Origin of the sequence: Bradyrhizobium sp. C-145 (genome assembly GCF_023375135.1) — a bacterium.
Classification (GTDB): Bacteria; Pseudomonadota; Alphaproteobacteria; order Rhizobiales; family Xanthobacteraceae; genus Bradyrhizobium; species Bradyrhizobium zhanjiangense.
The window spans coordinates 4,974,444-5,029,687 of the sequence record NZ_CP088150.1 but is presented as its reverse complement, the minus strand read 5'-3'; the positions used below and the strand labels follow the sequence as shown (position 1 = coordinate 5,029,687).

54 protein-coding genes and 2 pseudogenes (2 of these 56 cut by a window edge) are annotated in these 55,244 nt (G+C 63.7%); 37 read left to right on the top strand and 19 right to left on the bottom strand.

What is annotated here, in order from left to right:
• A protein-coding gene (locus tag LRP30_RS23530) for an amino acid permease (protein WP_249756450.1) crosses the window boundary here: on the top strand, nt 1–638 show its 3' portion. It extends 76 nt beyond the left edge of the window; the window shows 638 of its 714 coding nt (coding positions 77–714); its start codon lies off the left edge, out of view; its stop codon occupies nt 636–638.
• 88 nt (nt 639–726) lie between these two features.
• Here LRP30_RS23530 and LRP30_RS23525 read toward each other — a convergent pair whose 3' ends face one another.
• A complete protein-coding gene (locus tag LRP30_RS23525) occupies nt 727–1,923 on the bottom strand; it encodes a DUF3182 family protein (protein ID WP_249756449.1) in 1,197 nt (398 codons plus the stop codon).
• 123 nt (nt 1,924–2,046) lie between these two features.
• Between LRP30_RS23525 and LRP30_RS23520 the strand changes: the two genes are divergently transcribed.
• Nucleotides 2,047–2,643, top strand: a complete 597-nt coding sequence (locus LRP30_RS23520; RefSeq protein WP_249756448.1) for an ATP-binding cassette domain-containing protein — start codon at nt 2,047–2,049, stop codon at nt 2,641–2,643.
• Entirely contained in the window at nt 2,640–3,446 is an 807-nt protein-coding gene (fetB, locus tag LRP30_RS23515; protein WP_249756447.1) for an iron export ABC transporter permease subunit FetB, read from the top strand. Before LRP30_RS23520 ends, fetB begins: the two co-directional genes overlap by 4 nt.
• 1 nt (nt 3,447) lies before the next feature.
• Here the strand turns inward: fetB and LRP30_RS23510 are convergent, their stop codons facing one another.
• Nucleotides 3,448–4,512: a glutamate-cysteine ligase family protein gene (locus LRP30_RS23510; RefSeq protein WP_249756446.1), complete on the bottom strand. Its 1,065-nt coding sequence runs from the start codon at nt 4,510–4,512 to the stop codon at nt 3,448–3,450.
• A 282-nt stretch (nt 4,513–4,794) separates the two neighbouring features.
• On the opposite strand from LRP30_RS23510, the gene LRP30_RS23505 reads away from it, so the two are divergent.
• Nucleotides 4,795–5,895 (top strand): cytochrome c peroxidase, encoded by a 1,101-nt coding sequence (locus tag LRP30_RS23505; protein WP_249756445.1) that lies wholly within the window; start codon nt 4,795–4,797, stop codon nt 5,893–5,895.
• A gap of 302 nt (nt 5,896–6,197) precedes the next feature.
• On the opposite strand, the gene LRP30_RS23500 is transcribed toward LRP30_RS23505, so the two are convergent.
• Entirely contained in the window at nt 6,198–6,494 is a 297-nt protein-coding gene (locus LRP30_RS23500) for a hypothetical protein (RefSeq protein WP_128943328.1), read from the bottom strand.
• An 832-nt stretch (nt 6,495–7,326) separates the two neighbouring features.
• Here LRP30_RS23500 and LRP30_RS23495 point away from each other — a divergent pair.
• From LRP30_RS23495 to LRP30_RS23480, 4 genes are all read left to right on the top strand, one after another.
• Nucleotides 7,327–8,694 carry a phenylacetate--CoA ligase family protein gene (locus tag LRP30_RS23495; RefSeq protein WP_249756444.1) on the top strand — a complete coding sequence of 456 codons (1,368 nt, stop codon included), beginning with the start codon at nt 7,327–7,329 and terminating at the stop codon, nt 8,692–8,694.
• A 530-nt stretch (nt 8,695–9,224) separates the two neighbouring features.
• Nucleotides 9,225–10,505: an HlyD family secretion protein gene (locus tag LRP30_RS23490; protein WP_244551175.1), complete on the top strand. Its 1,281-nt coding sequence runs from the start codon at nt 9,225–9,227 to the stop codon at nt 10,503–10,505.
• Nucleotides 10,506–10,526: 21 nt separating this feature from the next.
• The gene (locus LRP30_RS23485; protein ID WP_249761819.1) at nt 10,527–12,668 is read left to right on the top strand and encodes a glycosyltransferase; all 2,142 of its coding nucleotides are present in this window, start codon (nt 10,527–10,529) and stop codon (nt 12,666–12,668) included.
• 209 nt (nt 12,669–12,877) lie between these two features.
• Nucleotides 12,878–14,782 (top strand): diguanylate cyclase, encoded by a 1,905-nt coding sequence (locus tag LRP30_RS23480; protein ID WP_249756443.1) that lies wholly within the window; start codon nt 12,878–12,880, stop codon nt 14,780–14,782.
• Nucleotides 14,783–14,795: 13 nt separating this feature from the next.
• Here LRP30_RS23480 and LRP30_RS23475 read toward each other — a convergent pair.
• Nucleotides 14,796–15,080, bottom strand: a pseudogene (locus tag LRP30_RS23475) (chromate transporter); the annotation flags it as partial.
• Between the two features lie 482 nt (nt 15,081–15,562).
• On the opposite strand from LRP30_RS23475, the gene LRP30_RS23470 reads away from it, so the two are divergent.
• A complete protein-coding gene (locus LRP30_RS23470; RefSeq protein WP_249756442.1) occupies nt 15,563–16,171 on the top strand; it encodes an isochorismatase family cysteine hydrolase in 609 nt (202 codons plus the stop codon).
• Nucleotides 16,172–16,400: 229 nt separating this feature from the next.
• Here LRP30_RS23470 and LRP30_RS23465 read toward each other — a convergent pair whose 3' ends face one another.
• Both LRP30_RS23465 and LRP30_RS23460 read right to left on the bottom strand, forming a co-directional pair.
• Entirely contained in the window at nt 16,401–16,685 is a 285-nt protein-coding gene (locus LRP30_RS23465) for a hypothetical protein (RefSeq protein WP_128955648.1), read from the bottom strand.
• A gap of 54 nt (nt 16,686–16,739) precedes the next feature.
• Nucleotides 16,740–17,144, bottom strand: a complete 405-nt coding sequence (locus LRP30_RS23460; RefSeq protein WP_128955649.1) for a response regulator — start codon at nt 17,142–17,144, stop codon at nt 16,740–16,742.
• 88 nt (nt 17,145–17,232) lie between these two features.
• Here LRP30_RS23460 and LRP30_RS23455 point away from each other — a divergent pair, with 88 nt between their 5' ends.
• Complete coding sequence (locus LRP30_RS23455) at nt 17,233–18,240, top strand: chemotaxis protein CheB (protein WP_128941282.1); 1,008 nt, start codon at nt 17,233–17,235, stop codon at nt 18,238–18,240.
• Nucleotides 18,241–18,250: 10 nt separating this feature from the next.
• A complete protein-coding gene (locus LRP30_RS23450) occupies nt 18,251–18,517 on the top strand; it encodes a hypothetical protein (protein WP_128933264.1) in 267 nt (88 codons plus the stop codon).
• Here LRP30_RS23450 and LRP30_RS23445 read toward each other — a convergent pair.
• Nucleotides 18,483–18,692, bottom strand: coding sequence for a hypothetical protein (locus tag LRP30_RS23445; RefSeq protein ID WP_128941284.1), 210 nt, complete (start codon nt 18,690–18,692; stop codon nt 18,483–18,485). The two genes, LRP30_RS23450 and LRP30_RS23445, sit on opposite strands and share 35 nt — an antisense overlap.
• 185 nt (nt 18,693–18,877) lie before the next feature.
• Here LRP30_RS23445 and LRP30_RS23440 point away from each other — a divergent pair, with 185 nt between their 5' ends.
• Together LRP30_RS23440 and LRP30_RS23435 are read left to right on the top strand one after the other, a co-directional pair.
• Nucleotides 18,878–22,048, top strand: a complete 3,171-nt coding sequence (locus tag LRP30_RS23440; protein ID WP_249756441.1) for a CheR family methyltransferase — start codon at nt 18,878–18,880, stop codon at nt 22,046–22,048.
• Nucleotides 22,048–22,794, top strand: coding sequence for a Crp/Fnr family transcriptional regulator (locus LRP30_RS23435; RefSeq protein ID WP_249756440.1), 747 nt, complete (start codon nt 22,048–22,050; stop codon nt 22,792–22,794). Before LRP30_RS23440 ends, LRP30_RS23435 begins: the two co-directional genes overlap by 1 nt.
• A 73-nt stretch (nt 22,795–22,867) precedes the next feature.
• Here the strand turns inward: LRP30_RS23435 and LRP30_RS23430 are convergent, their stop codons facing one another.
• Nucleotides 22,868–23,152: a hypothetical protein gene (locus tag LRP30_RS23430; protein WP_249756439.1), complete on the bottom strand. Its 285-nt coding sequence runs from the start codon at nt 23,150–23,152 to the stop codon at nt 22,868–22,870.
• A 236-nt stretch (nt 23,153–23,388) separates the two neighbouring features.
• Here LRP30_RS23430 and LRP30_RS23425 point away from each other — a divergent pair, with 236 nt between their 5' ends.
• The 6 genes from LRP30_RS23425 (at nt 23,389) to LRP30_RS23400 (ending at nt 25,985) form a co-directional block, all read left to right on the top strand.
• Complete coding sequence (locus LRP30_RS23425) at nt 23,389–23,589, top strand: hypothetical protein (protein WP_128933267.1); 201 nt, start codon at nt 23,389–23,391, stop codon at nt 23,587–23,589.
• Nucleotides 23,590–23,818: 229 nt separating this feature from the next.
• Nucleotides 23,819–24,025 carry a hypothetical protein gene (locus LRP30_RS23420; protein WP_128933268.1) on the top strand — a complete coding sequence of 69 codons (207 nt, stop codon included), beginning with the start codon at nt 23,819–23,821 and terminating at the stop codon, nt 24,023–24,025.
• Between the two features lie 2 nt (nt 24,026–24,027).
• The gene (locus LRP30_RS23415; protein WP_091889819.1) at nt 24,028–24,228 is read left to right on the top strand and encodes a hypothetical protein; all 201 of its coding nucleotides are present in this window, start codon (nt 24,028–24,030) and stop codon (nt 24,226–24,228) included.
• A 65-nt stretch (nt 24,229–24,293) separates the two neighbouring features.
• A complete protein-coding gene (locus LRP30_RS23410; protein ID WP_128943336.1) occupies nt 24,294–25,370 on the top strand; it encodes a flavodoxin family protein in 1,077 nt (358 codons plus the stop codon).
• A gap of 83 nt (nt 25,371–25,453) precedes the next feature.
• Nucleotides 25,454–25,783, top strand: coding sequence for a four-helix bundle copper-binding protein (locus LRP30_RS23405; protein WP_128943337.1), 330 nt, complete (start codon nt 25,454–25,456; stop codon nt 25,781–25,783).
• A gap of 13 nt (nt 25,784–25,796) precedes the next feature.
• Complete coding sequence (locus LRP30_RS23400; RefSeq protein WP_091889590.1) at nt 25,797–25,985, top strand: hypothetical protein; 189 nt, start codon at nt 25,797–25,799, stop codon at nt 25,983–25,985.
• A 21-nt stretch (nt 25,986–26,006) separates the two neighbouring features.
• Here LRP30_RS23400 and LRP30_RS23395 read toward each other — a convergent pair whose 3' ends face one another.
• On the bottom strand, nt 26,007–26,264 hold the full coding sequence (locus tag LRP30_RS23395) for a hypothetical protein (protein WP_164940018.1): 258 nt from the start codon (nt 26,262–26,264) through the stop codon (nt 26,007–26,009).
• Between the two features lie 288 nt (nt 26,265–26,552).
• On the opposite strand from LRP30_RS23395, the gene LRP30_RS23390 reads away from it, so the two are divergent.
• Nucleotides 26,553–26,927, top strand: coding sequence for a hypothetical protein (locus LRP30_RS23390; RefSeq protein WP_249756438.1), 375 nt, complete (start codon nt 26,553–26,555; stop codon nt 26,925–26,927).
• A gap of 4 nt (nt 26,928–26,931) precedes the next feature.
• Here the strand turns inward: LRP30_RS23390 and LRP30_RS23385 are convergent, their stop codons facing one another.
• Entirely contained in the window at nt 26,932–28,203 is a 1,272-nt protein-coding gene (locus LRP30_RS23385; protein WP_249756437.1) for a polysaccharide deacetylase family protein, read from the bottom strand.
• Nucleotides 28,204–28,385: 182 nt separating this feature from the next.
• Nucleotides 28,386–29,159: a polysaccharide deacetylase family protein gene (locus tag LRP30_RS23380; RefSeq protein WP_249761818.1), complete on the bottom strand. Its 774-nt coding sequence runs from the start codon at nt 29,157–29,159 to the stop codon at nt 28,386–28,388.
• Between the two features lie 116 nt (nt 29,160–29,275).
• Here LRP30_RS23380 and mgtE point away from each other — a divergent pair, with 116 nt between their 5' ends.
• From mgtE to LRP30_RS23360, 4 genes are all read left to right on the top strand, one after another.
• Nucleotides 29,276–30,697, top strand: a complete 1,422-nt coding sequence (gene mgtE / locus LRP30_RS23375) for a magnesium transporter (RefSeq protein ID WP_091889584.1) — start codon at nt 29,276–29,278, stop codon at nt 30,695–30,697.
• A 221-nt stretch (nt 30,698–30,918) separates the two neighbouring features.
• Nucleotides 30,919–31,221, top strand: coding sequence for a helix-turn-helix domain-containing protein (locus LRP30_RS23370; RefSeq protein WP_091889582.1), 303 nt, complete (start codon nt 30,919–30,921; stop codon nt 31,219–31,221).
• A 157-nt stretch (nt 31,222–31,378) separates the two neighbouring features.
• Nucleotides 31,379–32,197: an aldo/keto reductase gene (locus LRP30_RS23365; protein ID WP_128941291.1), complete on the top strand. Its 819-nt coding sequence runs from the start codon at nt 31,379–31,381 to the stop codon at nt 32,195–32,197.
• Between the two features lie 49 nt (nt 32,198–32,246).
• Nucleotides 32,247–33,197, top strand: a complete 951-nt coding sequence (locus LRP30_RS23360) for a hypothetical protein (RefSeq protein WP_249756436.1) — start codon at nt 32,247–32,249, stop codon at nt 33,195–33,197.
• 1,276 nt (nt 33,198–34,473) lie between these two features.
• Here LRP30_RS23360 and LRP30_RS23355 read toward each other — a convergent pair.
• Entirely contained in the window at nt 34,474–35,190 is a 717-nt protein-coding gene (locus tag LRP30_RS23355; RefSeq protein WP_249756435.1) for a DUF599 domain-containing protein, read from the bottom strand.
• A gap of 121 nt (nt 35,191–35,311) precedes the next feature.
• On the opposite strand from LRP30_RS23355, the gene LRP30_RS23350 reads away from it, so the two are divergent.
• The 4 genes from LRP30_RS23350 to LRP30_RS23335 all read left to right on the top strand — a co-directional run bounded on the left by LRP30_RS23350 (nt 35,312) and on the right by LRP30_RS23335 (nt 38,100).
• Nucleotides 35,312–35,974, top strand: a complete 663-nt coding sequence (locus LRP30_RS23350) for a glutathione S-transferase family protein (protein WP_128933276.1) — start codon at nt 35,312–35,314, stop codon at nt 35,972–35,974.
• 294 nt (nt 35,975–36,268) lie between these two features.
• On the top strand, nt 36,269–36,472 hold the full coding sequence (locus LRP30_RS23345; RefSeq protein ID WP_128926196.1) for a hypothetical protein: 204 nt from the start codon (nt 36,269–36,271) through the stop codon (nt 36,470–36,472).
• Between the two features lie 158 nt (nt 36,473–36,630).
• Nucleotides 36,631–37,617, top strand: coding sequence for a hypothetical protein (locus LRP30_RS23340; protein ID WP_128933277.1), 987 nt, complete (start codon nt 36,631–36,633; stop codon nt 37,615–37,617).
• Nucleotides 37,618–37,659: 42 nt separating this feature from the next.
• Complete coding sequence (locus tag LRP30_RS23335) at nt 37,660–38,100, top strand: DUF1489 domain-containing protein (RefSeq protein ID WP_128933278.1); 441 nt, start codon at nt 37,660–37,662, stop codon at nt 38,098–38,100.
• Here the strand turns inward: LRP30_RS23335 and panC are convergent.
• On the bottom strand, nt 38,097–38,948 hold the full coding sequence (gene panC / locus LRP30_RS23330) for a pantoate--beta-alanine ligase (protein ID WP_249756434.1): 852 nt from the start codon (nt 38,946–38,948) through the stop codon (nt 38,097–38,099). The genes LRP30_RS23335 and panC overlap by 4 nt on opposite strands.
• A 206-nt stretch (nt 38,949–39,154) precedes the next feature.
• On the opposite strand from panC, the pseudogene LRP30_RS23325 reads away from it, so the two are divergent.
• From LRP30_RS23325 to LRP30_RS23310, 4 genes and pseudogenes are all read left to right on the top strand, one after another.
• Nucleotides 39,155–39,379: pseudogene (locus LRP30_RS23325) on the top strand (division plane positioning ATPase MipZ); the annotation flags it as partial.
• Nucleotides 39,380–39,722: 343 nt separating this feature from the next.
• Nucleotides 39,723–40,583, top strand: coding sequence for an alpha/beta fold hydrolase (locus tag LRP30_RS23320; RefSeq protein WP_249756433.1), 861 nt, complete (start codon nt 39,723–39,725; stop codon nt 40,581–40,583).
• Nucleotides 40,584–40,715: 132 nt separating this feature from the next.
• Nucleotides 40,716–41,462 carry a VWA domain-containing protein gene (locus tag LRP30_RS23315; protein WP_128941298.1) on the top strand — a complete coding sequence of 249 codons (747 nt, stop codon included), beginning with the start codon at nt 40,716–40,718 and terminating at the stop codon, nt 41,460–41,462.
• 78 nt (nt 41,463–41,540) lie between these two features.
• Complete coding sequence (locus LRP30_RS23310) at nt 41,541–42,266, top strand: DnaJ domain-containing protein (protein ID WP_128941299.1); 726 nt, start codon at nt 41,541–41,543, stop codon at nt 42,264–42,266.
• 224 nt (nt 42,267–42,490) lie between these two features.
• On the opposite strand, the gene LRP30_RS23305 is transcribed toward LRP30_RS23310, so the two are convergent.
• Nucleotides 42,491–44,326: a D-alanyl-D-alanine carboxypeptidase gene (locus tag LRP30_RS23305; protein ID WP_249756432.1), complete on the bottom strand. Its 1,836-nt coding sequence runs from the start codon at nt 44,324–44,326 to the stop codon at nt 42,491–42,493.
• Nucleotides 44,327–44,714: 388 nt separating this feature from the next.
• On the opposite strand from LRP30_RS23305, the gene LRP30_RS23300 reads away from it, so the two are divergent.
• The 3 genes from LRP30_RS23300 (at nt 44,715) to clpA (ending at nt 48,703) form a co-directional block, all read left to right on the top strand.
• Nucleotides 44,715–45,053, top strand: coding sequence for a phasin family protein (locus tag LRP30_RS23300; protein ID WP_024341049.1), 339 nt, complete (start codon nt 44,715–44,717; stop codon nt 45,051–45,053).
• Nucleotides 45,054–45,661: 608 nt separating this feature from the next.
• Nucleotides 45,662–45,994 carry an ATP-dependent Clp protease adapter ClpS gene (gene clpS / locus LRP30_RS23295; RefSeq protein ID WP_164934959.1) on the top strand — a complete coding sequence of 111 codons (333 nt, stop codon included), beginning with the start codon at nt 45,662–45,664 and terminating at the stop codon, nt 45,992–45,994.
• Nucleotides 45,995–46,294: 300 nt separating this feature from the next.
• Entirely contained in the window at nt 46,295–48,703 is a 2,409-nt protein-coding gene (gene clpA / locus LRP30_RS23290) for an ATP-dependent Clp protease ATP-binding subunit ClpA (RefSeq protein ID WP_128933285.1), read from the top strand.
• A 71-nt stretch (nt 48,704–48,774) separates the two neighbouring features.
• On the opposite strand, the gene LRP30_RS23285 is transcribed toward clpA, so the two are convergent.
• From LRP30_RS23285 to LRP30_RS23270, 4 genes are all read right to left on the bottom strand, one after another.
• Nucleotides 48,775–50,196 (bottom strand): MFS transporter, encoded by a 1,422-nt coding sequence (locus LRP30_RS23285; protein WP_249756431.1) that lies wholly within the window; start codon nt 50,194–50,196, stop codon nt 48,775–48,777.
• Nucleotides 50,197–50,380: 184 nt separating this feature from the next.
• The gene (locus LRP30_RS23280) at nt 50,381–51,406 is read right to left on the bottom strand and encodes an aldo/keto reductase (RefSeq protein WP_249756430.1); all 1,026 of its coding nucleotides are present in this window, start codon (nt 51,404–51,406) and stop codon (nt 50,381–50,383) included.
• A gap of 114 nt (nt 51,407–51,520) precedes the next feature.
• Nucleotides 51,521–51,811, bottom strand: coding sequence for a hypothetical protein (locus tag LRP30_RS23275; protein ID WP_249756429.1), 291 nt, complete (start codon nt 51,809–51,811; stop codon nt 51,521–51,523).
• Nucleotides 51,812–51,861: 50 nt separating this feature from the next.
• Nucleotides 51,862–52,818: a helix-turn-helix domain-containing protein gene (locus LRP30_RS23270; protein WP_128941303.1), complete on the bottom strand. Its 957-nt coding sequence runs from the start codon at nt 52,816–52,818 to the stop codon at nt 51,862–51,864.
• A 195-nt stretch (nt 52,819–53,013) separates the two neighbouring features.
• Here LRP30_RS23270 and LRP30_RS23265 point away from each other — a divergent pair, with 195 nt between their 5' ends.
• Both LRP30_RS23265 and LRP30_RS23260 read left to right on the top strand, forming a co-directional pair.
• A complete protein-coding gene (locus LRP30_RS23265) occupies nt 53,014–54,030 on the top strand; it encodes a carbon-nitrogen hydrolase family protein (protein ID WP_128947083.1) in 1,017 nt (338 codons plus the stop codon).
• Nucleotides 54,031–54,058: 28 nt separating this feature from the next.
• A complete protein-coding gene (locus LRP30_RS23260) occupies nt 54,059–55,096 on the top strand; it encodes a phenylacetaldoxime dehydratase family protein (RefSeq protein ID WP_249756428.1) in 1,038 nt (345 codons plus the stop codon).
• A 4-nt stretch (nt 55,097–55,100) separates the two neighbouring features.
• Here LRP30_RS23260 and LRP30_RS23255 read toward each other — a convergent pair whose 3' ends face one another.
• On the bottom strand, nt 55,101–55,244 hold the 3' end of the coding sequence (locus tag LRP30_RS23255) for an HAD family hydrolase (RefSeq protein ID WP_249756427.1). 495 nt of this gene lie beyond the right edge of the window; only the last 144 of its 639 coding nucleotides appear in the window; the start codon falls outside the window, past its right edge; the stop codon is at nt 55,101–55,103.

Genomic DNA, 55,244 nt, shown 5'->3' with positions numbered 1-55,244 from the left:
AGGTCAAGGAACCGCGTCGCACCATTCCTGTCGCCATCATTGGAGGTGTAACAATCGCGGCGATCATGTTTATCGGTGCGGCAGCAGTCACTCTCGGCGTTCTTGGAGCAGACGAGGTCGGAGCACAGGATACTCCCTTGCTCGCTGCCGCGCTGAAGGCGATCGGCCCGTGGGGCAAATGGGTCATCCTGGCCGGCGCGATCGTCGCTGCGCTTGCGGAGATCCTGGGCGATATGCTGAGTGCTTCGCGTGTCGTTCTGCCGATGGCAGAGGCCCACGAGCTCCCGAGCTGGCTGGGAAAAATTCACCAGCGTTCACGGACGCCTCGTCGTGCAGTCATCGGCCTTGGCCTGCTCAGTGCAAGCGCCGCTCTCATCTTTGATCTTCGGCCACTCATCGAAGTTGGTGGCTCCTTTATGCTCGTGTGGTATTTCATCACGCACTATGCTGCGCTGAATCTGCCGATCCGGAAGCGCCACTACCCGGCGATCTTCTCGTGGTACGGCATCGTGGGCTGCATCGGATTGACCATAGCGATGCCTCACGCTGCAGTCCTCGCTGCGGTAGGGACCCTGACCATATTAACGTTGGCCCGTCTGGCGCTTCATCGTCTGCACCCGCAACGGCGATCTGCCTGATCGTCGTCGGCTGAGACGCAAGGGCTTCTGGCGTCATGTGCTCGGATAGGGCCACCTGTCGCGATGGCAGAAGCGAGCCTTCCACAGCTTACGCCAGTTGGCGCACGGCTCGCGCGGCCGTCGTGTATCTGATCAATGGACCCTCTTCAGGATCATCATCATCGAAATGGATGGTTGCGCCAGCCGGGGTTCTGCGTAGCTTCCCATAATCCTTCACGGACGCCGTCTCGACCACTTGTAAACGGGAGTCCTCTGCGAACGCGGTCAGAGCGGCGAGTTCGGCAGTGCTCGCGCCGCCCGAGCGCCAGGACGCCTCGAACACTCCAGATCGCCATTTTCCGGTTCCATCAATGCCTTGTCCAACATCATAATTTCGGCGTGAGGCCAGGAAGCCCCGATATCTGGCGGCGTTCCGATCGTATATTCGAGCTTGATCTACAGCCAGCCTTGCCTCCATCTCCATGGGAAGACTGTCGAGCGCCGACCAGTCGCCGCGAACGCAAATGATGTGCGAGCCGCCATAGACCCGAAGTCCATAATTATTGGTAACCGACCGTTGCGTGCCGTGATAGGCGATCGACCGGTCGCCGATCATCGTGCAACCGACGCTTCGGGTTACGACTTGACGCAGGTTGACCTCGAGCGACAGGCCGTGAGATGCCAGCTTATCTGTCGGGAATTTCTCCAGGTAAGCTTCCAGTTCATCAATGTTCGTGATGACCGTCTGTCCATGACCTCCGTCGCCCAGCGGCTCCTTCACGCGAACCGGCCCTAGCGCCAATAGCCGCTTGACCGCCAGCCTTGCACCGCCGACGTCAAATGCGGTGTAGCCCGGCAGAACCGCATCACGGACACCGTCTCCGAAGGCAAATGACCAGCCGCGCGGCCGGGCCGCGTGCTTTGCGACAAGGGGATGCGTGATGGCCTTCGTCTTGACGAAGGAATATGGCACCACGGCGCCGTAGAGCTGATGCGGAGATTGAATTCCGAGATCTCGCGCCTCGTCGAGCATGAGCGTGTCGCTGGGAACGAAGAAAAGACCAGCGGCCACATGCGTCTTCGGGCCGTATTCGCCTACAAATCGACAGCCTTTAAGGCGCGCGATGCTCTCAGCCACCACGGAAAGCGTGACCTTCTCGTGGGTGTACATCGGCGCGCCCAGACGAGGGAAGAGGCAGGCGACCGCGCGGATTCCGTGCTGTTCGCGCGCAATCTCACGAACCGCGGATGGCCGCGTTTGGCGCGATCGATGCTGAAGCAGATGAGGGAATGTGGGTCGGTCCATGCGCAACCACCTCGACAACCGAGCATTGGCCAGTGCTTGGACGGAACCGTCTGATGGGGAGACTGCACATCCCCATTCAGATAACGTAGATCGCTGCAAGATGTGCCAAGGGTAAAAGGTAATATGCTCACTGTCAGCGCGCTGAAGCGCTTGCATATCGTGGTCTCGTTCGAACTCGCGGATGGAGAATGTATTGCGCTGCAGGGCCCGTCGGGCGTCGGCAAGAGTTTGCTGCTCCGCGCCATTGCCGATCTCGATCCGAATGAGGGCTCCGTCGAACTGGACGGGGTGTCGCGGGAAACGATGTCGGCCCCTGTTTGGCGCAGGCAGGTGACCTATGTAGCTGCCGAACCTGGCTGGTGGGCTGACACGGTGCAGGAGCACTTTACCGACTGGGATCTGGCCACTCCGTTGGTGGAGCAGTTGGGGCTGCCAGCGAGTTGCGGAACCTGGCCGATCCGGAGACTTTCTACCGGCGAAAAGCAGCGCCTTGGCCTCGTACGGGCTCTGTTGCTGCATTCGCGGGTGCTTCTGTTGGACGAGCCCACGTCGGCGCTTGACGCGGCATCGACCGCATCCGTGGAAGCCCTGGTTGCCGCGCGTGTCTCGGCCGGAACAAGCGTCCTATGGAGCACTCACAACAGTGGCCAGGCTCGTCGCGTCGGATCTCGTCTGTTCATGATGGCGAGCGGCGGCCACCTCGAGGAGCACTCGCTTTGAGTTACATCCAGCTGGCTTACAGCGACCTCATATTGCCTGCGCTCCTTGTTGTCATGAATGGCGCGCTCTCGCTCGCGCTGCACCTGAAGCTTGAACGACAGCTTGCCCTTGCGAGCATGCGAATGGTGATCCAGCTCGTACTCGTTGGATATGTGCTGACGTTTCTGTTTGCCGCGGTCTCTCCGTTCTGGACGGCACTCGCCGCCTTCATCATGGTCTTGTTCGCATCGCGAGAAATCGTCGCCCGTCAGAAGCGACGGCTGGAGGGTCTTTGGACCTACGGCTTGGGGGCAGGCTGCACCTTGCTCGCCGCCGGTACCGTCACGACGTTTTCGCTGCTCTCGCAGCTCCGTCCCGAGCCCTGGTATCATCCGCGCTACGCTCTGCCGCTGTTGGGAATGATCCTGGGCAACACCATGACTGGGGTCAGCCTGGGCTTGGATGTGCTCGTCAATGGCGTGGTGCGCGAACGAGCTGCGGTGGAATCCTGCCTCGCCTTGGGAGGTACCCGCAATCAGGCGCTCCTCCCGGTGATCCGCGATGCACTGCGAAGCGGCTTCATGCCGACCATCAACGGCATGGCTGCAATTGGCCTGGTCTCTCTACCAGGGATGATGACCGGCCAGATCCTCGCGGGCGTCGAGCCCGTCGATGCCGTCAAATACCAGCTACTGATCATGTTTCTGATTGCAGGCGGAACGGGTTTGGGCACGCTTGCGGCAGTCATCGGCGGCGGACGTTTGCTAACTGATCATCGACACCGATTGCGCCTGGATCGGATCGCCAGCGAAAAATTGCCGTAAGTCATCGCAAATCAATGAGATGGCGTAACACGTTCGGGATGGATTGCTCACATTCGAACAGATCGATGATGTCGTCGGCGGGGACTCGGCGGGTCTCCAGCCGAGCATGAAAATGATCCAGGGCCTGACAATCAAAGCCCCAGTGGCCGAGCGCGCTCGGTGCGTTCGACAAGACTTCATGAGCGCGCTCGCGAGCACTTTCGGCATGAAGGCCAAAGCGGGCAACCTGTCCCATGTCGTAGATTCGCGTTTGCTCCGTCGCCCGTCCCAGCAAGCTCTCATCAAGAATCAGTGCAAGCCACAGCAGAAAATACCCGTGATAGTCGATGCGATATGGAGTCATTTCGAGTGGCTTGAGCTCGAGGCGCAGGTTTTCCTTTGGATGAATAGAAATAGCCGGTGCAATGGTGCTGCGGTGATAGGTGCGCACAGATTTTCCGACCTTACCGCGCATCCGCCAAAGGTCACCGCGATCTAACGGCGAGGCAACGGTGAGGGCGGTGAGGGCAGGGGCGTAATAATTCACCTTGCCATGTAGCTCGTGCAGGTCCAATCGTTCCGCCACGTCGGAGGGCACGCTGACATTGATATCCGGCCCGTACGTGGTCATTGCCTCCATGGCCCACTGCCAATGATCGTATCGCCGCTTGTTCTGCGGCCCTTCAAAATGGTCCTCAATCGGATGGAAGGAGAGGATTGCCGCACGGTATCCATGCTCGGACAGTGACCGCTGCATCCGGCCGTGAAGCGTAACGAATGCGTCGATGCACTCTTCGATTGAATTGCACACCGGAGTACGAATCTCGAGCCCCTTCGGCAACAATGCCGTGGGCACCAAATTCGGCCCGGGAAGCTGATAGCCCTCGACAACGAATGGCATTCTCTTGCGGTGAAGGGGGATGAGATCAAGTCCATTTTGATCAAAGTCTCGGACTTCGATTGTCTCCAGAATTGCATTGAGTTCTTCAAACCGAAGTTCGGGATGCCATAGCGGGCGGCATGATGCATCCACCAGAAGGAACTCCGTTTCCAAGCCAAAGTGAAAACCTGAACGGTGGCGGGTCATTTGCTCTTGGCTCTGAAGCCATCACAAACCATCGATGCCGGAGCCACTCCTGCGGAGACTGCTGTTCGATAACGGTCGTTACAGGCCGGCCTTCCGCATGCCGCGATCAACTCGTTGTGAAGGGTGAGGGCCCTTTCGGAGTGCACGCACCTGCATGCGGGAATTTTCGGCACTACCCCGGTCATTCGATTAGGCCTTCGGAATTACATGACCTGGATTACGAGGACGAGGAACCGCCATCGGAACGGCGCATTGGAGTTTTGGCAGAGTGGGAGAGTTACGATGGGAGCAAGTTCAATGTGGTGCTCTCGTTTCCGCCTGGCTGCGCTAATTGCAGCCGTTGCGGTGGTCGGCCTCGTCGCGGCGACCTTTGACGTAAGGGGTGCCACGGATGTCTTGTTGGCCCAAGCGCAGCAAGTCTTCCAGCCACTGCCCAAGGATATGGCGACACCGGAGTTCCCGATCACGCCCGAGCGTGTTGAACTCGGTCGCACGTTGTTTTTTGATCCCCGCGTCTCGGTGGACGGCACCACGAGCTGCGCTCGCTGTCATCAGCCTTCCCTTTACGGAACGGATGGCTTGGCTAAACCGCACGGCGCACACGACAAGATCAATCCACGCAACGCGCCGACCATTCTCAATGCCGCCCTGCAGCTCAATGCACATTGGCGCGGCGACAGGAAGAACGTCGAGGATCAAGCGACACAGGCGTTGGTCGGCCCGACAAGCTTTGGCAACCTCGACTATGCGTCCGCAATGAACAGAATTAAGGGTATTCCCGGTTATCTGGGGATGTTCGAAAGGGCATTTCCGGGAGAAACAGATTCTGTAACGCCGGACAATTGGGGCAAGGCAATCGGCAGCTACGAGCGCGCGCTGGTCACGCCGTCTCGCTTCGACCAATATCTTTCTGGGGATGCTCGGGCCCTTTCAGCTACAGAACAGCGCGGCTTGAGAACCTTCCTCGAGACCGGCTGTACAGCCTGCCACAATGGCCCTGGTGTCGGAGGAGGCAGCTTCCAGAAATTCGGAGCTGTCGAAGATTACTGGAATGAGACGAAGAGCGCCGAGATCGACAAGGGCCGCTTCGATGTGACCCATGACGAAGCCGACATGTACGTCTTCAAAGTGCCTGTTCTGCGCAACGTGGCCGTGACGCCGCCTTACTTCCACGACGGATCGGTCAACGCGCTACCTGAAGCGGTGCGGATTATGGCGAAGGTACAGTTGGGCAAGGATCTTGCGGAGCAAGATGTCGCGGACATCGTAGCTTTCCTGGGAAGTCTAACCGGAGAGTTGCCGGATCATTTTCGCAACGCCCCAGTGCTGCCCCCCAACGCCTTCGAAGCTGCAGGGGATCAAGCAACTGGGGAGGGCCGGTGAACGTCAGCCAGACCGCGGACCAACGGTGGATTGAGCAGGTAACTGGCGGAGCTCTCACCAGCTGACGTCGCCGTCTCACGATCACTTCTCTTCAAACTGGAACCCGGCGAGAACCAGGGTGCGCCCATGATGTTTCATGCGACGCGGTCTTACGCCCGGGAGTAGGGCGCTATCGTGGGAGGCGTTGCCGTGGACCCCCAGATGAAAGCCGGCAAAGCTGCGGCCTGATCGTGACCGCAACGCCGGCCCGCGGTCTTTCGGTGCGAGCCTCAATGCTGCTTGCGATAGTCCGATCTTTCCATTCACTGGCGCGAGGGCTGCTTAGCAGGCGGGCCGCTCTTATTGCCCGGCAGTCCCTTAATGTTCGACGGGTCCTGCATTCGAACCGTCGGGTTCTCCTGGTTCGTCGTCGAGCTAGAACCAACGGTCTCTCCAGGCTTGACGGCAGGACCGCTCTTGTTTCCCGGTTGACCCGGTATTCCTGCGCCGGAGCTCTGTGCGCTCGGAGCACCGGAGACGTCGGGTTTGGTCGTTTGCGCCAACACCGCTGAAGACAGAACCGTCAGCAGAAGGGCGACGGCACTTATAAGCAACTTCATGGCGCTTACCTCCTTACGAAAGGATTGTGTCAGTGCGAACGTGCGCCTGCTCAGTGCGTTCCGACCCCGGGTGAATTTAAAGAGCCGCGCATCCGCGAGTGGCGCCAGCGCCTCGGCTCGGCAGAATGGGAGTATTGTCCTAATCGAACTGACAGTGCACTGCACTGATATTGTTGTAAGTTCCTTCGAGCTTCAGCTTCGGAACTGACGTTTGGAGGAGATTATCGCGCCTGTATCCTAGGGGCGGACGGCCACATTCAGCTTCGCGTCGAACTCCATTGCGCCGACGAAAAACGGCAAGTGAACGAGCCAAGCAGCTCGCTGATGATCATGACGTCGAGCTTTGGGAAGGCGCACGCCTGATCCGCACGCGCATCCAACGAATGCACATTGGCGTCATCCGGGCGGCCGCCTGGCGTCCCGTCCGTCCGGATGCGATAGGGCGCGGCGCCCGTTGTCCGGTCGGGCGGGCCACGCCCTATCCAGATTCGCCCTTCACCTAGTCGTGAGTTGGGTCCGCAGTCTGCGCGGGTCTACATCAAGGGTGGGTTGATCGAGACGGTCTCTCGCACCACGAGCGCTACAGGAGCAGGCCGACAGTGCCAGTGCCCGACGGGGCCAGCGCCGACAGTGCCGGCGTCCTTGCGGCCAGAGAAAGCGAGCATCAACCTCCGCGCCCCACGCGGCGCAAGCGCTTGCGTCCGCGACTCGGGCGCGGTTGGTTGATAGGCCATTTTCGTCTGATGATCCTGTAACCCTTCGCGAGCCTCTTGCGCGGTGGTGCGACGCGATGGCGCTTGAGCCGCGTGCACCATGCCAATGTGAGCTTATCATGAGCGAAAGCATCTCATCGGTATTGCTCGATGCGCACCGCGCAAGAAGGCAAGGTCTCAATGCCATCGCGCAGCGACAACGCGCTCGGCTTGGCGAGGCCGTCGCCTTCGCTCGCGCCAACTCGCCCTATTATCGCGAGCTCTATCAGGGTCTACCGGAGCGGATTGAGAGTTCGTCCGTGCTGCCGGTGGCTCTTAAGCAAGAGCTGATGCGTCATTTTGACGACTGGGTCACCGATCGCGAGGTTAGTTTCGCGGCAGTGCGAGCGTTCGTCGATAACCCTGAGCTGATCGGGCAACGCCTCCTTGGCAAATATTCAGTGGCAACCACCTCGGGCACCACCGGGACACCTGGAATATTCCTGTTGGACGAGCACAATTGGACGGTCACACTCGCTTTTTCGCTGCGCATGATGATCGGCGCGCTTAGCGCCAGCGAGATATTTCGTCTCCTCGTCTGCGGCGGCCGCGCGGCGTCGGTGCTTGCGATGGGGGGCCATTACATCGGCGCAACCAGCTTTGCTGCAATCCACACAAAATCGTCGGCCCGACGATTCCGGGCGCTCCCGGCACAGGCGCCGTTGCGGAATCTGGTCGCCGAACTCAATCGGTTCTGCCCGGCTCTGCTCATCGGATACGCCAGCGTCATGGCACTCTTGGCCGCCGAGCAGGATGCCGGTCGCCTACATATTCGGCCGGTGCTGGTTCTTCCGACTTCGGAAGGGCTTTCGCCGGACGGATACGACCGGATCGCAAGGGCATTCCACGCCAAGGTCCGGACTATTTACGTCGCGACGGAATGCCTGTTCATGGCGATCGGCTGTGAACACGGTTGGCATCACGTCAACAGCGATTGGGCGATCCTCGAACCCGTCGATGCGAGCTATCGGCCGGTGCCGCCCGGTGAGGAGTCGCATACGGTCCTCGTGAGCAACCTCGCCAATCGCGTGCAGCCGATCCTCCGCTACGATCTCGGCGACCGCATCCTGCAACGACCTGATCCCTGTCCTTGCGGCAACCCGCTTCCGGCGATCCGCGTGCGGGGCCGCGCTGCCGACATCCTCACGTTTCCAACCGAATGCGGCGAGAAAGTCGCAGTGCCATCGCTCGCGCTTGAGATAGATCATGTACCTGGCGTGGAGTTGCTTCAGATCGTGCAGACTGCGCCAACACAATTGCGCGTTCGGCTCCATCCCGCAGCCGACGCTGACCCAAACCGGGTTTGGCGGGCGGTGCATTCCGAATTGACCAAGCTATTGAACGAGCATGGGCTTGGTCAGGTGTCTGTTGAGTTGGCCCCCGAACCACCAGTCGCATCTTCCGCCGGAAAATACCGCACCGTCATCCCACTGGTTCTGAGCGCTTGAAAATCGTGAGAGCTTCGGGCGGATCGCGCTGCTGTTGTCCTACACCCGCATGTTTGCATTGAACGCGAAGCAACGAGCTGCCCGCTGTAGGTGAACGGTTGGCGATGGCCTTGTCAGGGCAGGCCGGCGTGAACCGGGAATTACGGCGCGCGGCACCCGGCTTGAAAAGCACCTATAGGCCCCGAACTCCACCTAATCTTTTGCCCATCTCGGCAAGACAGCTTCGCGCGTTCAAGCAAACGAGCTCGCCGCCAATGGCGCCGACTTCAAGCCGCATCTTGATTTCGGTTCGGGCCGTAGTCTTCCGGTTTTGACACAAATTAACCTGGTGTGGTGAAAGCTAGATACACTTCTCTTGGTTGCGAAGACGAGTCTGCGATTGCGATGAAGCTGACTTCGGCTGGCAGCAATGCTGCCGGAATGCTCAGTGCCTCACACGCAGACTTCATGACAATGCTGGGCGGGCCGCGTCGATTGGCCTGCCTTTGCTGAGGCAGGCGCAGCGACCAAAGCCCATTGGAGATCCAGTCGTGGTCCGCTTGCATGTCGAACGCTTCATTCGTAGCCGAACTGTCCGACGATCCCTGGCGCTCGGCATCATCGCTCTGAGCGGATGGGCCCTGTTGCCGTATGTGACCTACAGAATCGCTCCGTCCGCCTTCGTCAACGCCGAGCTCATGCGCGTGACTGCACCGATCGCGGGTCAGCTCGCGCCTGATCTTCCACGCAAAGGTGAATATTTCCAGCGCAACCGGGTGGTGTCGCTGGTCGAGGCGCGTTCGCCGGATCGCCGGCACCTCATGGACCTCGATCAGCAGCTTGCCGTGTCCAGCAAGCGCGCAGAGCTCGCACGTCGGCAACTTGAGGAAATCGCCGAGCTCGATCGCAAGCTCCGCGAGCGCAGCGAGGACTATCGTTTGGGAGCGGTCGCACGCCTGAGCCACGAGATCGGAGAAACGGAGGCCGAACGAGGCGGCTGTCTCGCCGAGGCGCGGCAGCGGAACGATGTCGCGGGCCGGATGGAGAAGCTCGTCAAGCTCGGCATCAGTTCACAGATCCGTTCTTCCGAAGCCCAGGCTTCCCAGGAGGCAACCGCAACGCGGTGCCAGATGGCCGATGAACGCCTGCAGCGGTTCAAGACGGAGTTGGCGGCGGCTGAGAAGGGCATTTATCTTCGTGGCGATGCCAATGACGTGCCCTATTCTCAGCAACAGCGCGAGCGACTTGTTCTCCGTCGCCAGGAGCTCGAGACGGACCTGTTGCAAAACAGCTCACGTTCCGCGCAGCTGGCCGCGGAAATCACAGAGGAGCGCGCTCGACTTGATCGCCTTCAACACTACGATCTATCGTTGCCTGCAGCCCATGTGGTCTGGTCGGTCGCGGCCAGCCCGGGCTCGATGGTCACGGAAGGACAATCGGTCTTTGATTTTGCAGATTGCGAACGCCGATTCATCGTCGTTGAACTGCCCGAGCGCGATTTCGAGAAGATCAAGCCTGGAGATGCGGCGACTGTCCGCCTGATCGGGAGTCGCGAGTGGAAGACCGGCCAGATCCGGCAAGTTCGCGGCTCGGCGGCGTACGCCGATGATCGACTGCTCGCGGCTCGGGTGCCGCGACCTGATCCGGGCAACATTACTGTTGAGATCTCGTTACCGCCTAACGAGACGGCCGCCGACCACAACGGCTCCTGCGACATCGGACGGTTGGCCGAAGTGCGCTTCGAGCGCAGCTCCGACGGCCTGCTTCGATTGGTCAGCTCGAAGCTGAAATGGCTGACCGCTCGGCTGGACCTCGACCAGTCGTCCCTGTGAGCGAGAAATTCCGTGCAGGTCATGACTCTGTCTTTCGCTCAGCTGTTCGCGCCGATGTTGGGCGTCTTTGCGGCGATGTACCTGTTGGCGCCGACCTTTGCAGTCACGCGCCTTTGGGCGCGTATCGCGATTTTTGTCGCGGTTTGGCTTGTCGTTGCCCGCTATCTCGAATGGCGCATCTTCACCACAGTGCTGCCGGCAAGCGGGACCTGGTATCAGGTCGGCTGGATCTGGCTCTGTCTCTTCGTTGAGCTCCTGACCTTCACGGATCAGTTCATTCTCTATCTGACCTTCCTTCGCAGGACCGATCGCCGCAGCGAGGCAGATCAGCATGAACGTCGGCTTCGCGGTCTGCCGGATGATGAGCTTGCCTCGGTCGACGTCTTCATTCCAACCTATGACGAGCCGTTCGAGGTGCTGGAAAAGACGATCACGGGCGCATTATGTCTGGACTATCCAAACTTCCAGGTCTGGGTCCTGGATGATGGTCGCAGGCCCTGGCTGAAGGAACTCTGCGAGCGCAAGGGTGCCGGGTATCTCACCCGTTCCGACAATGTGAATGCGAAAGCAGGCAATATCAATCATGCGCTGACGATGACGCATGGCGAGTTCTTCGCGATCTTTGACGCGGACTTCGTGCCGCAGCGCAATTTCCTGATGCGCGCAATGGGCTTCTTCGCCGATCCAAAGATCGGAATCGTTCAGATCCCGCACGCCTTCTACAATGAGGACCCGATGCAGGCGAATCTCGGCCTGCACAGGGGACTGCCGGACGAACAACGGTTCTTCTTCGATAGCATCATGCCTGCGCGCGACGGCTGGGATGGTGCGTTTTGTTGTGGATCCAACTCCGTCACGCGTCGTGCAGCACTCCGCGCGGTAGGCGATTCCTTGCCGACCCAGTCCATTACCGAAGACATCCTGCTGACGCTGGTGCTGCTGCGCAAAGGATACGTCACCCGCTATCTTTGCGAACCGCTGGCAATTGGATTGGCACCGGAAAGCCTTGGCGCCTTTTTCGTGCAACGACAACGCTGGGCGCGTGGCGCGATCCAGACCCTGTATCTCGCCGCCGGCCCGCTCGGCCCCGGACTGAGCTTGATGCATCGGCTCCTCTTCTTTCCGACGCATTGGCTCTCATTGGGCTTGCGGGCGCTCATGGTCGTGGTGGTTCCGATCGTTTTCATGTGGACCGGCCTCGCGCCTGTGGTCGACGTCACCCCTGAGTCGGTCTTCTATTACTTGTTCCCCGCGATCCTGGCGCTCAACGGTGGTATCTCCTGGTTCGCGCCGCACGCGCATTTTCCACTGGCTGCCCAGGTGTCGGCGACCATCCAGAGCTTCAAGATTCTACCGACGGTGCTCGGGACTCTCGTCAAGCCGAAGGGACATGCGTTCAGGGTGACGCCCAAGGGAGCCGCCGCGCGGTGCACAAGCTATGCCACGGAGATATTCTGGCCGTCGGCGGCCCTGATGGCGTTGACGGTTGTCGGCCTCGTTCTGAACACCATCCCGGAATGGCGGATCATCGATCATCCGGCCGCTTTACCGATGGTCGCCTTCTGGTCGGTCGTGAACATCGTCGTGCTGTTCTTCGTCTGCATGACCTCGCTACAGGCGCGGATGGGGCGTTCCGAGGAACGCTTCGATGTCGACGAATCAGTCTTGATCCATACTGAGACCGGTGAGCTGCTTTCCGGGCGCATGAGCAACATCTCTCTTTCCGGCGCCGGCGTCCTGCTCGATTCCGGCATCGACTGTCCTGGTAGCGGAGAACCGCTACGCGTACACATCATGCAGGTCGGCTGGGTCGACGCGATGATCGTGCAACAAAGGGGTCAGCTCGTCGGGGTGCAGTTCAAATTGCCGCAGTCGCTCGAACGAGACCTGTTGATCCGCAAGCTCTTTACCGTCGCCCGCTTGAAGGAGAACAGTGTTATCGCATGGTCGGTGAACAGAACGATGCTCAAGAGCATCTGGTCAATGGCCGCGCCGTTGCCTCAGCTTGAGACAAGTGGCGCGAAACCCGCGGCGCCTTCGCCGGCTGAGCGTCTGCCGGCCGAGAGCCTGGTCATCCGGCCTCAACCGCGGTTCGGCGATTTGGCACATCTCGCCGGAGCTCGAAGCCTGCATCCGACGAGTTTCACCAGAACCTTTCCTTAGCCGGGTCGGCGGCTCGGTACTCCAAGCCATCGGCTGAGCTGATGATGTTGATCCCTGTGCTCATCGACCTCCGCGAGCTGTCGATCGCACAAACCGGCTCCCGATGCAGTCAGCCGACTTCCATGTTCTGCCACAAACCTCAACCGGAAATGGTCAAGCCTGTCATAACCCCGAATCGTCCTGGGGTGTCAGGGTAGAGGGAACGTCTCTTGTCCGATCATCGCAGCGATTTTCGCCAAGGGCGTCTGACGTTCTGGGCATCCATATTTGTGGCGGTCGCCTGCGTGGCGATCATCGCAGTCAGCGGCTGGCGGGAGTGGTCGTCGCGACAGGCGACGTTGAAGAGCTCCGAGACCGACATGGCCAATCTGGCCCGATCGCTGACGCAGCACGCGGACGACACCTTCGAGCTCACCGACACCGTTCTGAACGTGCTGGTCGGCCAGCTCGAACTGGAAGGAACTGGCCCTGCGGCAATTGCCAAGATTCAGACCTTTCTTTCCCGGCGCAAGGCCGCGAATCGAATCCGGGCGGTGTTCATCTATGACGAGACCGGACGCTGGCTCGCTACCAGCGAGCCCGTGGAGTTCGCCGGCCTCAACAACAGCGACCGCGACTATTTCCAGCATCATCGTGCCGTGGCTGACCGGGGAACCTTCATTGGACATCCGGTGAGGAGTCGATCAGGCGGGCAATGGATCATCACAGCGTCAAGACGTTTCAATCATCCTGACGGCAGTTTTGCCGGCGTCGCCCTCACCACAATCAACGTTGATTACTTCCTGCAGTTTTATAGCGGGTTCGACGTTGGCCAGAATGGTTCAGTTGCGCTGGCGGCCGCAGACGGCATTGTCCTCGCACGTAGCCCGGACAACGGATACACAGGCCGCGATCTGTCTGGCGCCCCGCTTTTTAGGAATCTCCGCGAGCGGCCGGTTGCGGGCGCCTACTACTTCACGTCGCCTCTCGACGGGGTTCGGCGTCTGAGCTTTTATCAACGGAGCAGTCGCTATCCTGTTCTCGTGGTTGCCACCGAATCGGAAGACGATGTCTTGGCCCCCTGGCGCAGAGCCGCTCTGGGGCGCATGGCTGCAGTCCTGGGACTGGCAGGAGGGCTGGCGGTTGCGGGGCTCTTGCTGGTGCATCAGCTGCACCAGCGGCAAAAGATGGCCGCAGCTCTGGTCGCCAAGGAGGCGGATTTTCGCCTCCTCGCAGAGCAGTCGGGCGATATGGTGATGCGCATCGCGATCGATAGGCAGATCCTCTATGCGTCGCCGTCCAGCGCCCAGATTCTTGGCTGGGCTCCGAACGAGTTGGTGAATACGTCAGCTCTCGCCGGGATAAATCCCGCGGACCTGGCACGGGTCGAGCAAACCATCTCCGCGTTGATGGACGGCGAAGCCGAAGAGGCGAGAATTGCATATCGCACCCGTCATCGCGAAAAGATCGAGGTCTGGATCGAAACTGCGCTGCGCGTCACCAGGAGCGCGCAGAGCGGAGACATCAACGGCGTGGTGGCGATCTCGCGCGACATGACCGAACGTAAGGATCTCGAGGATAAGCTGTCGGCTCTCGCGATTTCGGATGGCCTGACGTCACTGGCAAACCGCAGGCACTTCGACGAGCGGCTGGCGGCGGAATGGGATCGCGCCAGGCGCGAAGGAGCGCCTTTATCGCTGTTGCTGATCGACGTCGATCATTTCAAGAGCTTCAACGATCAGTACGGGCATCAGGCCGGCGACGCGTGTCTTCGCTCAATCGCCAGGGTTCTGGCCGAGCAGGCCAGACGCCCGGCAGACGTGGCGGCCCGGTACGGTGGCGAGGAATTCGCCTTGCTGTTACCGAATACTGATGCAGGAGGGTGCAAGCAGGTCGGCGAGCAAATTCGGCAAGCGATCCAGGAACTCGGCATCCTGCACGCGTTCAACCCACCGTCCAAGCAGGTCACTGTGAGCATTGGCGGCGCAACGCACGTGGCGCTGACCGACAAAGCGGATTGCGCGTCATTGATAGCGGCTGCGGACAAGGCGCTCTATGTCGCCAAGGAGAGCGGACGCAACGGCCTTGTGATGTCAGGGCAAATCATCGCGTGGCCCGGCTCGATACGGGCTTGAAAGGGGGCAGCAATCAGACCAGCGCCATCGCAGCACCCGCAGCGGCGCTGAACGCGACGACGACAAGCGGAGGAGCGCGCCAGGCGACCAGCAGGACGAAGCCAACGAGCGCGATGCCGAAGTCCCGTGGCGAATGCACGGTCGCGGTCCATACCGGATCGTAGAGTGCCGCCCCCAATACGCCGACGACCGCGGCGTTGACACCCCGCATCATGGCCTGGGCGCCGGCGCGCTTGCGGAACGAATCCCAGAACGGCAAGGCTCCGAGCAGCACCAGCATCCCCGGTAGGAAGATGCCGGTAGAGGTATCGGTTGATGAATTCAGATTGGTCACGGACGTTTGATCCGATTCCGGCTGCACACTGTAAGAACGAGAAGGCATGGCGCTGATCGGCAGTGTGCATCATGGGACCAGTCATGCCAAGCAAGCGCCGTTTGCTTTTGCTCGGAGGGACGTTGGCGGCCGTTGCAGCGCCCGCCGGTCTCGCCAAGCGAGCCTCCGCCAATGAGAAGGGCGTCGGCGAGAAGCTGAAGGAAAGCGATCACAGGAAAGAAGGATGAGGAGGTCACGCCACCTCTGAACCGATTCACTAACTCGCAATATGTCGTGTCGTCTTTCGTGACGACGCCAGGCGTCGCCTATTCGGCGATATCACCTACAAAGGTCGACGGCGGCATAGTCGCGGAACCAAAGCCTTTGCGTTCGCATTGCCGTCGCTGAACTCGCCGCGGAAATGCCCGACTGGCGGCGTGGGGCCGAGCGCCTGACGGTGGAGGACGATGAGGGACAGTGCGTCGGAGATTGCCGAGATCAGGGATGGCGTTCACCTCTGCATCGACATGCAGAACATTTTCGCCCCTGGCGGGCTCTGGGCGACACCCTGGATGGAGCGCGTCCTGCCGACGATCGCCTCGATTGCGTCGCGCCATCCAGCCAGAACGATCTTCACGCGCTTCATCACGCCGCAGGATCCGGAAGACCGTCCGGGCCAGTGGCAGAGCTATTTCCAGCGCTGGCACCAGGCGACCCGAAAACATCTTCCGCCATCCGGGCTCGAACTCGTGCCGGCCTTGGCCGGGTTCGTTCCGCCGGCCGCCGTCATCGACAAGCCGGCCTATTCCGCATTCAGCAATCCCGGTCTTGTAAGCCTGCTGATCGGAAAGAACGTCGGCACGGTCGTGATCACCGGGGCCGAGACGGATGTTTGCGTGCTGTCGACGGTCCTGAGCGCCGTCGATCTCGGCTTCAGGGTCGTCATCGTCGAGGACGCGCTGTGCAGCTCGTCCGACGTCGGGCACGATGCGCTCATGACGATGTACCGCACTCGCTTTCACGGCCAGGTCGACCTCGTCACCGCGGAGGAGCTGGCGGAATTCTGGCGGGAGTAGATTCGCTGGACATTCCGACGCAGCGCGTCGGCCGATTCACATAGCCTAATGCACGGGTCATCCGGAGCGGCCAGACTATGCCGGCTGGAAAGGGGGCTGCGATGACAATGGATCGCATTGAACAAGCCTTTGTCGCGACCGCGATTACGGGTTTCCTGGTGATGATGGGAGCGATCATCTGGATGATGATGGACTAACGGCCGGGAAGGGTCCTGTCTTGCGCGTCGCGCTACCTTACGCCGCAGTTATCCTGTGCCTGGCGGTGACCGTCTGGATCGCCTTCGCGCATTTGTTCTGATCGTTGTCGGCTGCGATCTTCCGAGGCAGCGGTCTTGTCCGGATGCTGCCTGTCCCGGTGGGGCGGGTTGCGGCGCTCTTGCTCCAGCTCCTCGCGCAGGCGCTGAGCGCTCACGAGATGATCGCTGCTGCGCAGCAGCGCCATGGCCTCGCGCACCAGCTCCTGCGAATGGCTCAGGAGTTGCCTGTCGACGGCGGGATCGGGTGCGTAGATCATTGAACGTCACTCTCTGTTGCGAAGAAGTGGTTAGGAAGACGCGCCGCGCTGGCGTCATGCTCGCCGGTCGCCAACGAGCCTAGCCAGATTCCGTGCCATGGCCACGATATCGATCGGCTTCTCCCAGAGCGGCACGTCCTGGAATTCCGGCTCGATGCTGATCTTCTCGTACCCCGTCGTGAACACGAAGGGCACATCGCGCGCCCTGAGCTCCCTGGCGATCGGAAAGATCATCTGGGTCCGGATGTTTACGTCGAGCACCGCGGCATCCAGAACGCCGCCATTGTGCAGCATCGCGACTGCATCCTCGATGTGACCGACGGGACCGGCAATCTCTGCGCCGAGCTTGCGCAGGGCATTGCCGATGTCGTCGGCGAGGAAATATTCGTCCTCGACCACCAGGATGCGGCGCCCCGTCAGCGGCGTACCTGCGAGAGACGACGCGGGCGAAACTGACATTGATCCCCTCCCGGGAGCCCATCGATACGATTGGAACATAAGGCGGAGGACCGCCTTGGTCCAAACGATGCAATCCGAGGCGGGTTCCATGAGCAACCGCGACATCATCGTCATCGGGGGCTCGGCCGGCGCCACCCAGCCCTTGAAGCAGATTCTGGGCCGCCTGCCGGCAGACTTGCCGGCCGCGATCTTTGTCGTCCTGCACATTCCTGCGCAGGGCATCGGGATCCTATCCACGGTCGCCAGCAATGCCGGCCCGCTTCCGGTGCGGCAGGCCAAAAACGGCATGAAGATCGAGCCCGGCCAGATTTATCTTGCCGCGCCCGACCACCACCTGCTGCTGTCCGGGGATCACATTTTCCTTGGGCGGGGGCCGCGCGAGAACCTGGTGCGGCCGGCGATCGATGCCCTGTTCCGCTCCGCCGCCCTCTATCACGGCCCGCGCGTGATCGGCGTGCTCCTGAGCGGCCTCTTGTCGGACGGCGCCGCCGGCCTCAACGCCATCAAGCGCTGCGGCGGGATGACGGTGGTGCAGGACCCCATGGACGCCATTTCCGATGAAATGCCGCGGCGCGCCATGGAGGCCACCACCATCGATCTCTGCGTTCCCGGCGCAACCATGGGCGACGTTCTCTCCGAATTGGTCAAGGAGCAGGCCGGAGTCCCGCTGCCGATCCCGCCCGAGATCAGGCTCGAGGTCGAGATTGCGGCCGGTGAGCGGATCGGCAGCGACAATCTCGTGTCGGTTGCCGATCCCGTCGCCCTCACATGCCCGGCCTGCGGGGGGGTGCTTTCCGAGGTCAAGGAAGGTCGCCCAATGCGTTTCCGCTGCCAGGTTGGTCACGCCTTCACCGCGGATGTTCTCGCCAAGGAGCAGGAAGGGCGGGTCGATGAAGCCTTGCGGGTTGCGCTCCGTATCATCGAGGAACGGGCGGAACTGGTGCACCGCATGGCCGCCGACGGCCGGCGCAGCGGCCGGCCTGCGGTCGCCGAGATGTACGAAGCCAGGGCGGCCGAATACCGCGAATATGCCGACATGATCCGGCGCGTCGTGCTAAAGTCGCTCGATCCTCCGGTTCATAAGCGGGAGGCTTGAGGGCTCTGCCATGGCCACCTCCCTTGCCGAATGGACCAAGCAGCTCCGTACCGAGCAGCGCCTGCTGGTGAAGGCCGATCGGGATATCGAGGAGGGCTCGCAGCGCATCCGCGATCAGGAAGATCGCGTGCGTGAGCTGACGGCGGAAGGCCACGACACGCGGCAGGCAGAACGGCTGGTTGATCTGCTCAAGGAGACCCTGGTCGAATGGGAGCGCCACCGCGTCTTGATCGAGCAGCGCGTCACTTACCTCCGGCGGCAGGTCGAGGCGGGTTAGCCGGCGGGTGGCTGATTGCCGGTCTCCTGAATTCTGCACTGAGCTCGAACATGTAGTCGAGCTGTCGCTCCACGCGGCGGCGCCAGCGGTCGTTCTCGGCGAGCAGGCGGCGTGTGGTCGCGGTGGCGCGCTCGGCGCGCCCGATCAGGGTCGCGAGTTCCTCGGAGATTTGCATCGCGCGTTCCTGCGCTACCCGCCGAGTATGGATCTTCCGGCCGGGGCTGACAACGATCGGGCCAGGAATCGAAAAGGGCTTCGGGACATTTTTGCCTTTGATCTGTTGGGGTAATATCGATTTCTGCTATTTGCAGGAGCCGGGCGCCCATTGGTCCCGGTCAGCGAAAGAGAGCTACCAGAGCCATGAAGGAAGTCGGCGACCGGCCAGTCGATGGAGAGCGCCAGATCAAGGCCCCGCTGATCATCGGCGTCGGCGCCTCCCCCCGCGCCCTGGACAGCATCGAGCGCTTCTTTGGCAAGCTGATCATCGGCGCAGATCAGGCGATCGTGCTGGCACTTCAGCATCACGAGTCGTTCGACGAGCCACGGCTGCGCCGGATCGTGCAGGGATCCAACGGCGCCAAGGTCGCCGACATCAGTGACGGTCATGCGATCGAGGGCGGCACGATCTATCTGTGCCCGCTGGCGATGATCACCACGATTCAGGGCGACCGGTTCGCGATCCGCAGAGCCGAGCAGGCGCCCGGCGAGCGCGCCACAATCGACAGCTTCCTGGTGTCGCTGGCCGAAGAACGCGCCGAGCAATCCATCGGCGTCATCCTCGCCGGCACCGGCGGAGACGGCACGCTCGGCGCCGCGACGCTGAAGGACCACGGCGGTCTCGCCATCGCCGAGAAAGTCGCGGGCCCGGACGCGGCTGAGCACCTGCTCGACGGCAACACGCCTGCCGCGATCGCCGACTATGTACTGCCGCCGGAGGAGATCCCCGAGCACATCCAGGTCTACGCCCGTCATCTCAGGCGCCTGGATGAGAAGCAGGGCTTCGACGAGGTGCTGGCCGCGGCCGCGACCTCGCTGTCGCGCATCGCCGACATCCTGCGCAACAAGACCGGCAATGATTTCCACGGTTACAAGCAGAACACCTTCCTGCGCCGCGTGCAGCGCCGCATGCAGGTGGTCCAGATCGACGATATTCCGGCCTATATCGATTTGCTGCGCAACGACAAGGATGAGGCGCAGCACCTCTTCAACGACCTCCTGATCGGCGTCACCGAGTTCTTCCGCGACAAGCGCGAATTCGAGGTGCTGGAGACCCAGATCATTCCGAAGATATTCGAGGGCAAGGGCGCGGGTCAGCAGGTTCGGGTCTGGGTGCTCGGCTGCGCCACCGGCGAGGAGGCTTACTCGATCGGCATTCTCCTGCGCGAATACATGGCGCGGATGGATTCGGCGCCGCAGGTGCAGATCTTCGCCACCGACATCGACGGCCGCGCGCTGGCGGCCGCGCGCGTCGGCCGTTATCGCACCAGCATCGAGGCCGACATGACCAGCGAGCGCCTGGCGCGCTGGTTCGTGCGCGAGGGCGACACCTATTGCGTGGTCAAGGAGCTGCGCGAGATGTGCATCTTCTCGCAGCACAACGTCATCAAGGACGCGCCGTTCTCCAAGCTCGACCTCGTCTCCTGCCGGAACCTTCTCATCTATCTCAATGCCGAATTGCAGAACCGCGTGATCCCGCTCTTTCATTTCGCGCTGCTGCCGGACCGCTTTCTCTTCCTCGGCAATTCCGAGAACGTGACGCGGCATCCGAAACTGTTTGCGCCGATCGATCGCCGCGCCCGCATCTTCAAGAAGCTGGAGACCGGAACGCGGCTGCCACCGGAATTTCCGATCACGACCGCGGCGGGCAGGGCGCCGGTCGAAGTCCCGCCGGTGCGCTCCTTCGGCCCCGACGTCGGCCTGGAGCGCCGCGCCCAGCGCATCGCGGAGCGCTATGCGCCGGCCTATGTCATCACCGATGACAATTTCCAGATCCTGCACTTCTCCGGTCGCACCGGCCGCTACATCGAGCCGACGGCGGGCACCGCCACGCTCGACCTGCTCCAGCTCGTGCACCGCGATCTCCGCCTGGAACTCCGCACCGTGCTGAGCCGTGCGGCGGAGACCAACGAGCCTGCCCATGCCGAGCAAGTGCAGCTCGGCGTGAACGGCCACCGTGTCGTCGTCGACGTCACCGTCGAGCCGATCCAGGAGGGCGCCGGCGGCCACCGTAATTTCGTCGTTCTGTTCAAGGACGGCCCCATCCGCGCGATCGAGACCAACCAGAGCAATCCCAACGCCCTCGTGCGCACAGAGCATGTCGAGAGGCTCGAAAGCGAGCTGCGCGCGACGCGGGAGCGCCTGCAGGCGACCATCGAGGAGCTCGAAAGCACCAACGAGGAGCTGAAGTCCTCGAACGAGGAATACCAGTCGCTCAACGAGGAGCTTCAGTCCGCGAACGAGGAGCTCGAAACCTCGCGCGAGGAATTGCAGTCGGTCAACGAGGAACTGACCACCGTCAATGGCGAGCTGGCGCATCGCGTTCAGGAGTTGACGCGCGCCACCAGCGACCTCAAGAATTTCCTCGAGAGCACGCAGATCGCGACCGTATTCCTCGACAACGATTTGCGCGTGATGAACTTCACGCCGGCGATCACGCAGGTTCTGCATCTGGTCGAGACCGATATGGGGCGCCCCATCGCCCACATCAAGGCGCGCATCCCGATCGAGGAGCTCTATGACGACATTCGCCGCGTGCTGCGAACGCTGGCGAGCGTCGAGCGCGAGCTGAGCGCGCCCGACAGCGGCACACGCTACATCGTCCGCATCCTGCCCTATCGCAGCATCGACAATTTCATCGCCGGCGTGGTCATCACCTTCATCGACGTCACCGCGATCACCCGGGCCGAAGAGCGGCAGCGCCTGTTGTTGGCCGAGCTCCAGCATCGCGTGCGCAACACGCTTGGCGTGGTGCGCTCGATCGCCCGCCGCTCGGCGGAAGCCAGCACGACCGTCGAGGAATATGCCTTCCATCTCGACGGCCGGCTGAACGCCTACGCCCGCACCCAGGCGCTGGTGACCCGCGATCCCGAGGGCGGCGTCGACCTCGAATATCTCGTGGTCGAGGAGTTGCTCGCCTACAATGCTCGCGAAGGCGAGCAGATGAGGGTTTCTGGCCCGAAGGTGCGCTTTCAGCCCAAAGCCGCGGAGACCTTCGCGCTCGCGCTCCACGAGCTTGCGACGAATGCGCTGAAATATGGCGCGCTGAGCCAGCCAACAGGCCGTATCGAGGTCTCATGGCGCGTCGATGAAAGCACCGAACCAACGCGGCTGGTGTTCGAATGGCGGGAGCGGGGTGGGCCGCAAGCGGCGCCGCCGCCGCGAAAAGGTTTTGGCACCGAGCTTCTCGAGCGTACGCTGGCCTTCGAGTTCAAGGGCCAGACCACGATGGCGTTCAATCCAGGGGGGCTGCAATGCACGATCATCATTCCCTTGAGCAAGCGCACTTTCCACACGCCGTCATTGGCTGACTGATGTCGTTGTCAATCGCCGATCGCAGCCTGTTGGAGCCGGCCGCTCGCCGGCTGAACGCGTTGAGGCCGTTGTCGGCAGAGGCACGCGCCGCGCTTGACTATGCGATGCTCGAAGGGTTGCAGCGCGCCGGCTCCGGCGAGGACCTGATCTCGGAAGGGGATCCCGTCGACAGCGTCCGCGTCGTGCTGTCGGGCTGGCTCTGCCGCTACAAGACGCTCGAGGACGGAAGGCGCCAGATCGTCAATTTCATCTTCCCGGGCGAGAGCTGCGACGCGCATGCGTATCTGCTCGCGGTCATGGACCATTCCATCGCGACGCTGACGCCAGTGGTCTACGCTGAAATCAAGCGCGCGCGTTTCGAGAGCCTGATCGCGGGCGACCGGTCGCTTGCGGAAGCATTCTGGTGCGAGAGCCTCGTCAACAACGCGATCCAGCGCGAATGGGCCATCAATCTCGGCCGCCGCGTCGCGCTGGAGCGCGTCGCGCATCTGTTCTGCGAGATCTTCGAGCGGCTTCGTCCTGTCGGCATGATCGAGGGCAATTCCTGCATCATGCCGGTGACGCAGATGGATCTCGCCGATGCCACAGGCCTGTCCGTGGTTCATCTCAACCGCACCGCGCAGGAGCTGCGTGCGTCCGGCCTGATCGTGCTGCGCGAGCGGACGCTCACCATCAACGATCTCGACGCACTCAAGGACGCGGCGCTGTTCTCGCCGAGCTATCTGCAACTCTATCGGAGTGGATGACCAAAGATTGGCGTCAGGTGCTGCTTCGGGGGCTGGCGGCAGCGGCGCTGGTGAGGTGGGAGGTGAGGGCTCGCTACGTTGTCCGCCGGGGCGAGCCTCGCCCCTCATTGTCCTGACGTGCCTTGATCTCGGAGCGGACGCTTGCGCTTTCGTAGATCGACAGTCGAAGCTTCTCGCGCGCGTCGTCGAACTGCGTCCGAAGAAGGTGGCGCTGCTTTCGAATTTCGCCGTTTTCTTCGAGCGCCAGTTGAGCGCGTGCGAACAGGGCGTCTGTCATTTCTCGATTATGATCGATCCCTCCGCTTTCGACCACCACCCAGGTTAATGTTCTTCGTTCTCTCTTCGGCGAAAGGCTCATAGCTCTTCCCACCGGAGCGAACCGGCAGCATATGTAAGTCGTGCTGACCAAACCAGCACGTCTCTCTGGCGGCGCGCTTGCGCTGAGAGCGGCTGGAGACGCGTCAACATTCCACGTCAGCGACGCAACCGCTCCCGATCGGGAACGTTAATCTCCCGCCGCAGTGAGGGACTGCGAAACTGAGGAGTGACGAGAACGCAACGACGCGCTCCGCCCGGAAACAGGGAGAACGCCTGATGTCGATGCGGCATCGATTCAAGCAAACGGAATCGCTGGAAGCCCGGTTGGCCGCCGAAGCAGAGCGGCTACGCGAAGAAGCCAAATCGCTTCCGCCCGGCGCTGCGCGCGACGAGATGTTGCGCAAGGCGCGTCAGGCCGAAACGGGATCGCAGCTGAGTGAGTGGCTGAGGTCGCCAGGCTTGCAGCCGCCGGACTAATGCAGCCGCGATTGGAGCGTGCAGCACATCAGGCTGCCGGGAACTGCTCAGATGTCGGCGCGCACCGATGCGCTGATGTCTTGGGCAGAAACCCGAAAAATGATCACTCCGTCCATGTTAACTTATTGAAATGCCGGAACCGGCTGACGCGGCGGAATCTACAATCTGTCTCGGCTGGGCCGCCCTCAGCCGGCAATTTCCGTCCATCCGAATTGCTCGTGAAAGTACGATGACCGCCAAACGTAACCGCAGGAAACAGACCCAATCGCTCCAGGAGCGGTTGACGGCCTTTGCCGAAAGCGCCCGCGAGCGCGCGCGTAGCCTGCCGCCCGGCAACGAGCGCGACATGTTGCTGCGCCTCGCCAAGCAGAACGAAGTGACCTCGAACCTGACCGACTGGCTGAGCGCACCCGTCTACCCACGACGAGGACAGTGAAGATGGGGAGCATGAAGCACTATCGCGCGTTCCAGATCGAACCGGACGGGCGTGTATTCGGATGCATCAATCTCGTCTGCGACAATGACGAGCAGGCCAAGCGCGAAGCCGCCGCGCTCGTGCTGCTGCATCGCATCGAGCTGTGGCGGCTCGACCAGCGCATCGCGCGCTTCGATCTGCCCCAGGAGGTGGTGCGCCAGTAGAGTTATGGGAACCGCGCGCAGCGCCCCGGGTTGGTCGGACGGTACCGACTTCGCCAGGAGCCAGCATGACGGACGCCGACATTCGCAAGGGGATGCCGCCCGTCAGGTTGTCGCGCGAGGAGTTCGAGCGGCGTTACAGGAGCCAGTTCGTCGATCCCGCCTTTGCTCCGCTGCAACGCGAACTCGATGCCGTTGTCGGCGCTGCCTGGGACGCTTACAGCCATTCGCGCAAGGCGCCGCTGACGCGCAAGGCGGGCGCGGGCTTCGCCGATCCCGATTACGACATCGCCGTCGATTGGCTGGAGGCGCGCGCCGCCGTGCTTGCGGCGCAGCAACGGCATGACGATGCCGCCGAGACGCCGCGGATCCTGATCATCAACGGCTCGGCCCGCAGCGAGCACACCTGTCCCGGCGAGATGTCCAAGACCTGGCGCCTGGTCAAGCTGGCCGAGCCGGTCTTCATCGAAATGGGATTTGCCGTCGACATTCTCGATCTGTCACGGCTCGCCTCGGAGTTCGGCAAGAATATCCATCCCTGCAAATCCTGCGTTGCGACCGCGATGCCGCTCTGTCACTGGCCGTGCAGCTGCTATCCGAACTATTCGCTGGGGCAGACCGGCGATTGGATGAACGAGATCTACCCGCTGTGGGTCGCCGCTCACGGCATCCTGATCGTGGCGCCGGTGAACTGGTATCACGTGCCGGCCGGGCTCAAGGCGATGATGGACCGCTTGGTCTGCGCCGATGGTGGCAATCCCGATCCGACCTCGACCCACGGCAAGAAGGCCGCAGAAGCCAAGGCCATGGAGCTGAAGGGCTGGTCTTATCCGCGTCATCTCGCCGGCCGTCATTTCGGCATCGTCGTTCACGGCGATGCGGTTGGCGCCGAGGACGTGCGCCGCGCCTTGTCCGACTGGCTGACCGACATGCAGCTGATCTCGGCCGGCCGCTTCGCCGAGCTGGACGGCTATGTCGGCTACATGGAGCCGTACGCCACCTCGCATCGCGAGCTCGACGAAGACGACGAATTCCAGCAGCAGGTGCAGAATGCAGCGCGCGCGCTCGGCAACGCGGTCCGGCTGGCGCGGAGCGGGCGGCTCGAGGAGCCTGGCGCCCGTCTTGCGGACCCAAACCCCAAATGACCAGCGCAGCGACCGGAACCTGGAACGAAGCGCGTTGCCCCGCTTTGGTCGAGCGGAGTGGGGCGCGCGATTGGAGAGAACGGATGGCTCAGTCCGAAGACATGACGCGCTGCATCGGGCTCTGCATGAGCTGCTACCAGATCTGCCTCGGCACGGCGATGAACCACTGCCTCGAGACCGGCGGCAAGCACGTGGAGCCGAAGCACTTCCGCCTGATGATGGCCTGCGCGGAGATGTGCCGGACGGCCGCGCATTTCATGCTGATCAACACGCCACATCACAAGCACACCTGCGGCGAATGCGCGGAAATCTGCGCCGAATGCGCCGAGGACTGCGAGCGGATCGGCGGCATGGACGAATGCGTCGCGATGTGCCGCTCGTGCGCCCAATCCTGCCGCGCGATGGCGGCCTGAAAGGACAAAGCCCATGCTGGAAGAGAAACTCAAGGAAGCCATCATCGGCGAGCTGCAAAGACAAGCTGCCGACCGGCCGCAAGCGCTCAAGGTTCAAGGCTCGGACGATGTGAAACGCTCGGAGGAGCTGACCGTCAACGGCAAGGTCGACCTTGGCGCCCTGGTCATGGTGATCGCGGGATCGGTGGCCGGCGGCCCTTAGCGCGGTCGTCGACCGGCCCGTTTAGCCGTATTCCTCCCCGATACCGTATTCCCGGTAGATCTCCAGCGGATCGAGGTCGGGAAACAGGCGACATTTGGCCTGGGCCAGGTGCAGGCTCACCGCCGCCGGCTCCTTGCCGTTCGAGAGCATCTTGCGGATGTCGTCCATATGCGCGTTCGGCCGGTGCTTTGGCTCGAGCTGCTCCAGCGCGACCAGCGCGGTCGCAAGCGCCTCGGTCAGAACCCAATCGTCGTGGCCCGTGATTCCCTTCTTCGACATCGGCAGACCCCACATGTGGCGGCGGTCGATAGTCTATCGCGACTTTCGCCAAATCGCCATTGAGCCGTTGCGGGCAAGCGGCGCGGGAATGGGGCGACGGCGTGCTCCGGCTTGCAATATGGCCGCGTGTGGCTAAAAGGCGGCGAGTTGCGGGGCGAAAGTATCTTTGTTGAAACAAACTTGGCGTAGACGGGCCTGCACGGCATCCAGGCCGGCTGCTCCGGTCTGGCCCCTGATCCCGTAGGCGCGACGATCCGGTTGCGCTACCCCTTCAAGGCTCGAGCCAGCATGGTTTTTCTTAGCTTCGTCTACCGCTTCATCACCAATTTCGCGTTCATGGCGGTGGTCTATTTCAGCCTGAACTTCATGGAGAAGTACCCGAACCGGGCGATCCTGGCGATCCTGGTGCTGGTCTATGCCGCCATGCGCGCAGCCTCGACGCTGCGCGCGTTCTATTTCTTCCAGAAGATCGAAAAGCTGGAGGCCGAGACGCGGCGGCTTCAGGCCCCGATCAATGATGGTTCGGGCGGAACTTCGGCACGCAAGCAAGTGGTCACCGACGTTGCGCGGCTGCGGCGCGACGGCGAGCTCAAGTCCTATATGGACCTGTTCTTCCTGGCGCTGATCGTGCTGCTCTGCGTCGCCGCGATCATGCGGCAGTAGGGCTTTAAGCGCGCTTCTTCAGGCTGGCGACCCCGGCCGGACGCGGCGCGGCGGCCTTGGGCGCCGTGGTGTTGGCCTGCGCGGCGCGCTTCGGTGTGCCATGCGCGGCATGCGCCGTCCGCCGTCCCGGCGATTTGGCTGCCTTGCCCTTGGCCGGATGAGGCCTCTCGGCTGCCATGGCCAGCCGCGTCGCGGCGCGCCGTGAGGCGGTCGTCGACAGCAGCACCTCGACCGAGCCCTCGGGAATCGCAAACAGGTCGCGGTCCGGCACGGGCAGGGTGGCCGCGACATTCGCCTGCGCCATGGTCCGGCGCGGCAGCAGCGGCTGATGCTCGGTCTGCGCATTGAGGTCGGCAACAGCGGGCGCCGGCAGCGTTCCGGTCTGCGCGAACACGAAATTCGGCACGCGCGGCCAGCGCGCGATCGGCGTCGTCTCGGTCGGCGGATGCAGCAGCCACTCCACTGGCGTCGTCGGCGTTGCCGGCCGATCGGCGGTCGCAGGCACCACATGGACGATGCGATAGCCGCGCGCCTTGAGGTCGCGAATGATCTTCGGCAGCGCCGCCACCGTGCGGGCCTGGATGTCGTGCAGCAGCAGGATGCCCTTGCCCTTGGCCTCCAGCCGCTGGATCGCGAGCTGATAGACCCGGTCGGACGAGACATGGCGCCAATCGTCGGCCGGGAAATCGGCGCTCCAGACCTGGATGCCGCGCGAGATCAGGTGGTTCTCGACGCCTTCGGCGCGCATCAGGCCGGGAATGCGGAAGAATGGCGCGAGCTTGGACGGATCGGTCATCGCGGCCGAGGTCCATTCGATGCCGCCATTGATCTCGGCCTCGGCCTTCTCGATCGGCATCCGGTCGAACGTCAGTGGATGGTCCATGCTATGGGTGCCGACGGTGTGGCCCGCCGCCACCAACTTGCGCACCCCTTCCGGATTGGCCTTGGCCTGGTTGCCGATGATGAAGAAGGTCGCCTTGATGCACTCGTCGGCGAGGATCTGGAGCACCTGGTTGGAATATTTCGGCAGCGGACCGTCGTCGAAGGTAAGGACCACCTCATGGTCCTTCAGCGGCAGCGTCTCGCGATATTGCATGGTGCCGATCAGCGGATGCTCGCGCGGATCGACCACGAGGGTGCGGGAGGTCCCGAGCGCGTCCGGGTGGCCGGGACAGTCGGCCGCGAGCGCCGCCGGCGAAGCTGTAGTCAGCAATCCCAACAACAGGCCAAGGGCGCTCCACGATCGCGTCCACGAAACAACGCTACTTCCGATCATGAACCTTCGTCTGCCCCCATATGCGATGGCCGCCTTAATAGGTCGGAGACGTCTGGAAACCGGTTCAGGCGCAAAGAACCCTTTCCCATGACAGGTCCCCCGATCATTTGCATGGGCTAGCATGAACAGAGTGTTAACAGGGCCTAAATCACCCCATTTTGCGCCGGCGTGACATTCCGGCATCAATGCGCGTCGGCATGCTTCTGCGCGGGGCCGGCCGGCGCGATGTGAACCACCCGATAGCCGTTCTCCCTCAGATACCGCAGGAAGGCCGGCATGATCGCGGCCGTGCGCGCCTTGGGGTCGTGGAAGAGGATGATGCCCTTGCCGCTGGCGGCAAGGCGCTCGGTGACGAGCTTCAATTCCTGCTCCGGCGTCATCTCGTTCCAGTCGCTGGCCCAGAGGTCAGCCCCGAACACGACGATGCCGCGCGCCTGGAGCAGGTCGAGCTGTCCTGGTGTTGCCTCGAAATAGGGGAAGCGGAAGAACGGCGTCGATGGCGTCGTGGTCGACACCCCGTGCAGCGCCATCTCGTCGGCCGCGATGCCGCGGTCGATCTCGCTCTTCGCCTTGTCGAGCGGAAGCCGCGCCATGAACGGGTGCGAGAAGGTGTGGTGGCCGATGGTGTGGCCCTCGCTGGCGATGCGCTTGACCATGTCTGGATGCTGGGAGGCGTGCAGGCCGATCAGGAAGAAGGTCGCACGCACGCATTCCTGCGCCAGCGCCGCCAGCACCTTCGAGGTGGTCGGCGGATGCGGGCCGTCATCGAAGGTCAGCACGACCTCGCGATCGGCGAGCGGCAGCGTCTGCGGAAAGCTCTTCAAGCCGACGCGCGGGGTGGTCTTGGCGTCGACGCTCAGAACGCGCGCGGTGCCGAGCGCGTCCTTGCGCGGGCACTCGGCGGCTTCTGGCGAGGTTGCGCCGACGAGGCCGGCCAGCACCGCGCCCAGCGCCATCGAGGTCCATTCCGGCCGATGCATCTTTGTCATTGCGCTCGCAGTTCGCTTGTGGGTATTGCCTGAGCCGTCAGCCCAGACCATCTGATCCAACCTGTCAAACGGCGAGGCGCGCCATGGATGAACAAATGGACGTTGCCCCTCCCGCTGCGGATTCGGTACTCGAGCACGTGCCGATGCGCAATGAAGACGGCGAAATTCGGCACGAATTCGTCGAGGAGATCGCGCATGCGATCGAGGCCGCGGACTCCGCACAGCTGCGCGCGATCGTCGCCGAGCTGCACGAGGCCGACCTCGGCGACCTGATCGGCGCATTGCAGCCCGACGACCGGGTCCGCCTGGTCGAGTTGACCGGGCGCGACTTCGACTTCTCCGCGCTGAACGAGGTCGACGAGGCCGTGCGCGAGGAGATCCTCGAGGAACTGCCGCCGGAGACGGTCGCAGAAGGTGTCCGCGAGCTCGAATCCGACGATGCGGTCGAGCTCTTGGAAACCCTCGACGCCGAGGATCAGGAGGAAATTCTCGAGAAGCTGCCGCTGCGCGAGCGCGTCGCGCTCGAGCGCAGCCTGCTCTATCCGGAAAATTCTGCCGGCCGCCGGATGCAGACCGAGTTCATCGCGGTGCCCCAGGACTTCACCGTGGGCCAGGCGATCGACTACATGCGCGAGACGCCGGACCTGCCCGATCGCTTCTACGAGATCTACGTCGTCGACAAGGACCAGCACTGGCAGGGCGCGGTGCCGCTCGACGTGCTGCTGCGCGCACGCCGTCCGGTGCCGCTCACCGAGCTGACCGACGAGGATCGCCGCCGCGTCTCCGTCCTGGAGGACCAGGAGGAGGTGGCGCGCATGTTCGGCAAGTACAATCTCGTCGCAGCGCCCGTGCTCGACACCCAGGACCGCCTGGTCGGCGTCATCACCGTCGACGACGTCGTCGACGTCATCGAGGAGGAGGCGGACGAGGACCTCAAGGCGCTGGGCGGCGTCACCAGCGACGAAGAGCTGTCCGACACGTTTCTCACCATTGCGCGCGGCCGCTTCAACTGGCTGCTGGTCAACCTCGCCACCGCGTTCCTGGCGTCCTCCGTGCTCGGCCTGTTCGAAGGACAACTCGAGAAGATGGTCGCGCTCGCCGTGCTGGCACCGATTGTGGCGAGCCAGGGCGGCAATGCCGCGACCCAGACCATGACGGTCGCGGTGCGGGCGCTCGCGACCCGCGAGCTCGGCTCCTTCAACGCCTGGCGCGTCGTGATCCGCGAGAGCCTGGTCGGCCTCGTCAACGGTCTTGCCTTTGCCGTGATCACGGGGATCGCGGCCGTGGCCTGGTTCAAGATCCCCGGCCTCGGCATCGTCATCGGACTTGCCATCATCTGCAATCTCGTCGCCGGCGCGCTCGGCGGCATCCTGATCCCGATGGCACTCGACCGTGTCAGGGCAGACCCGGCGGTGGCGTCCGGCACCTTCGTCACCACCGTGACCGACGTCGTCGGCTTCTTCTCCTTCCTCGGCATTGCGACGCTCTGGTTCGGGTTGAAGTAGGAGGCAGCCTCTCTCTTCGTCATTGCGAGCGTAGCGAAGCAATCCAGAAACCCTCCGCGGTGGCAGTCTGGATTGCTTCGTCGCAAGAGCTCCTTGCAATGACGGGGTGGGCACGGGCTCCTCACTCCCTGTCCCGGGCGCGCCGCGTCCGGGGCACGAGACCTCGGTATCTTTAATCCGAACTTAAGCGACCTGCCGCATCATCGTCCGTGCTTGGGGGAATGAGCATGCGGTTGAGGCTGAAGGCGGACGGGCGGATCGTCGAATTGCGGGACGGGCAGGAATTTCCGGTCCGGCCGGCGGCCAATGCCGCGTCGGGCGACACCGGCCCGCTCGCGGTGCGCGATTTGCGCCGCCGCGCCCGTCTCACCCAGATGGAGTTCGCCGCAAAACTCGGCGTCCCCGTCGAGACCATCCGTAATTGGGAGCAGGGCAAGCGCGCCCCGCGGGGACCGGCCCGCGCGCTGCTCGCTGTGATCGCGCATGCGCCGGATACGGTGTTCCAAGCGCTCGCCAAGGTCTGATGACCAGGCCTGACGCCAAGAGCTCGACGCGAACCTCACGTTAGTATTGCCCTGAATATCCGGCCGAACTGCCGCGGGCTTGCGTTGGCAGTGACATGGGCCGGGTCCATAATGACGCCTGGATGATTTGGGGCTGCCGCAACAGAGAGGATTCCTCATGCTGTTCGTCGAGGCCAATGGTGCAAGGATCCCGGCGATCGGGCTCGGCACCTGGGAATTGGACGGCCGGCCGGCCGCGCGCGTGGTCGAGCAGGCGCTGCGGCTCGGCTATCGCCACATCGACACCGCGCAGGTCTATGACAACGAGCGTGAGGTCGGCGACGGCTTGCGGTCCTCGGGCGTGCGCCGCGACGACATCTTCCTCACCACGAAAGTCTGGACCAACCATTTCGCGCCCCACGATCTCGAACGCTCGGTCAAGGAGAGCCTCGCCCGCCTGCGGCTTCCCTCGGTCGACCTGTTGCTGCTGCACTGGCCCAATTCGCACGTGCCGCTGGCGGAGACGCTTGGAGCGCTATCGCATGCGAAGACGATGGGCCTCACCCGCCATATCGGCGTTTCCAATTTCACGGTGGCGCTGATCGAGCAGGCGGTGGCGTTATCGCCCGAGCCGCTCGCCTGCAACCAGGTCGAATATCATCCCTATCTCGACCAGGCGAAGGTGAGGGCGGCCTGCGACCAGCATGGCCTTGCACTCGTCGCCTACAGTCCCATCGCCAAGGGTCGCATCAAGACCGACCAGACGGTCGCGGAGATTGGCCGCGCCCATCGCAAGACGCCGGCGCAGGTGTGCCTGCGCTGGCTGGTGCAGCAGAATGTCGCTGCGATCCCGCGCACCTCGCGCGTCGAGCGCCTGTCGGAAAACATCGAGATCTTCGATTTCGAGCTGTCGGAGGACGAGATGAGCCGGATCGCCGCGCTGGCCCACCCCAAGGGCCGCCTGACCGATTTCGGCTTCGCGCCGAAATGGGATTGAGGGGGTCCTGGGGTATGCTAGGACCAGCGCGGCAACCCGAAGTCAGTCGATGGAACTGCGGAAGATCATACGGACGGACGTCGCGGCGTCGGCGATCGCGCATCTGACGCTGGTGGCGCTGATCATCCTGATCAGCGAGGTCCATCCGTTCCACGCCGCAGCGCCCGAGACTGTTTCGGTCGACATCGTCGCGCCGGAGCAGGTCAAGGACGAGATCAAGGAGCAGGAGACGAAAGAGACGGCAAAGGAGAAACCGCCGGAGCCGACGCCCGACCTGAAACTGCCGAAGCTGGATTTCACCGACAAGTCGGATGCGGTGGCCAAGCAGCAGGCCGCGCCATCGCCATCACCGCAAGCGTCGCCCGAGCCGCAACGTTCCCCGCAACAGCAGCCTTCGCCTTCACCGAAGCCGCGCGAGGCCAACGCACAGCCGCAACAGCCTCCGCCGCAGGCCCCGCCTCAGCCGATGCCGCAATCGCCGCCACAGGCGATGCCGCAGCCGCCGATACAGCCGCCGTCGTCACAGGCGATGCAGCAGCCCCAGGCTGCGCCGCCACCGGCCTACCAGGCGCCGGAGCCTGACGTCACCGTCAAATACGGCGTCATGCTGGGCCTGCCGCCTGAATTGCCGACGGAGCTGCCGAAGGACACTCCCAAAGACGACGGCGGCGACGCCAAGGATTCGATCGCCGCCAAGCTTCCACCGGAAGTCATCGCCGAGCTGCGCCGTCACCTGAAAAGCTGCGCCAAGCTCCCGGCCGGGGTTGCGCCGACCGACAACGTCCACATCAAGCTGCGTACGGTGCTCGCCACCGACGGCACGCTGGCGCGCGAGCCGATCCTGATGGCGGCCCCGCCATCCGCGAAGGGCGTGGCCCTGGTGAAGTCCGCAATGAGCGCGCTCCAGAACTGCCAGCCCTACAAGATGTTGCCGGCCGCCTTGTACGGGGAATGGAAGGTGTTGGATTTGCCGTTCAGCCCGCGGGATTTTGGTGGGTAGCATGTAGTTTTGTAGCCCGATGGAGCGCGCAGCGTAATCCGGGCTGCGGGATTTTGCTGTGTCGCTCTCTGTCAATCCTCGTTCGCGAAAATATTCCGCTTTACCGAAATTCGGATTTGTCGTATGTGTCGCCCATCCCGGCTCACCCTTGAGGGGCGATCATGTGTCGTGATGATCGTAGAGCCGGGCTTGCGGTGGACGCGGCAGCGTCGGGCGCGAGAGCTGCGGGCAGGGCGGATTGCTCTCCGTGAGCCAGAGGCTTCGTGCGGACGAACGGCGCTGTCAGGGTCGTCTCGCCAGCAAGTTTCCGGCTCCGTCGACAGGGTTGGAAAAACTGCGGCGCATAGCGAACCGTGCGTACGGCAAAACCGTGTGGTCCTGGCCGTCGTTGCTACGGTCAAGCCCTGGCGGATGCGGCATTGGCGTCAACCGGCGCGATGCCGGCGACTTTCGCTGGGGTGAGGGAGGCCAGAACGAACTCGGCTCCCGGGAGAGCGCGGCATAAGCCGTCAAACCACTGCGCAGGGAAGGCCGTGTGTTGGGCTTCACCTGTATGCTGCTGTGCGGTCTTCTCTGCGTGTGCGTTTCGCGCAGCGGACCGCGGGTGCCGCCGGCACCCGGCCTTCCCTGCGCCCTCTTGGATAAGAGGGTGGAGCGACGAGCAAAGCTCGGGCGAAACGCGCCGCGAGAATGAGAAGGCGCGTCTGGCGCTGTCATCGCCCGCGAAGGCGGGCGATCCAGTATTCCAGAGACGGTCGTGATTGAACCGAGAGGCCGCGGCGTACTGGATTCCCGGCTTTCGCGGGGAATGACAGCGTCATTTGGAGAACGACGGCAGTGCCCCTTGCTCCGTCATTGCGAGGAGCCCTTGCGACGAAGCAATCCAGAGTCTTGCCGCGGCGGGATTCTGGATTGCTTCGCTGCGCTCGCAATGACGAGATTGGGCGAGCGCTAACCACACACTCGCTGTCATCGCCCGGCTCGACCGGGCGATCCAGTACTCCGAGACACTTGTGATTGAACCGAGAGGCCGCGGCGTACTGGATTCCCAGCCGGAGCCTGTCATCGGGCTCGCCGAAGGCGAGACCCGGTGACGGGGAATGACAGTGGCATTTGGAGGACGACGGCAGTGCCCCTTGCTCCGTCATTGCGAGGAGCCCTTGCGACGAAGCAATCCAGAGTCTTTCCGCGGAGGGATTCTGGATTGCTTCGCTGCGCTCGCAATGACGATGTGGAGAAAGCGTGGGCTGCACTTCACCGCACCGGCGCGGACGCCTCAATGACTGCGCTTCTGCTCCACGCCATCAGCCACCACCTCCGGCGCCATCGCCGCCCAGGCGCTGGACGCGAACTGCCGTCGCCAGGTCACGACCACCACAGCCGCCGTGGTCACGAACAGCAGCCAGGGGCTGACGAACCAGCCGAGATAGCCGAGCGCGAAGAAGAAGGCGCGCTGGCCGCGGTTGAAATGGCGGCCGGCGGATTCGAACAGGCGCGAGGTGCGGATGACATGGGCTTCGGCCTCCGCCGTGTCGCGCTGGGAGGCCGGCGGCATGCCGCCGAACAGGATCGCGACGTAGTTGAACAGGCGATAGGCCCAGGCGAACTTGAAGAAGGCGTAGACGCAGATCAGCACGAGGCCGACGCATTTCAGCTCCCACAGTGCGGGCGAGGGGCTGAGGTCGATCGGCAGCTTGCTCAGGATGGTGATGGCATCGTTGGTGGCGTGCAGCAGCGCCAGCGCGCCGCCGAGTGCGAACAGGCTGGTGGAGGCGAAGAAGGCGGTGCCGTTCTGGAGCGAGGCCATGATCTGCATGTCGACCATGCGCGTGTCGCGGTCGAGCAGCTGGCGCACCCAGACCTCGCGGTAGCGGTTCATGCGCGCCGACAGGCTGTCGCGGCCATAGGCCGAATGCTCCAGCGTCAGCGCGTAGGCCAGCCATTCGATGATGAAGAAGCCGACGGCGGTGATGTCGACCCAGTGCCTGCTCATGTCCGTCTCCTCGCGGGCGGCAACGATTGCCACGCATGGCGAGGCGCGGCAACGATTGATTGGCGGCAGGCGATGGCGTTAAAAGCAGCTCGCTCTGGGCGTCTCGGGAAGGACTGATGACATGGCTGCGCTGAAACTCGCGATCGGCAACAAGAACTACTCGTCATGGTCGATGCGACCCTGGCTCGCGCTCCGCGCCAACGACATCCCGTTCGTGGAGACGCTCATCCCGCTCTACACCGACAATCCCGCCGACAAGGAGCAGATCCTGTCCTTCAGCCGCGCCGGCAAGGTGCCGGTGCTGGTCGACGGCGACATCACGGTGTGGGATTCGCTCAGCATCATCGAATACATCGCCGAGCGCTACCCGGAGAAAAAGCTGTGGCCCGATGATGTCGCCTCGCGCGCTTATGCCCGTTCGGTATGCGCCGAGATGCATTCCGGCTTCATGGCCTTGCGCAACGAATGCGGTATGAACCTGCACCGTCCCGTACGCCCCGTGACGCTGTCGGCGGACGCCAAGGCCAATATCGCGCGCGTGCAGGAGATTTGGCGCGAGTGCCGGACCCGCTATGGCGCCAAGGGACCATTCCTGTTCGGCCGCTTCGGTGCGGCGGATGCGATGTACGCACCGGTCGTGCACCGCTTCCGTACCTACGCGATCGAGGTCACGTCCGAGACCAAGGCCTACATGGACACGATGTTGGCGCTTCCGGCGTTCCAGGAATGGACCCGGGACGGGCTCGCCGAAACGCTTCGCATCGAGAAGTTCGAGGACGCCTGATCGCTGGTCTGATCGGGACGCCGGCCGGCGGGCCGGCGGCGGTCAGGCCGGCGACCAGGGCCGTGGCGCAGGAGGCTGCGACACCAGCTGCGACACGCCACGCGAACGAGCGGCTCCCGCGGTCCATCGAGCTTGCAGGTTGTCCCGCTATCGTTATGAAATAGCGGCAGAATTTGCGCGATTGCCATGCCGGTTTGCGCTGGCCAAACCGGCGGGGCTCGTGCTATAGGACGGCCCGGGTTTCCGGCCGGCCATCGCAGTGGGACACTGGGCGAGGGAGGCGCTGTTTGAGTAATGGAGAGGGTGTTGAAGCACAAATTCCCCGTGGGAACGCGCGTCTTGTTCACGGCCAGCAACGTCGCGCGTCCGGCTGCCAGCGGCGCGTATGAGATCATCCGTCTGCTGCCGACCGAAGGCGACGACTGCCAGTACCGGATCAAGAGCTCGACCGAAGCCTTCGAGCGCGTTGCCAAGGAAAGCCAGCTCGCGCTCTCCTGAAGGCCCGACGCTACCTGCGCATAGGCGCCTCCCGGGAAGTTGTGTCCTCTCGCCGTCAAAAGGCCCGCTTCACCTTCCCAAGGTGAGTGGGGGCAGTTGCCGACTCGCGGTGCTCGCTTTGACCATCCGCTCTTTGCTCGCGTGAGGGGACGTCGCGCATGAACTGGGCATGGGCCACTTCGCTCGACCAAATCTGGCACTCGCCGGCCTTCCCGATGTGGACGACGCTGGCGGCTGCCGGATTCTTCGGGCTGATCCTGCTGATCGCGCTGCCGCGCGCCGACCGCTCCGTGGCCAACGGCGCGCTGACCGTGATTACGCTGCTATCCATCGCGATCGCCGGAGCGGCCACCGTGCGCGTCTATGGTCCTGAGGGGCAGGCCACCCCGGCCGAGGTGCGCGCGCAAGGAACGGTGACAGCGAGCTTGCCGGCGCTGTCCTGTCTCGATGATCTCGCCGGCGATGCCGTGGCCGTTGGCTGCGAGAAGGCGCTGTTCGGCGCGCCTGATACAGCCGCTGCGGCCGTCTCCTACACCGCCGCCAGGATCGACCGGCTGACCGCGCTCGGCGAGGTCGCCACGGCCGAGAGGAGCCTGACGCTGGACATGAAGGTGCTGCGCAAATCGCTGGAGCGTGATCGCTACGGCCTCGTTGCGCATGTGCTGGTCGCGCGCGACGGCTGCACGGAGTTCGATTGCGCTGCGTTCCGCTCGCTGACCGACCAGCAGCAGGTCGCCGCCAACATGAATTCCCATCTCTACGACACGCTGGTCGCGCGCTATGCGCCGACCTGGAACGCGCCGGCAATGCCGGCCAGCGCCGCGCTTGCCGGCTTGCCGCCGTCGATGCCGACAGGCAAGCCGACCAATGCCGAGTTCCCGAGCGCCTCGTCGACGCCGCCGGTCAGCATCATGAATCCGGAGCCCACGGCGACGACGCGCCCGGCGGCACCGGCTGCAAACGCGGCAGCAGCGCCCGCGCCGCGCGCGCCGGCCGCGACCTCGGCGCAGGCCGCAGTTCCCGCGGCCCCCGCCGCCAAGAAGCCGCCGGCGCCGAAGGCTGCGCGTGCCCCAGCCGCCGCGCCGGTTCCGCTCGCGCCGCCGCCGGCCTCGGCGGCTGCGCCCGCGGCTGCGGATAACGAGTAGATCGGCATTCCAAATGCGCGGCTGCCCGGCTAATGCTGGGGCATGCCGCTACATCTGATCAAGCTCGCCGTCGGCTGCGACTCCGTCAAGGAATTGAAGGAGTGGGTCGCCGAACGGATGCAGGCCGCCAAGAAGAAGGGGCTGCCGCAACGTCACATCCACATCACCCGCATGGTGCCCAAGCGCGACGCCGAGATCCTGGCGGGCGGCTCGCTCTATTGGGTGATCAAGGGCGAGATCGCTGCGCGGGAGAAGATCATCGGCATCGAGCCGTTCCGCGACAAGGACGGCATCGGACGCTGCCGGATCGTGATGCAGCCGAAGGTGATCTCGGTGTCGCCGCGGCCGATGCGGCCGTTCCAGGGCTGGCGCTATCTCACCGATGATTCTGTGCCCGCCGATCTCGGCAAGTCAGCCGCCGGCTCGATCGCGGCGATGCCGGAGCCGATGCGGCGTGAGCTGCGCGATCTCGGCCTGCTCTAAACCGCGATATTGTCGATCAGCCGGGTCGTGCCGAGCCTGGCCGCGACCAGGATCCGCAAGGGGCCGTCCTTGCGCGAGGTGACCGGTGCCAGCGTCGCGGCATGGCGGGCTTCGAAATAGTCGAGCGCGAAACCGGCCGCCTTGATCATCTCGGCGCCGCTCGCCATCGCGGGCGCGATCGCTTCGCCGGCACGGATGCGCCCGGCGCTCTCCTTCATGGCGCGGTAAAGCGTGGTTGCGATCTGCCGCTCCTCGGCTGAGAGATAGACGTTGCGCGAGGACATCGCGAGCCCGTCGCGCTCGCGCACCGTGCGGGAACCGATGACCTTGACGCCGAGGTCGAGATCCCGCGCCATCTGCGTCACCACCCGCAACTGCTGAAAGTCCTTCTCGCCGAAGATTGCAAAGTCGGGCCGGCATTGCGTGAACAGCTTGCCGACGACGGTGGCGACACCGCCGAAGAAATGCGGCCGGAAGCGGTCCTCGAGCCCGGCCAGCGCCGGCCCCTCCGGCACGATGCGGGTGGCGAAGCCTTCCGGATACATGGCCTCGACGCCGGGGTGCCAGACCACATCGACATCCTCGGCCGCGAGCTTGGCGATGTCGGCCTTCCAGGTTCGCGGATAAGCGCCAAAGTCCTCCGTCGGAGCGAACTGAGTCGGATTGACGAAGATCGACACCACGACGCGGCTTGCGCGCCGCCTGGCGAGGCGAACCAGCGACACATGCCCATCATGGAGCGCCCCCATGGTTGGGACCAGCGCGATCGTGGCCTTTCGCTTGCGAAGATTGTCGATGGCGCGCCGCAGGGTGGGGACCGTGCGGACGATCAAGGGGCTTGGTGACATCAGGACTCGACGGGGTTGGGAATCAGTGCGGGTGAGGGCTGGCGTCCGGCTGGCTAACCTTAACAAGCCGCGATCGTGGACGCCATGCATCCGGATGCGGCACAGCATCCCGCGCAAGTCTGCGCATGACGTCGCGACACTTGCGGACCACAGACGAAAGCTCGCGTCGCGATTCATGATGAAGAACGGCGCGCTGCAATTTGCATGAATTCTTCCCGCGCGGCCTGACCGCCCTCGACGAGATCGACGAGGCCACGCTCGGCATGCGCCCCAATCTCGGCCATCTCACCGCCCGGGAGGAAGTGACGAGCCTGCTCCGCCAGCTCAAGCTGCCGCTCGACGAGCGCGGCCGCCGCCGCGCCGCCAACCGCGCCGAGTGGTTCAGCCAGGTCGACAAGCCGCTCGAGGTCCACGACATCCTCGGCGCCTAAGGCAGCGGTATATCGCTACTTGCAGTCAATCCCAGCGGCCGCTTGTCGCGGGAACTCAACCCGCGTTCCGCCGTTTTCATCCTGGACTTACCTGTGCAATCGAACCCAATCGCCACTGGTTGCGTCGGATAGTGGCCTGCACCTAAAGTGGCCGTATGAGGACAGGGTGCCCAACAAACGTGTGCGACGCACAATGAAAGGGCTGCCGGTTCACAATATTTAGCCTTCCTGTCACGCTGCTGTGACATATATTAGCGAATAGGCGACAAGGGGACGAAGAGCCCCGGAAGAACACGATTTTCAACAGGGATCAGGCCGCAAGAGCCTGCGGCTGAGGACAAAAATGAAGCGTGGAATTGCCGTTCTGGTTTCAGTCAGTGCCCTCTGCGGCATCGCCTATTTCACGGCGAGCAAGTGGGCCATCAAGCACGAGACCATCACCTTCTACGACGCTTCGCGCGACAATCGCCCGGTGCCGGTCGACATCGCGGTGCGCCGCGACAAGGAAATGCAGGCCAATGCCGGCATGATCACGCTGCCGGTCGCCGTGATCAATCACGGCAATACGGTCAAGAATACCGAGTACGGTTTCCTCGCCAACATCTTCGCTGCGCGCGGCTACATGGTCGTCAGCCCGCAGCATGATTTGCCGACCGATCCTCCGATGGTGACCAAGCCGGGCGAGCTCTATGTCGGCCGGCTGCCGCAGATCCTGCGCGGCGTTGCCAACATTCATCTTGCCATGCAGGAAATGAAGAAGGTCCAGCCGAACGCCGACTACGACAAGGTGACCATGGTCGGTCATTCCATGGGCGGCGACATCTCGATGTATTTTGCCAAGCAGTATCCGGACGAGGTCAAGAAGGTTGTCACCCTCGACAATCTGCGGGTTCCCTTCGTCACTGCCGGCAAGTTCAAGATCCTGTCGTTCCGCTCCACCGATCCGCAGTTCAAGACCGATGCGGGCGTGATCCCCACGGACGAGGAGTGCGAGAAGGCGGGCATTCAGGTCGTGAAGACCGAATTCCAGCATAATGACATGCGGGACACCGGTCCGGACGTCGCCAAGAACTCGATCCAGGGCATGCTCGACAAGTTCCTGAGCGCGACTGACAGCGAGATTGCGCCAGTCGACACGCAGTCGTCCCCGCCCAAGATTCTCGAGCCCGGTCCGGTCGCATTGATGGCGCCTGCCAAGAGCTGACGCCTCCCTCATCATCGGCACTCATCGGCATCGATTTCAAAGCCTCCGCCGGCGTAAGCTCGCGGAGGCTTTGCACATTGACCGGGCTCTGTGTGCGCGCCACATTAATCGCCCACGCATGGTTGAGCAGCGATGTCGGGCGAACCCATCAAGCCGCGCGGTGATGCCGTCTCGACGAAGGCCGGCGGCGCGGTGCCGCAGGCCGGGACGTCGACCTCGGAGGACATTGCCGCCTTCGTCACCAAGGCGCGTGCGCTGTCGCCGCATGCGCCCGGCGCGAAGGGGCGGCTGATCTTCGCGCTGGATGCGACGATGAGCCGGCAGCCGACCTGGGACATGGCCTGCGCGCTCCAGGCCGACATGTTTCGCGAGACCGCGGCGCTCGGCAGTCTCGACATCCGGCTCGTCTACTATCGTGGCTTCAACGAATGCCGCGCGACGGCGTGGATCTCCGACAGTGCCAGGCTTGCGACGCTGATGAGCAAGATCGATTGCCGCGGCGGCGACACCCAGATTGGCAAGGTGCTGAGCGAGGCCCGGCGCCAGGCGGTCGCCTCCGGCGTGCGGGCCGTCGTCTTCGTCGGCGATGCCATGGAGGAGAAGGCCGATGAGCTCTGCGCCAAGGCCGGCGAGCTCGGCATGCTCAAGGTGCCCGTGTTCGTGTTTCAGGAAGGCCATGACGCGGTGGCCGAGCGGACCTTTCGCGAGATCGCGCGCCTGACCGGCGGTGCCTGGTGCCGGTTCGATCCGGGCGCGGCGGCGCAGTTGCGCGAGCTGTTGCGGGCAGCGGCGGCTTACGCTGCCGGCGGCCGCGAAGCGCTGCTACAACTGGCGAAGAGCGCGAGCGGCGCAGCAAAGCTGATCGGACAGATGAAGTAACGCTTCAAGCAGGCTGCGACCCGCTGCGGCCGTGGACGCGATGCATTTTGCCGGGAGGGCGACTATATTATTCCGGCCATGACCCTGATTGCCGGCGCTGTCGCTGTTATCACGCTCTATCTGCTGCTCCAGACGTTCCGCTCTGCCAATCCGGCGGCGTTGGCGCGCGCCATCAAGTTCGGTGGCGGCGTGGTGGCGCTGGCGGCCGCAGCGTTCACGGGTCTGCGGGGCGAATTGGTCGTCGCGATTCCGCTCGGAATCTTCGGCGCCGGGCTGCTCGGCTGGACACCCCTGGCCAACGCCGGCTTCGGCAATGTCGGAGGGCTGTTCGGCGGCGGCGCGACGCGCCCGTCCGGACAGGCCTCGCGGGTGCGCTCGCAATTCCTGGACATGCGGCTTGACCACGACACCGGCCAGTTGACAGGCCAGATCGTTGCCGGACCTCATGCCGGGCGCGACCTCGGCGAGTTTGATCTCGCCGGCCTGCTGGCGATGGTGCCGGCGTTCGACGCCGAGAGTGTGGCCTTACTTGAAAGCTATTTGGACCGCCGGTTTCCCGCTTGGCGTCAGGACGCGCAGCGCGATGCGGCAGGGCGGCAGCGCCGCACGGCGACGAGCGGCAAAATGACGACGGAGGAAGCCTATCAGATCCTTGGCTTGCAGCCGGGCGCGGGGCGCGACGACATCAGCAGGGCTCACAAGTCCCTGATGAAGAAACTCCATCCCGACCAGGGGGGCTCGACGTATCTCGCTGCCCGTGTAAACGAGGCCAAGGATACTCTGCTTCGTACGCATAACGGCTAACTCCGGCACCACGCCACAAACGCCCGTACCGCGTGAGCTCCGCTTGCTCCGTTTGCCGTCGCCCGATGCCCGCCATTGTCGGCGTGGTCGATCCCTTGAGGAAAATCTTAACCGTAAATCCTTGACGAGAGGTTGTCGCGGAACTGGCTTCTGCTCACCGCACGTTCGAAAACAAAAATGCCCGCGCAAAAGCGCGGGCATTTGTTCGGAAGCGGTGGAGGAGATCAGTTGCGCACGGTGATGCAGGAGATCTCGGCGCGCTTCAGGGTACGGCAGACGGCTTCGGCCTGGTCGCGCTCGAGCCCGGCGAAGCGGGCACGGTAGAGCTTGCGATTGTCCTTCGCGACGACCGGTTCGGTGAACGGATCGGCCTTGCTGAGCAGGCCGCGGGCCGAACTGCGGGCGGCGTCGATGCGGTGCTGGGCTTCGGTCTCGCTCTCGAGCGCGCCGACCTGGACGATCCAGCCGCTGTGGGTGACGACCGGCTTGGTCGTGGCGCTCATCTGGATCGGCTGCGGCGCCGGATCGGCGGAAGCAAGCTTCGGAGCGGCGGGGGCCGGCGCGGCGGCGCTTGCGGCCGGCAGCACCCCCAGGATGCCGTTGCCGGTGCCGAAGCCCGCCGGCTGCCGCGGCAGCTCGGTGCGGGCGATCTCGGCCTTCGGCGCCTCCGGTTGGCTCGCGACCTCAGGCTTGTTGATGAGATCGGCCCGGGCGACGACGGCGCCGGAGGTCTCCGCGACGTCAGACCGGGACGGAATGGTGTTCGTGACTGGCGGCGATACCTGGGCCGGGGCGGCGGAGGCGACCTTCATGGCGCCGGCCTTGACCTGCACCGTCTTGACCCGAACCGGCTTCATCGGCTCGGACGAGCCGGGGATGATGGACAGCGGCTGGCTCGAGATCACGCCGTTGGTGAGCGGTGCCGGCTCGATCTTGGATTCAGTCGGGCGGACTTCAGGCTTCGGCTGAGACGGCGGCATCGCGGCAGTTGCAGCGGCCAGCGTCGACAGACGCGCGGCAAGGCGGGACGGGGCGGCCTCGGGAGCAGGGGCGGCCGCGGGCTGAACCTGCGCCACGGGGCGTGCCGGGGTATCGGATGCGTCGGCGACGTCGGCATTGGCGTCGGCGCCGTTACGCTCGGTGACGGCAACGACTGTATGGGTGGTCGCGCCCTTCTCGAGATTTTCCGCGAGCAGGTTGCGCATGATGGCATCGCGCGAGCCGCCGCTGCGGCCGCCGAGCACAACGCCGATCAGGTGGCGATTGCCGCGGCGCATCGAGCTGACGAGGTTGAAGCCGGAGGCGCGGGTGTAGCCGGTCTTGATGCCGTCCACGCCCTCGACATTGCCGAGCAGGTGATTGTGGTTCCGGATCGACTGTCCACGCCAGTTGAACGAGGCGGTCGCGAAGTAGCGGTAGTAGCGCGGGAAGCGCTCCTGGATGGCGCGGCCGAGCGTGGCCTGGTCGCGTGCCGTCGTTACCTGCTCGTCGTTCGGCAGGCCCGAGGCGTTGCGGTAGACCGTCTTGGACATGCCGAGCGAGCGTGCCTTGCGCGTCATCATCTGCGCGAAATCGTCCTCGTCGCCGCCGATCGCTTCCGCGATCACCACGGCGGCGTCATTGGCGGAGCGCGTCACGAGGCCCTTGATCGCGTCCTCGACGCGGATGGTCTGGCCAGGGCGGAGGTTGAGCTTGGTCGGATCCTGGTCGGCGGCATGCTGAGACACCGGCATCTCGGTGTCGAGCTTCAGCTTGCCGGACTCGAGGCGCTCGAACAGCAAATAGAGCGTCATGATCTTGGTGAGCGAGGCGGGGTGGCGCAGTCCGTCGGGGCTGGTCGACTGCAGCACCGCGCCGGAATTGCCGTCGACGATGATGGACGCGAATTTCGGGCTGGAGCTCTCGGACACATCGCGCTGCACCCGGTGGTGCGCGTAATGGCGCCGGTGGCGCCGCGCTTCGGCAGCATCGGTGGTGAAGATGACTGCGGTGGTGACCGTAAGCAGCCCGAAAACGCCAACCCGCGCCAAGCGCGAGGAAGACAAGTTGTTACGAAGCATGGAACCCCGTCCCCGTTTCTGACTTGATCACCGGCTCGTGAGGCGAAATTGTGCCCAATGGACCCGGGATCATTACCTGCTCAGGCTGCCCCTCCGCTGGTGTCCGCCGCGGGAAACGTTGGGCCTGAGCCGCTGTTCTGGCTAAGGTGATGTTCTCAAACGGCTTTTGACCGCCTGCGGAAGTGAACACGTCCAGGGAATCAGGGTAGGGGGCCGCGGTTTCCAAAAGCTTAAGGAACCCTTGCGGGAAACCCCGGGAATCTCAGCGATTTGGATCTAGTTTTGTGCGTCGCACAAGATTCTTGACTTTTTTGTGCGTTGCACTAATTGTGGGCAGAGTCAGGGAGCCGGGGCTTCCCGACGAGAGCCAGGGAAAAAGGATTCCGACATGTTCAAGGTTGAAGACTTTCAGAACTACGGGAAAGAGCAGTTCGAGCAGTGCGTCGCCTCCGCGACGTCGGTGCAGCACGGCCTCCAGGCGATCGCGAGCGCTTATGGCGACTACACCAAGAAGTCGTTCGAAGACACCAAGTCCTTCGTCGAGAAGCTCTCCGGCGTGAAGTCGCTGGACAAGGCCATGGAAGCGCAGACCGATTTCGCCCGTTCCGCCTACGAGACCTTCGTTGCTGAATCGCAGAAGATCGCCGGCCTCTACAGCGACCTCGCCAAGCAGGCGTTCAAGCCGGTCGAGACCATCGTGTCGAAGTTCACCCCGGCTGCGAACTAACGCTTTCTGGAAGTCCTGGAATGAAAAAAGCCCGGCATCAGCCGGGCTTTTTGTTTGCGCGAGATGAATTCGTCAGAGTGCCGCATCGATCGTGACGCTTGCCGACCTGCCGTTGTCGCAAAGCTGGAGACGTCGAACGCGACACGGCCCGATCTCGCGCCACGCACTCGAGCCCTTGGTAAATTGGACCGTAGAAAACCGGAGATGTGCCGTGCGCGAAACGTCGCGGCCGCATGGGACGGTCGGGTTCCTGGTCAACACGTTCCAAATGGGCGCCACGGAAAATTTTGTCAAACCGGTCCGGATTGACTAACCTTGGTGAGGATCACCGGGCCGGGAATCGGGACCGCCGCGGCAGCATCGGCCGGACCGTTGCATGCTTGCGGCGAGCCGGGGGCAGGGCCATATTGCTATCGACCGATCCGGTTTGGACCGGATCGGTCGGAGGCGGCGATTCAGAAAGGCGGCGCGCCTGTGCGAGGCTCCGAAGTGCTGAGCTGCGCCGCAGACCGTCATTCGCTTCCGTGGGGAATTTGAACGCCTGTGCCATGCCGCAACTGACTTCCAGACTCGACCTGTCCGCGGTCACCGCCGCCTACGCTCCCCGGATGAGCAACGATGAGAACCGTTCGGGCGGCCCTTCCGGGCCGAACACGTCGGTCATCACCAAGGTCAAGCCGAAGACCAAACGGCCGAACCTGTATCGTGTGCTGATCCTGAACGACGACTACACGCCGATGGAATTCGTCGTCCATGTGCTGGAGAAGTTCTTCCAGAAGGACGTCGAGGCGGCGACCAAGATCATGCTGCACGTCCATCATCACGGCATCGGGGAGTGCGGCGTGTTCACCTACGAGATCGCGGAGACCAAGGTGACACAGGTGATGGATTTCGCCCGCAAGCACCAGCATCCGCTGCAATGCGTGATGGAAAAGAAGTAAGACGCCTTACGGCGCGTTGAAGCCGGCTCCCTTGTAGTGGCGGTGTGATCGTCGCCTGAGGTCTGCGCGCGACATCCCTTCCAGCCGGCAGCAACGGAATTTTGTGCCGGCGCCGATCCCGCCCAAATCGGAACGGGTTTTGCATCGAGAATACCGTAATCGAGAATACCGCAGGTGTGCAGCCGCCAGAGTCGCGGAACCGGTCTTTTGCCGCGATCTTGTATAACTATATGTGACAAAGGTTGTTGTTGCCTGACCGGGCGATGACGATCATGATGGTGGGGGCCATAGAGGACGCGAATGCCGACTTTTTCCCAAAGCCTTGAACAATCCCTGCATCGTGCGCTGGCGATCGCAAACGAGCGTCATCACCAATACGCGACGCTCGAGCATCTTTTGCTCTCTTTGATCGATGACTCCGATGCAGCCGCCGTCATGCGCGCCTGTAGTGTCGATCTCGACAAGCTCCGCACGAGCCTCGTCAACTATCTTGAAACCGAATTCGAGAATCTGGTGACGGATGGCGCCGACGACGCCAAGCCGACCGCCGGTTTCCAGCGCGTGATCCAGCGCGCGGTGATCCACGTGCAATCGTCCGGTCGCGAAGAGGTGACCGGCGCCAACGTGCTGATCGCGATCTTCGCCGAGCGCGAGAGCCATGCCGCGTATTTCCTGCAGGAGCAGGACATGACGCGCTATGACGCGGTCAACTACATCAGCCACGGCATCGCCAAACGGCCGGGCGTCTCCGAGGCGCGGCCCGTGCGCGGCGTCGACGAGGAGACGGAGACCAAGGGCAACGAGGACGCCAAGAAGAAGGGCGAGGCGCTCGAGACCTATTGCGTCAACCTCAACAAGAAGGCGCGCGACGGCAAGATCGATCCGGTGATCGGACGCAATTCCGAGATCAACCGCGCGATCCAGGTGCTGTGCCGCCGGCAGAAGAACAACCCGCTGTTCGTGGGCGAAGCCGGCGTCGGCAAGACCGCGATCGCGGAGGGTCTCGCCAAGCGCATCGTCGACAGCGAGGTGCCGGAGGTGCTGGCGGCCGCGACGGTGTTCTCGCTCGACATGGGCACGCTGCTTGCCGGCACGCGCTATCGTGGCGACTTCGAAGAGCGTCTGAAGCAGGTGCTGAAGGAGCTCGAGGCGCATCCCAACGCCATCCTGTTCATCGACGAGATCCACACTGTGATCGGTGCGGGCGCGACGTCGGGTGGGGCGATGGACGCCTCGAACCTGCTCAAGCCGGCGCTGGCCTCAGGCACGATCCGCTGCATGGGCTCGACGACCTACAAGGAATATCGTCAGCACTTCGAGAAGGACCGCGCGCTGGTGCGGCGCTTCCAGAAGATCGACATCAATGAGCCGACGGTCGAGGACGCCATCGCGATCCTCAAGGGTCTCAAGCCGTATTTCGAGGACTACCACCGGCTGAAATATACCAACGAGGCGATCGAGGCCGCCGTCCAGCTCTCCTCGCGCTACATCCACGACCGCAAACTGCCGGACAAGGCGATCGACGTGATCGACGAGTCAGGTGCGGCGCAAATGCTGGTCTCCGAGAACAAGCGCAAGAAGACCATCGGCATCAAGGAGATCGAGACCACGATCGCCTCGATGGCGCGGATCCCGCCGAAGAGCGTGTCGAAGGACGATGCCGAGGTGCTCAAGCATCTCGAGCAGACCCTGAAGCGCACCGTGTTCGGCCAGGACAAGGCGATCGAGTCGCTCGCCGCCTCGATCAAGCTGGCACGCGCGGGCCTGCGCGAGCCGGAGAAGCCGATCGGCTGCTACCTGTTCTCCGGACCCACCGGCGTCGGCAAGACCGAGGTCGCCAAGCAACTCGCGGCCGCGCTGGGCGTCGAGCTCCTGCGCTTCGACATGTCGGAGTACATGGAGCGTCACACCGTGTCGCGCCTGATCGGCGCGCCTCCCGGCTATGTCGGCTTCGACCAGGGCGGCCTGCTCACCGATGGCGTCGACCAGCATCCGCATTGCGTGGTACTGCTCGACGAAATCGAGAAGGCGCATCCAGACCTCTACAACGTGTTGCTCCAGATCATGGATCACGGCCGGCTCACCGACCACAACGGCAAGCAGGTTAACTTCCGCAACGTGATCCTGATCATGACCACCAATGCGGGCGCAGCGGATCTCGCCAAGCAGGCGTTCGGGTTCACCCGCTCCAAGCGCGAAGGCGACGACCACGAGGCGATCAACCGGCAGTTCGCGCCGGAATTCCGCAATCGCCTCGATGCCATCGTCTCTTTCGGCCATCTCAGCGTCGAGGTGATTGGCACGGTCGTGGAGAAGTTCGTGCTTCAGCTCGAGGCGCAACTCGGCGACCGCGACGTCACAATCGAGCTGTCCGAGGAGGCCAAGGCCTGGCTGATCCAGCACGGCTATGACGAGCAGATGGGCGCACGTCCCATGGCCCGCGTGATCCAGGAGCACATCAAGAAGCCGCTGGCCGACGAGGTGCTGTTCGGCAAGCTGAAGGGCGGCGGCCACGTTCGCGTCGTTCTGGTCAAGGACGAGGCCGACGAGACCAAGGAGAAGATTGGCTTCGAGTTCGTCGAGGGCCCGGTCACGCCGAAGCAGGAGAAGCTGCCCGGCGCCCGCAAGCGTCCGCCAGGCAAGTCCAAGCCGGGCGGTCCCGGCGGCTCCAAGGGGCCGACCTCGAAAGGGCCGCTGGTCAAGGTCTGACTTGCGCGCGATGAGTTGAAAAGGCCGGCTGAAAAGCCGGCCTTTTTGTTGCTCGCATCACCGTAGCGGCTTCATTCCCCCCGCAGGCGCTGGTCGTCCTGCACGCGGACTTGCTCGGCGCCGCGCGCGCCCGCGGGCGACAGCCGTAGCATGCTCAGCACCGCGCCGCAGAGTGCAAAGCCGACACCGGCGAGCAGCGCCAATCGGGTTCCGTCGATCGGATAGCGGCCGAGCAACAGCGCCACCAGCGCCGCGCCGGTGGTCTGGCCGAGCAGGCGTGCCGTGCCCAGCATGCCGCTGGCGCCGCCGGCGCGCTCGCGCGGGGCCGCCGCAATCATGGTGCGGTTGTTGGGGGTCTGGAACAGGCCGAAGCCGGCGCCGGCCAGTGCCATGCGCCAGATCACGTCGAACGGCGTCGGGCTAGCGGGCAGGAAGGCGAGCGCACCGAGGCCGCAAGCGAACAGCGTGAGCCCGATGCCGCCGAGCAGGCCGGCCGGATAATGCTCGACCAGGCGGCCGGCGAGGGGCGCCGCGAAAGCCACCGCGATCGGCCAGGGTGTGATCAAGAGGCCCATATGCACGGCCGAATAGCCGAAGCGGCTCTGGAGATAGAAGGGGATGGCGACGAAGGCCAGCATCTGCCCGCAGAACGATGCGATCGAGGTCGCAATCGACAGCGCGAACACGGGGATGCGTAACAGGTCGACCGGCAAGAGCGGCGAGGTCATGTGGGTTTCGCGATAGATCAGCAGCGCGCCGGCGATGATGGCGATGGCGAACTGCACGAGGCAGGTGATCGCGGCCTCCCCATGACCGACGCTATCGACGGCGGCGATGCCGACGCCGAACGTGATCGCCGATAGCCCCGCGCTCTGCCAATCGAAGGAACGGCTCGCTCGCTTGGTGTGCGGCAGGCTGCGCAAGCCGATCAGCAATGTCGCCGCACCGAGCGGCACGTTGATGGCGAACAGCCAGGGCCAGCTTCCGACCGCGAGGATGCCGGCGGCGAGCGTCGGTCCGACCGCGGCCGAGAAGGCGACCACGAGCGCGTTGAGCCCGATGCCGCGGCCGAGCTGGCTGCGCGGATAGGTGAAACGCACCAGCGCCGCGTTGACGCTCATGATGCCGGCCGCGCCAAAGCCCTGGATGATGCGCGCGATCGTCAATAGCGGCAGCGTATGTGCCAGCGCGCACAACGCGGATGCGAGCGTGAACAGCGCGAGCCCGACCAGATAGACGCGACGATAGCCGACGATCTCGCCGAGCGAAGCCAGCGGCAGCAGCGAGATCGTGATCGCGAGCTGGTAGCCGTTGACGATCCAGATCGAGAAGGCCGGGCTCGCATCGAGGTCGGCCGCAATCGTCGGCAGCGCCACGTTGGCGATGGCGCTGTCGACCACCGCCATGATGATGCCGAGCGCAATGGTCAGCACCGCCTGGCTGCGTTGTGGCTGCGGCAAGCCGTCGGCATGCTCGATCGGGGCGGACGACATGATGGAGGCGCGGTTGATTCGAGCCGTAATTCATCTCCGAACAGGAAATTGCCCGATCGACAGCAACCCGTCAGGACACCGACAGTTCCCCCGCCGGAGCAGGGCTTCCGCCATGAAAAGACAGGGGTCGGAACGCGCTTTCACGAAAGCTCAACAGCGCGCAGTCATGGCAATTGGCCGGCTTCTACACCGCCGGCGGATTGCGGTCGGTGAATGTCGTGCGCTGGTGCCAATAGGGATAGGGCAGCGTCACCTTGCTCGCGGCATCGAGCTTTGCGACCTGGTCCTTGGTCAGCGACCAGCCGACCGCGCCGAGATTTTTGCGCAGCTGCGTCTCGTTGCGCGCGCCGATGATCAGGGTCGAGACGGTCGGACGCTGCAGCAGCCAGTTGAGCGCGATCTGCGAGACGCTCTTGCCCGTCCCCTTCGCGACCTCGTCGATGGCATCGACGACCCGATAGACGTGCTCGTCCGGCACGGGCGGGCCGAAATCGGCGGTCTGGGGCAGGCGGCTGACGTCCGGCTTGGGCTGACCCCGGCGGATCTTGCCGGTGAGGCGGCCCCATCCGAGTGGCGACCAGACCACGGCACCTAAGCCCTGGTCGAGACCGAGCGGCATCAGCTCCCACTCGTAGTCGCGACCGATCAACGAATAATAGGTCTGGTTGGCGACATAGCGCGGCAAGCCATGCTTGTCGGCGACGGCGAGCGACTTCATCAGGTGCCAGCCCGAAAAATTCGAGACGCCGACGTAGCGGATCTTGCCGGCACGCACGAGCACGTCGAGGGTCGCGAGCACCTCTTCAGGTGGGGTGAAGGCGTCGAATCCATGGAGTTGGAATAGGTCGATGTAGTCGGTGCCGAGCCGGCTCAGCGAACCGTCGATGGCCGCGAGCAGATGCTGGCGTGATGATCCGATGTCGTTGGCCCCGTCGCCGAAGCGGAAGCTTGCCTTGGTCGAGACCAGGACCTTGTCGCGGCGTCCCTTGATGGCTTCGCCGAGAACGCGCTCGTATTCGCCGAGCGAATAGACATTCGCGGTATCGAACATCGACACGCCGGCATCGAGGCAGATATCGAGAAGCCGCCGCGCTTCGGTCGCGTCCGTCGTGCCCCACGCGGCGAGGCGGCCGACGCCGCCGAAGGTGCCGGTCCCAAGACTCAAGGCAGGCACCATGAGGCCTGACCGGCCCAAGCGTCGGTATTCCATCGATATGCTCCTCGGCTGGTCGCTGATTGATCACTGCGGCCTGGTGGCGAGGATAGTGCAAGCAGGCGCCGCGTCCTATCACGCGCTCACATACCGGCCTTGCTTGGGAATGGCCTAATCGTGCAGGCGCATGTCGTCGAACGCTGCATCGGCAACGCGCGAGCCGGGTGTCTTCACCAAAGATTGAGCTTCGAGCCTTGTTGCGGGTGAGGGCAAGCACGCGGGTTCGCTGTCACGCGTTTGCCGCGGCAGCAGCGTCAGGCTCCAGCCCACCAGGACCAGCACTGCGAGCCGGATCGCGATCACACTCAGCAACAGCTCCATTCCGCTTATGGTGGCGTGAGTCCTCATGCGTGCCAGCTTGATGCAGGTCACGAGGCAAGACAATTTGGAATTGGCGAGCATGGCCTTCGCTGGAAGCGAAGGCTCGAGCTGATAGCTGATTGCAAGGGACGTCAGTGCCGCAACTGGCTCTGCCGGAAGTCGCGCGGCGACATCCCGAAATGCTCGCGGAAGACACGGCCGAAATGCGAGAGGTCGTTGAAACCCCAGGCGAAGGCGATCTCGCTGATGTGGCGATGGGCGAGCACGGGCGAGGCGAGGTCGCGCCGGCATTGGGCGAGACGTTCGGCCAGCACGTGGCGCTGGAACGAGATGTCCTCGTCCGCGAGGAGATCGTTGACGTAGCGCGGCGAGATGCCGAGCGCGGCCGCGGTCTCCGCGAGCGAGAGCTCGGGATCGGCGAGATGCGCGCGGATGTGCGCTTTCAGCCGGTAGAGCAGGGCGGAGCGATGGGTCGAGGATGGCAGCGATGTCTTGCCGAGCCGTTCGCCCAGCGCCATCGCAAGGAGATCGACTGCCTGCTCCGACAGCGCGACCGCGTTGTTCGGATCCAACCGGTCCGCGCTCTGGCAGAGCCTGATAATAAAATCATAGGCGAGCCGTTCGAGCGGTGCGTCAGCGCCGAACGCGATCGCGGTCAGCGCCTCGGTGCCGCCGAGCCGGCGCTGCAGCATCTCACGCGGCACCTTGAAGATGGTCTGCGTGAAGCTGTGGTTGAACTTCAGCTCATAGGGCCGCGTGGTGTCATACAGAGCGAACTCGCCGGGATGGATCACGGTCTCGCGGCCATCCTGCACCACGCCGCCGTCGCCGCGATTGCCGAGCGCGACCAGGACGAAATCCTGATCAGAGCGCGCGATGCGCGAGGGTGTGCGGAACACGTGCTGGCGGTCGGAGCAGACCTCGGAGCACACGGCCCTGCCGAGCGAAGCCTGCGTGACCGAGCCGTGAAAGGCGCTGCCGAGGTCCGACTTGCAGTCGAGCCCGACGAAGACGTCGCAGACGATGTCCTGCCAGAGAGCAAGCCGCCGGTAGCCGGGGCTGCCGTCCGTCGTGAACTGGACTGGCATCTGAGGAGCCTCCCTTTCACATCCTGCAAAATCGTCTGTTGGCGGATCCAGCCTGCCCGGAGGCAAATCCCATACCGGTCGGTGGCCGCGTCCAGTCGAGTTTTTGTTCCGCCGTGGTCGAGCGCCCGGCCGCCCGGCTTGGCTCAATAGACTGCATCGGACGTGGCTTCCGATCAACCGGCAATGGAGGCGGGAATGGGCATCGAACATCCGAGATATAAGGTAGCAGTGGTGCAGGCGGCGCCGGCCTGGCTCGACCTCGACGCCTCGATCGACAAGTCGATCGCGCTGATCAGAGAGGCCGCGGAGAAGGGCGCCAAGCTGATCGCCTTTCCCGAGGCGTTCATCCCCGGTTACCCCTGGCATATCTGGATGGACTCGCCGGCCTGGGCGATCGGCCGCGGCTTCGTGCAGCGCTATTTCGACAATTCACTGTCCTATGACAGCCCGCAGGCCGAAAAGCTGCGCGAGGCCGTGCGCAAGGCAAAGCTCACCGCCGTGATCGGCCTGTCCGAACGCGACGGTGGCAGCCTCTATCTGGCGCAATGGCTGATCGGACCCGACGGCGAGACCATCGCAAAGCGCCGCAAGCTGCGGCCGACCCATGCCGAGCGCACGGTCTATGGCGAAGGAGATGGCAGCGACCTCGCCGTGCATGCCAGACCCGACATCGGCCGTCTCGGCGCGCTGTGCTGCTGGGAGCATCTCCAGCCGCTGTCGAAATACGCGATGTACGCCCAGAACGAACAGGTGCACGTCGCGGCCTGGCCGAGCTTCTCGCTCTACGATCCCTTTGCGCCGGCGCTCGGGGCCGAGGTGAACAATGCGGCTTCGCGCGTCTATGCGGTGGAAGGCTCCTGCTTCGTGCTGGCGCCTTGCGCGACGGTGTCGCAAGGAATGATCGACGAACTTTGCGACCGGCCCGACAAGCATGCGCTGCTACATGCCGGCGGCGGGTTTGCCGCGATCTACGGGCCCGACGGCAGCCAGATCGGCGAGAAGCTGGCGCCGGACCAGGAAGGCCTCCTGATTGCCGAGATCGACCTCGGCGCCATCGGCATCGCCAAGAACGCCGCCGATCCCGCCGGGCACTATTCGCGGCCCGACGTGACGCGGCTCCTGCTCAACAACAAGCCGTACAAGCGGGTCGAGCAGTTTGCGCTGCCGGTCGACACCGTCGAGCCCAAGGATATCGCCGCGGCGGCGAGCTGATCGTCGGCGTCGAGAGGAGGACACGATAATGGAATCCGCAATTCCTCTGCATCTCGAGGCCCCGCGCACGCGCCACAAGCGCGTGCCGGACGACTATCAGCCGCCATATCCGTCGTTCGTGGCGCGCTACAAGCCTGCCGTCGGCCGCGTCGTGATGGCCTATTTCGGCGTGCAATATCACGGTGGGGCGCCGGCGGCGACGGACGCGTTGAAAGAAATCGCAGGGCTCTTCGCTGCGGAGAACGGTCCATCACATTGGGACCGCGCGCATTATGTCGACCGGTCTGGTCATGAGAACGTTGTCTCGGTGGCCTATTGGGACGATGTCGCGCGTTTCGATGCCTGGTTCGCACCGGCGCGCGAGGCCTGGACCGGACGACAGCGAGACGGCATCGGCACCTTCATCGAGGTGCTGCGGCCCATTGTGGCGCGGCACGAGACGCTGTTCTCCTCGCCTGACCGGCCCGAGGGTGTAGCCGCAATCGCCGGCGGCATGAGCGGCGAGGTGCAGGAGCACGCCTATTGGGGCGGCATGCGCGACCGTATCCCGCTGTCTCAGACCGACGCGATGGCGCCCGGCGGCGCACCGGAGCTGATCCGCGACGGCGCGCGGCTGCGCGTCGTGGCGCACGACAATCTCTGCCTGATCCGCTCCGGGCAGGACTGGAGCGATACCGAAGCGTCCGAGCGCAAGCTCTATCTCGACGACGTCGAGCCGGTGCTGCGCGAGGGCATGGATTTCCTGCGCGACGACGGCCTCGGCATCGGCTGCTACGCCAACCGCTACATGCGCGTGCTCGCGGCTGACGGCAGCGTCAGCGAAAAGTCCTATGGCCAGAGCTGGTGGAAGAGCCTCGCTGCGCTCGAACGCTGGGCGGAGTCGCATCCGACCCATGTCAAGATCTTCGGTGCGGCGATGAAATATCTGTCGACGCTCGGGCCGTCAGCCAAGCTGCGGCTCTATCACGAGGTGACGGTGGCCGCTGCCGACGAGCAGTTCTTCGAATATCTGAACTGCCATCCGAAGACGGGCATGCTGGCGGCGGTGGAGACTGTCGGCGCCTGACAGGCTAGGTCACGCAATGGCCGAGCAGCTCGGGATGTGCGGCGCAGATGTGGTGCGCGCCGGCCTCCTTTAGCTCGGCCTCGCTGCCATAGCCGTAGAGCACGCCGATGGCGGTCATGCCGTTGGTGCGGGCACCGACCACGTCATG

Excerpts from the sequence above, each read along its gene's own strand:
- LRP30_RS23525 (WP_249756449.1), bottom strand. The coding sequence starts at position 1,923 with ATGGACCGACCCACATTCCCTCATCTGCTTCAGCATCGATCGCGCCAA.
- LRP30_RS23520 (WP_249756448.1), top strand. The coding sequence starts at position 2,047 with ATGCTCACTGTCAGCGCGCTGAAGCGCTTGCATATCGTGGTCTCGTTC.
- LRP30_RS23510 (WP_249756446.1), bottom strand. The coding sequence starts at position 4,512 with ATGACCCGCCACCGTTCAGGTTTTCACTTTGGCTTGGAAACGGAGTTC.
- LRP30_RS23505 (WP_249756445.1), top strand. The coding sequence starts at position 4,795 with ATGGGAGCAAGTTCAATGTGGTGCTCTCGTTTCCGCCTGGCTGCGCTA.
- LRP30_RS23500 (WP_128943328.1), bottom strand. The coding sequence starts at position 6,494 with ATGAAGTTGCTTATAAGTGCCGTCGCCCTTCTGCTGACGGTTCTGTCT.
- LRP30_RS23495 (WP_249756444.1), top strand. The coding sequence starts at position 7,327 with ATGAGCGAAAGCATCTCATCGGTATTGCTCGATGCGCACCGCGCAAGA.
- LRP30_RS23485 (WP_249761819.1), top strand. The coding sequence starts at position 10,527 with ATGACTCTGTCTTTCGCTCAGCTGTTCGCGCCGATGTTGGGCGTCTTT.
- LRP30_RS23470 (WP_249756442.1), top strand. The coding sequence starts at position 15,563 with ATGAGGGACAGTGCGTCGGAGATTGCCGAGATCAGGGATGGCGTTCAC.
- LRP30_RS23465 (WP_128955648.1), bottom strand. The coding sequence starts at position 16,685 with ATGATCTACGCACCCGATCCCGCCGTCGACAGGCAACTCCTGAGCCAT.
- LRP30_RS23460 (WP_128955649.1), bottom strand. The coding sequence starts at position 17,144 with ATGTCAGTTTCGCCCGCGTCGTCTCTCGCAGGTACGCCGCTGACGGGG.
- LRP30_RS23455 (WP_128941282.1), top strand. The coding sequence starts at position 17,233 with ATGAGCAACCGCGACATCATCGTCATCGGGGGCTCGGCCGGCGCCACC.
- LRP30_RS23450 (WP_128933264.1), top strand. The coding sequence starts at position 18,251 with ATGGCCACCTCCCTTGCCGAATGGACCAAGCAGCTCCGTACCGAGCAG.
- LRP30_RS23445 (WP_128941284.1), bottom strand. The coding sequence starts at position 18,692 with ATGCAAATCTCCGAGGAACTCGCGACCCTGATCGGGCGCGCCGAGCGC.
- LRP30_RS23440 (WP_249756441.1), top strand. The coding sequence starts at position 18,878 with ATGAAGGAAGTCGGCGACCGGCCAGTCGATGGAGAGCGCCAGATCAAG.
- LRP30_RS23435 (WP_249756440.1), top strand. The coding sequence starts at position 22,048 with ATGTCGTTGTCAATCGCCGATCGCAGCCTGTTGGAGCCGGCCGCTCGC.
- LRP30_RS23430 (WP_249756439.1), bottom strand. The coding sequence starts at position 23,152 with ATGAGCCTTTCGCCGAAGAGAGAACGAAGAACATTAACCTGGGTGGTG.
- LRP30_RS23425 (WP_128933267.1), top strand. The coding sequence starts at position 23,389 with ATGTCGATGCGGCATCGATTCAAGCAAACGGAATCGCTGGAAGCCCGG.
- LRP30_RS23420 (WP_128933268.1), top strand. The coding sequence starts at position 23,819 with ATGACCGCCAAACGTAACCGCAGGAAACAGACCCAATCGCTCCAGGAG.
- LRP30_RS23415 (WP_091889819.1), top strand. The coding sequence starts at position 24,028 with ATGGGGAGCATGAAGCACTATCGCGCGTTCCAGATCGAACCGGACGGG.
- LRP30_RS23410 (WP_128943336.1), top strand. The coding sequence starts at position 24,294 with ATGACGGACGCCGACATTCGCAAGGGGATGCCGCCCGTCAGGTTGTCG.
- LRP30_RS23405 (WP_128943337.1), top strand. The coding sequence starts at position 25,454 with ATGGCTCAGTCCGAAGACATGACGCGCTGCATCGGGCTCTGCATGAGC.
- LRP30_RS23400 (WP_091889590.1), top strand. The coding sequence starts at position 25,797 with ATGCTGGAAGAGAAACTCAAGGAAGCCATCATCGGCGAGCTGCAAAGA.
- LRP30_RS23395 (WP_164940018.1), bottom strand. The coding sequence starts at position 26,264 with ATGTCGAAGAAGGGAATCACGGGCCACGACGATTGGGTTCTGACCGAG.
- LRP30_RS23390 (WP_249756438.1), top strand. The coding sequence starts at position 26,553 with ATGGTTTTTCTTAGCTTCGTCTACCGCTTCATCACCAATTTCGCGTTC.
- LRP30_RS23385 (WP_249756437.1), bottom strand. The coding sequence starts at position 28,203 with ATGATCGGAAGTAGCGTTGTTTCGTGGACGCGATCGTGGAGCGCCCTT.
- LRP30_RS23380 (WP_249761818.1), bottom strand. The coding sequence starts at position 29,159 with ATGGCGCTGGGCGCGGTGCTGGCCGGCCTCGTCGGCGCAACCTCGCCA.
- mgtE (WP_091889584.1), top strand. The coding sequence starts at position 29,276 with ATGGATGAACAAATGGACGTTGCCCCTCCCGCTGCGGATTCGGTACTC.
- LRP30_RS23370 (WP_091889582.1), top strand. The coding sequence starts at position 30,919 with ATGAGCATGCGGTTGAGGCTGAAGGCGGACGGGCGGATCGTCGAATTG.
- LRP30_RS23365 (WP_128941291.1), top strand. The coding sequence starts at position 31,379 with ATGCTGTTCGTCGAGGCCAATGGTGCAAGGATCCCGGCGATCGGGCTC.
- LRP30_RS23360 (WP_249756436.1), top strand. The coding sequence starts at position 32,247 with ATGGAACTGCGGAAGATCATACGGACGGACGTCGCGGCGTCGGCGATC.
- LRP30_RS23355 (WP_249756435.1), bottom strand. The coding sequence starts at position 35,190 with ATGAGCAGGCACTGGGTCGACATCACCGCCGTCGGCTTCTTCATCATC.
- LRP30_RS23350 (WP_128933276.1), top strand. The coding sequence starts at position 35,312 with ATGGCTGCGCTGAAACTCGCGATCGGCAACAAGAACTACTCGTCATGG.
- LRP30_RS23345 (WP_128926196.1), top strand. The coding sequence starts at position 36,269 with ATGGAGAGGGTGTTGAAGCACAAATTCCCCGTGGGAACGCGCGTCTTG.
- LRP30_RS23340 (WP_128933277.1), top strand. The coding sequence starts at position 36,631 with ATGAACTGGGCATGGGCCACTTCGCTCGACCAAATCTGGCACTCGCCG.
- LRP30_RS23335 (WP_128933278.1), top strand. The coding sequence starts at position 37,660 with ATGCCGCTACATCTGATCAAGCTCGCCGTCGGCTGCGACTCCGTCAAG.
- panC (WP_249756434.1), bottom strand. The coding sequence starts at position 38,948 with ATGTCACCAAGCCCCTTGATCGTCCGCACGGTCCCCACCCTGCGGCGC.
- LRP30_RS23320 (WP_249756433.1), top strand. The coding sequence starts at position 39,723 with ATGAAGCGTGGAATTGCCGTTCTGGTTTCAGTCAGTGCCCTCTGCGGC.
- LRP30_RS23315 (WP_128941298.1), top strand. The coding sequence starts at position 40,716 with ATGTCGGGCGAACCCATCAAGCCGCGCGGTGATGCCGTCTCGACGAAG.
- LRP30_RS23310 (WP_128941299.1), top strand. The coding sequence starts at position 41,541 with ATGACCCTGATTGCCGGCGCTGTCGCTGTTATCACGCTCTATCTGCTG.
- LRP30_RS23305 (WP_249756432.1), bottom strand. The coding sequence starts at position 44,326 with ATGCTTCGTAACAACTTGTCTTCCTCGCGCTTGGCGCGGGTTGGCGTT.
- LRP30_RS23300 (WP_024341049.1), top strand. The coding sequence starts at position 44,715 with ATGTTCAAGGTTGAAGACTTTCAGAACTACGGGAAAGAGCAGTTCGAG.
- clpS (WP_164934959.1), top strand. The coding sequence starts at position 45,662 with ATGAGCAACGATGAGAACCGTTCGGGCGGCCCTTCCGGGCCGAACACG.
- clpA (WP_128933285.1), top strand. The coding sequence starts at position 46,295 with ATGCCGACTTTTTCCCAAAGCCTTGAACAATCCCTGCATCGTGCGCTG.
- LRP30_RS23285 (WP_249756431.1), bottom strand. The coding sequence starts at position 50,196 with ATGTCGTCCGCCCCGATCGAGCATGCCGACGGCTTGCCGCAGCCACAA.
- LRP30_RS23280 (WP_249756430.1), bottom strand. The coding sequence starts at position 51,406 with ATGGAATACCGACGCTTGGGCCGGTCAGGCCTCATGGTGCCTGCCTTG.
- LRP30_RS23275 (WP_249756429.1), bottom strand. The coding sequence starts at position 51,811 with ATGCTCGCCAATTCCAAATTGTCTTGCCTCGTGACCTGCATCAAGCTG.
- LRP30_RS23270 (WP_128941303.1), bottom strand. The coding sequence starts at position 52,818 with ATGCCAGTCCAGTTCACGACGGACGGCAGCCCCGGCTACCGGCGGCTT.
- LRP30_RS23265 (WP_128947083.1), top strand. The coding sequence starts at position 53,014 with ATGGGCATCGAACATCCGAGATATAAGGTAGCAGTGGTGCAGGCGGCG.
- LRP30_RS23260 (WP_249756428.1), top strand. The coding sequence starts at position 54,059 with ATGGAATCCGCAATTCCTCTGCATCTCGAGGCCCCGCGCACGCGCCAC.